At 59.4% G+C, this 56,672-nt stretch carries 55 protein-coding genes and 1 other RNA gene (2 of these 56 only partly in view); 14 read left to right on the forward strand and 42 right to left on the reverse strand.

Annotated features, from left to right (window positions below; genetic code table 11):
* The 3 genes in view from BLR16_RS06575 to BLR16_RS06585 are tightly spaced (at most 44 nt apart) and all read left to right on the forward strand, a layout consistent with a single transcriptional unit that may run on beyond the window.
* Window positions 1-289, forward strand: the end of a protein-coding gene (locus BLR16_RS06575) for a putative 2-dehydropantoate 2-reductase (protein ID WP_074805042.1). Its footprint begins 632 nt before the window's first position; the window shows 289 of its 921 coding nt (coding positions 633-921); the start codon falls outside the window, past its left edge; the stop codon is at window positions 287-289.
* Between the two features lie 44 nt (window positions 290-333).
* The gene (locus BLR16_RS06580; protein ID WP_003363997.1) at window positions 334-2,370 is read left to right on the forward strand and encodes a sensor histidine kinase; all 2,037 of its coding nucleotides are present in this window, start codon (window positions 334-336) and stop codon (window positions 2,368-2,370) included.
* A 15-nt stretch (window positions 2,371-2,385) separates the two neighbouring features.
* The gene (locus BLR16_RS06585; protein WP_003363999.1) at window positions 2,386-2,964 is read left to right on the forward strand and encodes a cob(I)yrinic acid a,c-diamide adenosyltransferase; all 579 of its coding nucleotides are present in this window, start codon (window positions 2,386-2,388) and stop codon (window positions 2,962-2,964) included.
* Window positions 2,965-3,225: 261 nt separating this feature from the next.
* Here the strand turns inward: BLR16_RS06585 and BLR16_RS06590 are convergent, their stop codons facing one another.
* The 4 genes from BLR16_RS06590 to secA form a co-directional block, all read right to left on the reverse strand.
* On the reverse strand, window positions 3,226-4,176 hold the full coding sequence (locus BLR16_RS06590; RefSeq protein ID WP_072366439.1) for a Nudix family hydrolase: 951 nt from the start codon (window positions 4,174-4,176) through the stop codon (window positions 3,226-3,228).
* A 2-nt stretch (window positions 4,177-4,178) separates the two neighbouring features.
* A complete protein-coding gene (locus tag BLR16_RS06595) occupies window positions 4,179-4,805 on the reverse strand; it encodes a glutathione S-transferase family protein (protein ID WP_072366437.1) in 627 nt (208 codons plus the stop codon).
* A 57-nt stretch (window positions 4,806-4,862) separates the two neighbouring features.
* Window positions 4,863-6,080, reverse strand: coding sequence for a bifunctional glutamate N-acetyltransferase/amino-acid acetyltransferase ArgJ (gene argJ / locus BLR16_RS06600; protein WP_054082051.1), 1,218 nt, complete (start codon window positions 6,078-6,080; stop codon window positions 4,863-4,865).
* Between the two features lie 109 nt (window positions 6,081-6,189).
* Window positions 6,190-8,931: a preprotein translocase subunit SecA gene (gene secA, locus BLR16_RS06605; RefSeq protein WP_003431453.1), complete on the reverse strand. Its 2,742-nt coding sequence runs from the start codon at window positions 8,929-8,931 to the stop codon at window positions 6,190-6,192.
* Between the two features lie 305 nt (window positions 8,932-9,236).
* On the opposite strand from secA, the gene BLR16_RS06610 reads away from it, so the two are divergent.
* Entirely contained in the window at window positions 9,237-9,692 is a 456-nt protein-coding gene (locus BLR16_RS06610) for a DUF721 domain-containing protein (RefSeq protein ID WP_003313540.1), read from the forward strand.
* A gap of 104 nt (window positions 9,693-9,796) precedes the next feature.
* On the opposite strand, the gene lpxC is transcribed toward BLR16_RS06610, so the two are convergent.
* From lpxC to rsmI, 18 genes are all read right to left on the reverse strand, one after another.
* Complete coding sequence (lpxC, locus tag BLR16_RS06615) at window positions 9,797-10,708, reverse strand: UDP-3-O-acyl-N-acetylglucosamine deacetylase (RefSeq protein ID WP_003364012.1); 912 nt, start codon at window positions 10,706-10,708, stop codon at window positions 9,797-9,799.
* 112 nt (window positions 10,709-10,820) lie between these two features.
* Window positions 10,821-12,008 carry a cell division protein FtsZ gene (gene ftsZ, locus BLR16_RS06620; protein ID WP_002555041.1) on the reverse strand — a complete coding sequence of 396 codons (1,188 nt, stop codon included), beginning with the start codon at window positions 12,006-12,008 and terminating at the stop codon, window positions 10,821-10,823.
* 101 nt (window positions 12,009-12,109) lie between these two features.
* Window positions 12,110-13,366 carry a cell division protein FtsA gene (gene ftsA / locus BLR16_RS06625; protein WP_003364017.1) on the reverse strand — a complete coding sequence of 419 codons (1,257 nt, stop codon included), beginning with the start codon at window positions 13,364-13,366 and terminating at the stop codon, window positions 12,110-12,112.
* 14 nt (window positions 13,367-13,380) lie between these two features.
* Window positions 13,381-14,250 carry a cell division protein FtsQ/DivIB gene (locus tag BLR16_RS06630; protein ID WP_003364019.1) on the reverse strand — a complete coding sequence of 290 codons (870 nt, stop codon included), beginning with the start codon at window positions 14,248-14,250 and terminating at the stop codon, window positions 13,381-13,383.
* A 3-nt stretch (window positions 14,251-14,253) separates the two neighbouring features.
* A complete protein-coding gene (locus BLR16_RS06635; protein WP_044308994.1) occupies window positions 14,254-15,213 on the reverse strand; it encodes a D-alanine--D-alanine ligase in 960 nt (319 codons plus the stop codon).
* Window positions 15,210-16,670 carry a UDP-N-acetylmuramate--L-alanine ligase gene (murC, locus tag BLR16_RS06640; RefSeq protein WP_003424493.1) on the reverse strand — a complete coding sequence of 487 codons (1,461 nt, stop codon included), beginning with the start codon at window positions 16,668-16,670 and terminating at the stop codon, window positions 15,210-15,212. The genes BLR16_RS06635 and murC overlap by 4 nt, the downstream gene beginning before the upstream one ends.
* Window positions 16,663-17,733, reverse strand: a complete 1,071-nt coding sequence (gene murG, locus BLR16_RS06645) for an undecaprenyldiphospho-muramoylpentapeptide beta-N-acetylglucosaminyltransferase (RefSeq protein ID WP_074805047.1) — start codon at window positions 17,731-17,733, stop codon at window positions 16,663-16,665. Before murG ends, murC begins: the two co-directional genes overlap by 8 nt.
* Window positions 17,723-18,937 (reverse strand): putative lipid II flippase FtsW, encoded by a 1,215-nt coding sequence (gene ftsW / locus BLR16_RS06650; RefSeq protein WP_003431463.1) that lies wholly within the window; start codon window positions 18,935-18,937, stop codon window positions 17,723-17,725. The genes murG and ftsW overlap by 11 nt, the downstream gene beginning before the upstream one ends.
* Window positions 18,934-20,280 carry a UDP-N-acetylmuramoyl-L-alanine--D-glutamate ligase gene (murD, locus tag BLR16_RS06655; protein WP_074805050.1) on the reverse strand — a complete coding sequence of 449 codons (1,347 nt, stop codon included), beginning with the start codon at window positions 20,278-20,280 and terminating at the stop codon, window positions 18,934-18,936. The genes ftsW and murD overlap by 4 nt, the downstream gene beginning before the upstream one ends.
* Before the next feature lie 5 nt (window positions 20,281-20,285).
* Window positions 20,286-21,368, reverse strand: coding sequence for a phospho-N-acetylmuramoyl-pentapeptide-transferase (mraY, locus tag BLR16_RS06660; protein ID WP_003431468.1), 1,083 nt, complete (start codon window positions 21,366-21,368; stop codon window positions 20,286-20,288).
* Window positions 21,368-22,738 (reverse strand): UDP-N-acetylmuramoyl-tripeptide--D-alanyl-D-alanine ligase, encoded by a 1,371-nt coding sequence (gene murF, locus BLR16_RS06665; RefSeq protein ID WP_074805052.1) that lies wholly within the window; start codon window positions 22,736-22,738, stop codon window positions 21,368-21,370. Before murF ends, mraY begins: the two co-directional genes overlap by 1 nt.
* Window positions 22,731-24,194: a UDP-N-acetylmuramoyl-L-alanyl-D-glutamate--2,6-diaminopimelate ligase gene (locus BLR16_RS06670; protein ID WP_044308990.1), complete on the reverse strand. Its 1,464-nt coding sequence runs from the start codon at window positions 24,192-24,194 to the stop codon at window positions 22,731-22,733. The genes murF and BLR16_RS06670 overlap by 8 nt, the downstream gene beginning before the upstream one ends.
* Window positions 24,194-25,921 carry a peptidoglycan D,D-transpeptidase FtsI family protein gene (locus BLR16_RS06675; RefSeq protein WP_010427469.1) on the reverse strand — a complete coding sequence of 576 codons (1,728 nt, stop codon included), beginning with the start codon at window positions 25,919-25,921 and terminating at the stop codon, window positions 24,194-24,196. The genes BLR16_RS06670 and BLR16_RS06675 overlap by 1 nt, the downstream gene beginning before the upstream one ends.
* Window positions 25,921-26,214: a cell division protein FtsL gene (gene ftsL, locus BLR16_RS06680; RefSeq protein ID WP_003340690.1), complete on the reverse strand. Its 294-nt coding sequence runs from the start codon at window positions 26,212-26,214 to the stop codon at window positions 25,921-25,923. The genes BLR16_RS06675 and ftsL overlap by 1 nt, the downstream gene beginning before the upstream one ends.
* Window positions 26,211-27,152 carry a 16S rRNA (cytosine(1402)-N(4))-methyltransferase RsmH gene (gene rsmH, locus BLR16_RS06685; RefSeq protein ID WP_074805056.1) on the reverse strand — a complete coding sequence of 314 codons (942 nt, stop codon included), beginning with the start codon at window positions 27,150-27,152 and terminating at the stop codon, window positions 26,211-26,213. Before rsmH ends, ftsL begins: the two co-directional genes overlap by 4 nt.
* A 2-nt stretch (window positions 27,153-27,154) precedes the next feature.
* A complete protein-coding gene (gene mraZ, locus BLR16_RS06690; protein ID WP_002555055.1) occupies window positions 27,155-27,610 on the reverse strand; it encodes a division/cell wall cluster transcriptional repressor MraZ in 456 nt (151 codons plus the stop codon).
* Window positions 27,611-27,918: 308 nt separating this feature from the next.
* Window positions 27,919-28,276, reverse strand: an RNA gene (gene rnpB, locus BLR16_RS06695) — RNase P RNA component class A.
* Between the two features lie 85 nt (window positions 28,277-28,361).
* On the reverse strand, window positions 28,362-29,231 hold the full coding sequence (gene rsmI, locus BLR16_RS06700) for a 16S rRNA (cytidine(1402)-2'-O)-methyltransferase (protein ID WP_003431476.1): 870 nt from the start codon (window positions 29,229-29,231) through the stop codon (window positions 28,362-28,364).
* Window positions 29,232-29,511: 280 nt separating this feature from the next.
* Here rsmI and BLR16_RS06705 point away from each other — a divergent pair, with 280 nt between their 5' ends.
* The 4 genes from BLR16_RS06705 (at window position 29,512) to BLR16_RS06720 (ending at window position 33,037) form a co-directional block, all read left to right on the forward strand.
* Entirely contained in the window at window positions 29,512-31,326 is a 1,815-nt protein-coding gene (locus BLR16_RS06705) for a penicillin-binding protein activator (protein ID WP_024662621.1), read from the forward strand.
* Complete coding sequence (locus tag BLR16_RS06710) at window positions 31,323-31,697, forward strand: YraN family protein (RefSeq protein ID WP_170846025.1); 375 nt, start codon at window positions 31,323-31,325, stop codon at window positions 31,695-31,697. The genes BLR16_RS06705 and BLR16_RS06710 overlap by 4 nt, the downstream gene beginning before the upstream one ends.
* Window positions 31,698-31,868: 171 nt before the next feature.
* Window positions 31,869-32,462: a phosphoheptose isomerase gene (locus BLR16_RS06715; RefSeq protein WP_074805059.1), complete on the forward strand. Its 594-nt coding sequence runs from the start codon at window positions 31,869-31,871 to the stop codon at window positions 32,460-32,462.
* Complete coding sequence (locus BLR16_RS06720) at window positions 32,459-33,037, forward strand: BON domain-containing protein (protein WP_003364054.1); 579 nt, start codon at window positions 32,459-32,461, stop codon at window positions 33,035-33,037. The genes BLR16_RS06715 and BLR16_RS06720 overlap by 4 nt, the downstream gene beginning before the upstream one ends.
* 59 nt (window positions 33,038-33,096) lie before the next feature.
* Here BLR16_RS06720 and BLR16_RS06725 read toward each other — a convergent pair whose 3' ends face one another.
* The 4 genes from BLR16_RS06725 to rplM form a co-directional block, all read right to left on the reverse strand.
* Complete coding sequence (locus tag BLR16_RS06725) at window positions 33,097-33,516, reverse strand: ClpXP protease specificity-enhancing factor (protein WP_003313571.1); 420 nt, start codon at window positions 33,514-33,516, stop codon at window positions 33,097-33,099.
* 17 nt (window positions 33,517-33,533) lie between these two features.
* Window positions 33,534-34,151 (reverse strand): glutathione S-transferase N-terminal domain-containing protein, encoded by a 618-nt coding sequence (locus BLR16_RS06730; protein WP_003431480.1) that lies wholly within the window; start codon window positions 34,149-34,151, stop codon window positions 33,534-33,536.
* Between the two features lie 281 nt (window positions 34,152-34,432).
* Window positions 34,433-34,825, reverse strand: a complete 393-nt coding sequence (gene rpsI, locus BLR16_RS06735) for a 30S ribosomal protein S9 (RefSeq protein ID WP_002555064.1) — start codon at window positions 34,823-34,825, stop codon at window positions 34,433-34,435.
* A gap of 14 nt (window positions 34,826-34,839) precedes the next feature.
* Window positions 34,840-35,268, reverse strand: coding sequence for a 50S ribosomal protein L13 (rplM, locus tag BLR16_RS06740; protein WP_002555065.1), 429 nt, complete (start codon window positions 35,266-35,268; stop codon window positions 34,840-34,842).
* 494 nt (window positions 35,269-35,762) lie between these two features.
* Here rplM and BLR16_RS06745 point away from each other — a divergent pair, with 494 nt between their 5' ends.
* Window positions 35,763-36,668, forward strand: coding sequence for a GlxA family transcriptional regulator (locus BLR16_RS06745; protein WP_161429478.1), 906 nt, complete (start codon window positions 35,763-35,765; stop codon window positions 36,666-36,668).
* 58 nt (window positions 36,669-36,726) lie between these two features.
* On the opposite strand, the gene zapE is transcribed toward BLR16_RS06745, so the two are convergent.
* From zapE to BLR16_RS06760, 3 genes are all read right to left on the reverse strand, one after another.
* Window positions 36,727-37,821, reverse strand: a complete 1,095-nt coding sequence (gene zapE / locus BLR16_RS06750) for a cell division protein ZapE (protein ID WP_074805064.1) — start codon at window positions 37,819-37,821, stop codon at window positions 36,727-36,729.
* 62 nt (window positions 37,822-37,883) lie between these two features.
* A complete protein-coding gene (locus BLR16_RS06755) occupies window positions 37,884-39,233 on the reverse strand; it encodes a tryptophan--tRNA ligase (protein WP_092194176.1) in 1,350 nt (449 codons plus the stop codon).
* A gap of 38 nt (window positions 39,234-39,271) precedes the next feature.
* A complete protein-coding gene (locus BLR16_RS06760; protein WP_003364064.1) occupies window positions 39,272-39,901 on the reverse strand; it encodes an alpha/beta hydrolase in 630 nt (209 codons plus the stop codon).
* Window positions 39,902-40,046: 145 nt separating this feature from the next.
* On the opposite strand from BLR16_RS06760, the gene BLR16_RS06765 reads away from it, so the two are divergent.
* Complete coding sequence (locus BLR16_RS06765; protein ID WP_003364066.1) at window positions 40,047-40,490, forward strand: Z-ring associated ZapG family protein; 444 nt, start codon at window positions 40,047-40,049, stop codon at window positions 40,488-40,490.
* A 112-nt stretch (window positions 40,491-40,602) separates the two neighbouring features.
* On the opposite strand, the gene cysN is transcribed toward BLR16_RS06765, so the two are convergent.
* The 3 genes from cysN to BLR16_RS06780 all read right to left on the reverse strand — a co-directional run bounded on the left by cysN (window position 40,603) and on the right by BLR16_RS06780 (window position 44,341).
* Window positions 40,603-42,501 (reverse strand): sulfate adenylyltransferase subunit CysN, encoded by a 1,899-nt coding sequence (gene cysN, locus BLR16_RS06770; RefSeq protein ID WP_003364069.1) that lies wholly within the window; start codon window positions 42,499-42,501, stop codon window positions 40,603-40,605.
* Window positions 42,502-42,511: 10 nt separating this feature from the next.
* Window positions 42,512-43,429, reverse strand: coding sequence for a sulfate adenylyltransferase subunit CysD (cysD, locus tag BLR16_RS06775; RefSeq protein ID WP_003313577.1), 918 nt, complete (start codon window positions 43,427-43,429; stop codon window positions 42,512-42,514).
* Window positions 43,430-43,582: 153 nt separating this feature from the next.
* Window positions 43,583-44,341 carry a Nif3-like dinuclear metal center hexameric protein gene (locus BLR16_RS06780; protein ID WP_003364071.1) on the reverse strand — a complete coding sequence of 253 codons (759 nt, stop codon included), beginning with the start codon at window positions 44,339-44,341 and terminating at the stop codon, window positions 43,583-43,585.
* 111 nt (window positions 44,342-44,452) lie between these two features.
* On the opposite strand from BLR16_RS06780, the gene algW reads away from it, so the two are divergent.
* Entirely contained in the window at window positions 44,453-45,613 is a 1,161-nt protein-coding gene (algW, locus tag BLR16_RS06785; RefSeq protein WP_002555073.1) for a Do family serine endopeptidase AlgW, read from the forward strand.
* A 786-nt stretch (window positions 45,614-46,399) separates the two neighbouring features.
* On the opposite strand, the gene hisC is transcribed toward algW, so the two are convergent.
* From hisC to BLR16_RS06845, 10 genes are all read right to left on the reverse strand, one after another.
* Window positions 46,400-47,452 (reverse strand): histidinol-phosphate transaminase, encoded by a 1,053-nt coding sequence (gene hisC / locus BLR16_RS06795; protein ID WP_074805067.1) that lies wholly within the window; start codon window positions 47,450-47,452, stop codon window positions 46,400-46,402.
* A complete protein-coding gene (gene hisD, locus BLR16_RS06800) occupies window positions 47,452-48,798 on the reverse strand; it encodes a histidinol dehydrogenase (RefSeq protein ID WP_003364075.1) in 1,347 nt (448 codons plus the stop codon). Before hisD ends, hisC begins: the two co-directional genes overlap by 1 nt.
* A gap of 123 nt (window positions 48,799-48,921) precedes the next feature.
* A complete protein-coding gene (hisG, locus tag BLR16_RS06805) occupies window positions 48,922-49,557 on the reverse strand; it encodes an ATP phosphoribosyltransferase (RefSeq protein WP_002555077.1) in 636 nt (211 codons plus the stop codon).
* A gap of 153 nt (window positions 49,558-49,710) precedes the next feature.
* Entirely contained in the window at window positions 49,711-50,976 is a 1,266-nt protein-coding gene (murA, locus tag BLR16_RS06815) for a UDP-N-acetylglucosamine 1-carboxyvinyltransferase (protein WP_002555078.1), read from the reverse strand.
* A gap of 22 nt (window positions 50,977-50,998) precedes the next feature.
* Entirely contained in the window at window positions 50,999-51,238 is a 240-nt protein-coding gene (locus BLR16_RS06820) for a BolA family protein (RefSeq protein ID WP_002555079.1), read from the reverse strand.
* Between the two features lie 115 nt (window positions 51,239-51,353).
* Window positions 51,354-51,659, reverse strand: coding sequence for an STAS domain-containing protein (locus BLR16_RS06825; protein WP_003431491.1), 306 nt, complete (start codon window positions 51,657-51,659; stop codon window positions 51,354-51,356).
* Window positions 51,656-52,306 (reverse strand): MlaC/ttg2D family ABC transporter substrate-binding protein, encoded by a 651-nt coding sequence (locus tag BLR16_RS06830; RefSeq protein ID WP_074805070.1) that lies wholly within the window; start codon window positions 52,304-52,306, stop codon window positions 51,656-51,658. The genes BLR16_RS06825 and BLR16_RS06830 overlap by 4 nt, the downstream gene beginning before the upstream one ends.
* Window positions 52,307-52,316: 10 nt before the next feature.
* Window positions 52,317-52,784: an outer membrane lipid asymmetry maintenance protein MlaD gene (gene mlaD / locus BLR16_RS06835; RefSeq protein ID WP_003313587.1), complete on the reverse strand. Its 468-nt coding sequence runs from the start codon at window positions 52,782-52,784 to the stop codon at window positions 52,317-52,319.
* Window positions 52,784-53,581 (reverse strand): lipid asymmetry maintenance ABC transporter permease subunit MlaE, encoded by a 798-nt coding sequence (mlaE, locus tag BLR16_RS06840; protein ID WP_003364085.1) that lies wholly within the window; start codon window positions 53,579-53,581, stop codon window positions 52,784-52,786. Before mlaE ends, mlaD begins: the two co-directional genes overlap by 1 nt.
* A complete protein-coding gene (locus BLR16_RS06845) occupies window positions 53,581-54,390 on the reverse strand; it encodes an ATP-binding cassette domain-containing protein (RefSeq protein WP_003313589.1) in 810 nt (269 codons plus the stop codon). Before BLR16_RS06845 ends, mlaE begins: the two co-directional genes overlap by 1 nt.
* A gap of 304 nt (window positions 54,391-54,694) precedes the next feature.
* Between BLR16_RS06845 and BLR16_RS06850 the strand changes: the two genes are divergently transcribed.
* The 3 genes in view from BLR16_RS06850 to lptC are tightly spaced (at most 8 nt apart) and all read left to right on the forward strand, a layout consistent with a single transcriptional unit that may run on beyond the window.
* Entirely contained in the window at window positions 54,695-55,669 is a 975-nt protein-coding gene (locus tag BLR16_RS06850; protein ID WP_003400250.1) for a KpsF/GutQ family sugar-phosphate isomerase, read from the forward strand.
* Window positions 55,669-56,208, forward strand: a complete 540-nt coding sequence (locus BLR16_RS06855) for a KdsC family phosphatase (RefSeq protein ID WP_003413390.1) — start codon at window positions 55,669-55,671, stop codon at window positions 56,206-56,208. Before BLR16_RS06850 ends, BLR16_RS06855 begins: the two co-directional genes overlap by 1 nt.
* 8 nt (window positions 56,209-56,216) lie before the next feature.
* Window positions 56,217-56,672 carry the 5' portion of an LPS export ABC transporter periplasmic protein LptC gene (lptC, locus tag BLR16_RS06860; protein ID WP_024661038.1) on the forward strand. 117 nt of this gene lie beyond the right edge of the window, so the window shows 456 of its 573 coding nt (coding positions 1-456); the start codon lies at window positions 56,217-56,219; its stop codon lies off the right edge, out of view.

Raw genomic sequence — 56,672 nt, forward strand, 5'->3', positions numbered from 1 at the left:
CGAGGTCGCCACGCTGTGCGCCGAGCTGACCGAGCTGCTGGGCCGCTGCGGCCAGCCAGCGGCCGCGCAGGAGCTGCATGCCGAAGTGCTGCGGGTCATCCAGGCGACCGCCTCCAACTATTCATCCATGTATCAGGATGTGCTTCACGGACGACGCACCGAAATCAGCTACCTGCTGGGTTATGCGTGCGCAGCCGCAGCGCGTCATGGCAGCCCCGCACCGCACCTGCAGCATTTGCAGACGCGTCTGACAGCCCATCTGGCAAGCAAGGGTTTGCGTACCGACTAGCCCGCGCTACCCTGCTCGCATCACCCGTCACTGCGACTTGCCCAATGCCTTTGCGCCAACGCCTGGAAAACCTGCCAGTCGGCCAGAAACTGCTGGCCGCCCTGCTGGTCCTGATGACCACCGTACTGCTGGTCGCCAACCTGACCTTCATCAGCGCGGCCTATTACATCTCTCAAGAGGCGATGGCTCCGCAGGCCCTGCAGACCATCGGCCGGCTGATCAGCAGCGCCAACCTCAACGAACGGGCCTTGTACTCGCCTGATGAGGCGCGCGCGCTGCTCAAGGAACTGAGAAGCTACGGGCCGTTACGTGCCGCAGCTCTTTATGACAACAACGGCGAGCGGCTTGAGCAGATGCATCAGGGCGAAAGCCTTGAGCTGCCCAGACACTTCAAAGACATGGACAACTGGCGCCTGACCGAATTTCGCAGTACGCAGGTCATTACCGTACCGAAGGGCGACGAGCCGCCAGGGCATCTGTTGCTGGTTGCCAGCAGCGAGCTGCCCCCAGCGTTTTACACCGGTACGCTGACTGCCAGCCTGGGCATTCTGGTGTTCAGCGTGTTGCTGTGGCTGGTGGTGGCACGGCAGATTCGGCGCCTGATTACTGAACCTATTTATCAGCTTGAAGAACTGTCCCGGCAGGTGACCCGCGAAGAGAACTACGCACTCCGCGCAGAACCCGGTAACGAGGATGAAATCGGCAGCCTGGCCGAGGCGTTCAACACCATGCTGTCGCGTATCGAGGCGCGTGAACAGCAACTCAAGCGCGCGCGGGACGACTCGCAGGAAGCCTACGATCAGGCCCAAGGGCTGGCCGAGGAGACACGCCACACCAACCGCAAGCTGGAGCTGGAAGTCCAGGTGCGCAGCAAGATCGAGAAGAAGCTCACCGGCTTCCAGAACTACCTCAACAGCATCATCGACTCGATGCCGTCGGCGATGATCGCGCTGGATGAACAGCTGTACGTCACCCAGTGGAATCAGGAGGCGACGGCATTGTCCGGGACGACTCTGGACGAAGCGCTGAACCAGCCGATCTTCCTGGCCTTCGAGCCGATGCGCTCGTTTCTGCCGCAGATCAAGCACACCGTCGAGCGCCACAGCGTGACCAAGATCGAGCGCGTGACCTGGATCAAGAATGACGAGTCCCGCCACTACGCGCTGACGTTCTACCCATTGACCGGTGATGCCGGGCGCGGCGTGGTGATCCGGATCGATGACATCACCCAGCGCATATCGCTGGAAGAAATGATGGTGCAGTCGGAAAAAATGTTGTCCGTCGGCGGGCTGGCAGCAGGCATGGCGCATGAGATCAACAACCCGCTGGGCGCCATTCTGCACAACGTGCAGAACATCCGCCGGCGGCTGTCCCCGGAGCTGCCGAAGAACATCGAGCAGGCCGAGGCCGACGGCGTCGATCTGGCGCAGGTCAACCATTACCTGGAAAGCCGCGAAGTGCCCAAACTGCTCGACGGCATTCAGCAGGCCGGTGCCAGGGCTGCAAAAATTGTCAGCCACATGCTCAATTTCAGCCGCCTGAGCAGTCGTCAGTTATCACCCTGCGACTTGCCTGCCTTGATCGATCAGGCCGTGGAGATCGCCAGTAACGACTTCGATCTGACCATCGGTTTCGACTTCAAGGGCCAGCACATCATCCGTCAGTTCGACCCCGAACTGGGTCCGGTGCCGTGCATTGCCAACGAGCTGGAGCAGGTGCTGCTGAACCTGCTGAAGAATGCCGCGCAGGCCATTCACCAGCGGCCGGAGAGCGAAGAGCCCGGGCGCATCACCCTGCGCACGCGCCTCAATCCGCCGTGGGCCGAGATCCAGGTCGAGGACAACGGCATCGGCATGTCGGAGAACATCCGCAAGCGTACGTTCGAGCCGTTTTTCACCACCAAGGAAATCGGCCAGGGCACCGGACTGGGCTTGTCGGTGTCCTACTTCATTGTCACCAACAACCACAAAGGCCAGATGGAGGTACATTCCTCTCTCGGCACAGGCACCTGCTTTACGCTGCGTCTACCGCTGGTGGCCAACCAGGTGAGCGTTCAGCAGCAGGTCATTTCAAAATCCTGATCAGGAATCGCATCAATGGGCTTTCGTTTGTCGAAGATTTACACGCGCACTGGCGATGCCGGTGAAACCGGTCTGGGCGATGGCCGTCGGGTCTCCAAGGATCATCCGCGCGTCGAGGCCATCGGTGAGGTCGATACGCTCAACAGCCAGCTGGGGCTATTGCTGGCAGGGTTGATCGATGAAGCTCAGCGCGTCCCGGCCCTCAAGGAAGTGATCGAAGTACTTGCACCGTGTCAGCACCGTCTGTTCGATCTGGGCGGCGAACTGGCCATGCCGACCTACAAGGCGCTGAACGAAGCCGAGGTCGAGCGACTGGAGGCCGCCATCGATGTCTGGAATGACGAACTGGGGCCACTGGAGAATTTCATTTTGCCAGGCGGTTCATCGCTGATCGCCCAAGCGCACATCTGCCGTAGCCTGGCGCGCAGTGCAGAACGTCGCTGTCAGCATCTGAATGCTGTCGAGCCGCTGGAAGGCGCAGGACTGGCGTATATCAACAGGCTGTCGGACCTGCTGTTCGTCGCTGCTCGATTGATCGCCAGAAGACAGGGCATTGCCGAGATCCTTTGGCAGCCCGCGCCCAAGCCGGTTTGACGGGCATATCCATTACACGGAGCTCACAGAAGACATCCTCACGCCAGCGGCCTGGCGTTATGTATAGGCCTTGTGGGAGTGAGCGAGGCGGGCTCACGAAGACATCGGTCCAGACGCCCCATTTTCAGGGGTTTTACTGGCCTCTTCGCGAGCAAGCTCACTCCCACGGCCTGCGGCCAGAATCAAGAGCAGACTTGTGTATAACGTCAGGTACTCTGCGTGGGCATGCCGTTCTGGGAGCTCTGCGTCCTCTGCTGAGCGTCAGACGATCTCGTCAGGCCAGAACGCGCGAATCCCGGCAACGCCCTGTGCGCCGCTTTCCCAGGCCTGTTGACGCTCGGCAGGGCCTACGCCACCCAACAGAAAGACCGGCTTATTGAAGCCTGCAATCAGTTGCGTTGCCTGCGGCCAGCCCAGTGGCTGCGCATCCGGGTGGGTCAGGGTTGGCTGAACAGGCGACAGGGTGACGAAATCCACGCCCATCTGCTCTGCCAAAGCCAGCTCTTCGGCGTTATGGCATGACGCCGCCAGCCAACGGTTCTCAGGGAACGGACGCCCGCGACTGGCGTACTTGCGCAGTTGCTCCGCCGTCAGGTGCCAACCGGCGGACGGAAAGTCGCCCAGCCACTCCAGAGGCCCTTTGAGCATGAGCTGCGCCTTGCCGGCACACAGGCCCGCCGCATCCACGGCCAGGTCACGGTACTTCGGGTCGTAACCACCCGGCGCACGCAACTGGACCAGTTTGATGCCGCCTTCGATGGCTTTCTGCATACCGCGCAACAGCTCGATATTGTCCAGCCCCTCAGGGGTGATCAGGTACTCGCCGGGCAAACGTGCCGCCGCGACGATAGGCTGATTGGCGGCCGGAAAGTCATAATTGGCCAGCTCACGCGGGCTGGCCCAGACCAGCGGCTGCCCTTCTGCACCATGCGCCAGGCCAGTGAAGGCCGAGACTTCCCAGACGTCCAGCAGCACCTGCTTGTCCGGATAGTCGTGACAAACCTTGATCAGCGGACGTGCCGCCGTCACCAGGATGCCCAGCTCTTCCTGCAGTTCACGTGCGAGCGCGTCCTGGACGGTCTCGCCCTCCTCGACCTTGCCGCCAGGAAACTCCCAGAGGCCGCCTTGATGCTGAGTGTCGGCACGTCGGGCAATCAATACGCTGCCGTCAGCGTCACGAATGACGGCGGCGGCCACATGAACTCGTTTCACGATCAGAACTCCTCCAGACCGGCCTGCTGCCAGCGTTTGAAAGCAGGCCACTGGTAAATGGTTTCGATGTACTTCAGCGCTTCTTCAGGCAACTCGACACGGTAGCTGCGCAGGCGAATGGCTACCGGGGCAAAGAACGCGTCGGCAATGCTTGGCTTGCCGAACAGAAACGGACCACTTTCGGCCGACGCAGTGCGGCATTCGGCCCACAGTTCGACGATACGGTCGATGTCGTTCTGGGTATCGACCGGGATTACTTCCAGTGCCTGATCCTGGCGCAGGTCCATCGGCATGTTCGAACGCAGACTGACAAAACCGCTGTGCATCTGCGCGCAGGCAGAGCGTGCCTGAGCACGCGCGGCGATGTCACTCGGCCACAGGCCAGCGTCCGGAAAACGTTCGACCAGGTATTCGCAAATGGCCAGCGAATCGATGATCGTGCCGTGCTCGCACTGCAACGCAGGGACCTTGCCGGTGGGTGAATACTTGAGAATGTTCGCACGGGTGTCAGGCTGGTTCAGGCGGATGACCTGATCGGTGAACGAAGCACCGGTCATTTCCAGCACCAGCCAGGGACGCAGCGACCAGGAGGAGTAGCGTTTGTCGCCGATAATCAGGTGCAGGCTCATGGTTCAGCTCCATTGAGCCCGGCGCGAAGACAGGATGCCGGCGCGCCGGGCATTGAATCAGGTGCGATATTCCGCGTTGATCTTCACGTACTCGTGAGAAAGATCGGTGGTCCAGATCGTTTCGCTGCAATTGCCGCGGCCCAGCTCGATACGGATGGTGATTTCTTCTTCGGCCATCACCGCCGAGCCCTGCTCTTCGGTGTAGGTCGTGGCGCGGCAGCCCTGGCTGGCGATGCACACGCCACTCAGGAATACGTCGATCTTGCTCACGTCCAGATCCGGCACACCGGCACGGCCGACAGCCGCCAGAATACGTCCCCAGTTCGGGTCGGAGGCGAACAGCGCGGTCTTGATCAGTGGCGAGTGGGCCACGGCATAACCGACGTCCAGGCATTCCTGATGATTGCCGCCACCGTTGACTTCAACGGTCACGAACTTGGTCGCACCTTCACCGTCACGCACGATGGCCTGAGCGACTTCCATGCACACATCGAACACGGCTTTCTTCAACGCTTCGAATAGCGGGCCTTTGGCCTCGGTGATTTCCGGCAGGTCAGCCTGACCGGTGGCGATCAGCATGCAGCAATCGTTGGTCGAGGTGTCGCCATCGATGGTGATGCGGTTGAACGACTTGTTGGCGCCGTCACGAATCAGGTCCTGAAGCACGCTCTGCGCCACTTTGGCATCGGTGGCGATGTAACCGAGCATGGTCGCCATGTTCGGTCGAATCATGCCTGCGCCCTTGCTGATGCCGGTCACAGTGACGGTCACGCCGTCATGGCTGAACTGACGGCTGGCGCCCTTGGGCAGGGTGTCGGTGGTCATGATCCCGGTCGCCGCAGCGGCCCAGTTATCCACAGACAGATCATCCAGCGCAGCCTGCAGAGCGCCTTCGATCTTTTCCACTGGCAGCGGCTCGCCGATCACGCCCGTCGAGTACGGCAGCACCGCAGAAGCATCGACGCCAGTCAGTTGCGCCAGTGTCTCGCAGGTACGCCGCGCCGCCACAAGACCTGGTTCGCCTGTGCCCGCATTGGCATTACCGGTGTTGGTCAGCAAATAACGCACGGTGCCCTGAACACGCTGTTTGGCCAGAATGACCGGCGCTGCGCAGAACGCATTCAAGGTGAATACACCGGCAACGCTGGAGCCTTCGGCACAGCGCATGACCACGACATCCTTGCGCCCCGGGCGTTTGATGCCGGCAGAAGAAATGCCAAGTTCAAAACCGGGAACCGGGTGCAACGCAGGCAAAGGACCAAGACCAACAGCCATCGGGGTGCTCCTCATGGAGTGTGGCGCCGTCCGCATCGGTACGGCGATCAATGAAAAAACGCCGCGACGGGCAAGCCGGTCGCGGCGCAGGTATTACACAGTCAAAGGCTTAGTTGATCTGGCCGTGACAGTGTTTGAATTTCTTGCCCGAACCACACCAGCACAGCTCGTTGCGGCCCAGTTTCTGGTCGTTGCGAACCGGTTCGGATGCAACGGCAACAGGCGCTTCACCACCCTCTTCGTCGAGCAGCGGCTGCTCGATACCCGGTGCAGGCGCGTGTTCGAACTGCATGCGACTGGCCAGCTCTTCGGCTTCCTGACGCAGGCGTGCTTCTTCTTCCTCTGGATCTTCGCGGCGAACCTGAACATGCGAAAGCACACGAATAGTATCGCGCTTGATCGAATCGAGCAGTTCCTGGAACAGCGTGAAGGACTCGCGCTTGTATTCCTGCTTAGGGTTCTTCTGAGCGTAACCGCGCAGGTGGATACCGTGACGCAGGTGGTCCATGGTCGACAGGTGATCTTTCCACAGGTCGTCCAGCACGCGCAGGAGGATCTGCTTCTCGAAGGAACGCAGGGCTTCGGCGCTGGCCTGGTCTTCCTTCTCGTTGTAAGCCACCAGCAGCTGCGCCATGATTTTTTCGCGCAGGCTGTCTTCGTGCAGGTTGTCGTCTTCGTCGAGCCACTGCTGGATCGGCAGTTGAACCGCGAAGTCGGTGTTGAGCGCCGATTCCAGACCGGCAACATTCCACTGCTCCGGCAGGGATTGTGGCGGAATATGCTGGCTGATCAGGTTGTTGAGCACTTCTTCACGGAAGTCGGCAATGGTCTCGCCAATGTTCTCGGCGGCCAGCAACGTGTTACGCATGTGATAAATCACTTTACGCTGTTCGTTGGCAACGTCATCGAACTCCAGCAATTGCTTGCGGATGTCGAAGTTGCGACCTTCCACCTTGCGCTGCGCTTTTTCGATGGCGTTGGTCACCATGCGATGCTCGATGGCCTCACCGGACTGCATGCCCAGCGCCTTCATGAAGTTCTTCACCCGGTCAGAGGCAAAGATGCGCATCAGGCTGTCTTCGAGCGACAGGTAGAAACGGCTGGAGCCGGTGTCGCCCTGACGGCCGGCACGACCGCGCAGCTGGTTGTCGATACGGCGCGATTCGTGGCGCTCGGAGGCGATGACGTGCAGGCCGCCCGCTTCGATCACCTGCTGATGGCGTTTCTGCCAGTCAGCCTTGATCTGCGCGATCTGCTCCGGAGTCGGGTCTTCCAGATTGGCGACCTCGACTTCCCAGTTGCCGCCCAGCAGGATGTCAGTACCACGACCGGCCATGTTGGTGGCGATGGTCAATGCACCCGGACGACCGGCCTGCGCAATGATTTCCGCTTCTTTCTCGTGGAACTTGGCGTTCAGAACCTTGTGCTCGATGCCTTCCTTGTTGAGCAGGCTGGACATGTGCTCGGAAGTTTCGATGGTCGCTGTACCCACCAGCACCGGACGGTTTTCTGCAAGGCAGGCCTTGATGTCGGTGACGATGGCGGCGTACTTCTCTTCCGCCGTCAGGTAGACGAGGTCGTTGAAGTCCTTGCGCGCCAAAGGCTTGTTAGGCGGGATGACCATCACGGCCAGGTTGTAGATCTGGTGGAATTCGAACGCTTCGGTGTCGGCCGTACCGGTCATGCCGGACAGCTTGTTGTACAGACGGAAGTAGTTCTGGAACGTGGTCGATGCCAGGGTCTGGCTTTCGGCCTGAATGTTCAGGTTTTCCTTGGCTTCGATAGCCTGATGCAGGCCCTCGGAGAGGCGACGACCCGGCATGGTACGACCGGTGTGCTCGTCAACCAGCAGCACCTGACCGTCGGAAACGATGTATTCGACGTTGCGATTGAACAGCTTATGCGCCCGCAGACCGGCATAGACGTGAGTCAGCAGGCCCAGGTTATGCGCCGAATAGAGGCTCTCGCCTTCAGCCAGCAGGCCGACTTCGGTGAGCATTTCCTCGATGAACTGGTGACCGGCTTCGTTCAGCTCGACCTGACGGGTTTTCTCGTCAACGGTGAAATGACCCGGCTTGGTGACTTCGCCTTCCACTTCCTCGATATGCTGCTCGAGCTTGGGGATCAGGCGGTTGATTTCGGTGTACAGCTTGGAGCTGTCTTCAGCCTGACCGGAGATGATCAGCGGCGTACGCGCTTCGTCGATCAGAATCGAGTCGACTTCGTCGATCACGGCGAAATTGAGTTCGCGCTGGAACTTGTCGTCCATGCTGAACGCCATGTTGTCGCGCAGGTAATCGAAACCGTACTCGTTGTTGGTGCCGTAAGTGATATCGGCAGCGTAGGCGGCGCGCTTCTCTTCCGGCGGCTGGAATGGCGTGACGATGCCTACGGTCAGGCCGAGGAATTCGTACAGCGGACGCATCCAGTTGGCATCGCGGCGAGCGAGGTAGTCGTTCACGGTAACCACGTGAACGCCCTTGCCGGACAATGCGTTGAGGTAGACAGCCAGCGTACCGACCAGGGTTTTACCTTCACCGGTACGCATTTCCGCGATCTGACCTTCGTGCAGGGTCATGCCGCCGATCAACTGTACGTCGAAGTGGCGCATGCCCATGACACGCTTACCCGCTTCACGAGCGACAGCAAAGGCTTCAGGGAGCAATTGATCGAGGGTCTCGCCTTTGGCTATGCGGGCCTTGAACTCTTCGGTCTTGGCGCGCAGTTGCTCGTCCGAAAGGGCCACCATTTGCTCTTCGAAGGCATTGACGATCTGTACCGTCTTGAGCATGCGTTTTACTTCACGCTCGTTCTTGCTTCCAAAAAGTTTTTTCAACAAAGGCGCAAACATATCGACAGGATCTTCCACACATAGGAATGGAGGGCGGCCCCGTGAGTCGCCCGTGCAGCCCAGATGGCCGCATGCGAACGAGCATTCTACCCGGAAACGATGGTGAGGAAAGTGGCGTTATTCCACGATGCTGGCACAGCGCTGTGACGGGGCAGGTTTACAATGGGGCCATTTTCAAGCACTTCAACCCGTTATCCGGGGAAGTTACTCATTGATTTGCATATGAAAGCACGGAAATGCCCTGAAAAGCAGCCGTCAGAACGCTTTCTGTTAAGATGTTCATCTTGTTACCCAGGCATCCCACCATGGCCTTTCGTCCTCTGAACGCCCGCCCGCCCGCGGTTTTGCTGCGTGAAGCCAAGCCCCTGAAGGCTATATTTCGTCACGCCGAGCGACTCAGCCACTTGCAGCGCCTGCTCGAAAGCCAGCTGCAACCAGCGGCCCGGGAGCATTGTCGCGTGGCTTCGTGGCGCGAAGGTACCTTGTTGCTGATCGTGACGGACGGTCACTGGGCCACGCGCCTGCGCTACCAGCAGAAACGCCTGCACCGGCAAATGATGGCCTTCGACGAATTCATCAACCTGACCCGCATTGTGTTCAAGGTGCAGCCGCCTGAAGCGCCACGCGGAGCTGCCACGCACACCATCGACCTGTCGGCAGTGGCTGCCGAAAACATTCAGGCCACCGCTGAAGGCATCACCGATCCGCGCTTGCGTGCCGCACTGGAAAGACTGGCCAGCCATGCAAAGGACAGGAAGTAACCCTGCCTGATCGCCGCCAGCACTGACCTCCCCTGAAAAACCCATAAAAAAAGGCCACCCGAGGGCAGCCTTTAAAGAACAAAAGGAAAGAGAGTAAAGCTTGCTTACACGGCCGCGACAGGACGCATGTAAGAAATAGGTGCCGTACTGGCATCCTCGAAAGTCACCACTTCCCAAGCGTCTTTCTGCTCGATCAACGTACGCAGCAGACGGTTGTTCAGTGCATGCCCCGATTTGAAACCCCGGAACTCACCAATCAGGCTGTTGCCCAGCAGGTAGAGGTCACCGATGGCGTCGAGGATTTTGTGTTTGACGAATTCGTCCTCGTAACGCAGGCCGTCTTCGTTCAGTACACCGTCCTTGTCGACCACGATGGCGTTTTCCACGCTGCCGCCGAGTGCGAGGTTGTGCTTGCGCAGGTACTCGATATCACTCATGAACCCGAAGGTCCGGGCACGGCTGACTTCCTTCACGAAGGAAGTACTGGAAAAGTCCACGCTTGCACTCTGGGTGCGGTCACGGAAGACGGGGTGATCGAAATCGATCTCGAAACTGACCTTGAACCCTTCGAAAGGCACAAAAGTAGCGCGTTTACCGCCCTCCTCGACTGTGACTTCACGCAGGATACGGATGAATTTCTTCGGCTCGTCCTGTTCTTCCAGGCCTGCCGATTGAATCAGGAATACGAAAGGGCCTGCGCTGCCGTCCATGATAGGAACTTCGGAGGCAGAGAGCTCGACGTAGGCGTTATCGATGCCAAGGCCAGCCATGGCCGAGAGCAAGTGTTCTACCGTGTCGACTTTGACATCACCATTGACCAGAGTGGTCGACAGAGTGGTGTCACCGACGTTTTCCGCACGCGCAGGGATCTGCACGACGGGGTCAAGGTCAGCTCGGCAAAACACAATGCCGGTATTCACAGGTGCGGGCTTGAGGGTCAGGTAAACCTTCTCCCCGGAGTGCAGGCCTACACCTGTGGCACGGATAATATTTTTCAGGGTGCGTTGTTTTATCATGGCATGGGCCGCTTCAGCGCAAGTTGCGAACTGGTATCAACAAAGGCTGGCGATGATAGCAGACCATGCCTTTGCTGAACACCAATCACCCTAATACCCCTGATACATTTCATCAATCGGCCTGACGACGCAGGAAAGCCGGGATGTCCAGGTAATCGAGATCATCGTTTGGATTCATCTTCGCCGCTGCTGTAGCGCCTGCGTGTGCCTGATTGCGCATCACGGTAGGACGATCCAGGTCACGGTAGTTGACCGACGGTGCTTCCTGACGGGACGCCTGCTGCGCAGGAGCCTGCTGGGTGGTCTGCAGCGTGTTGTCGATGACCTTGACAGGTTTCTCGATTTTCGCGCCCAGGCCGGTGGCAACCACGGTCACGTGCAACTCGTCACGCATGTCCGGATCGATAACGGTACCGACCTTGACCATCGCGTGCTCGGAAGCGAACGCTTCGATGATGCTACCCACGTCCGAGTACTCACCCAGAGACAGATCAGGACCGGCAGTGATGTTGACCAGGATGCCGCGAGCGCCCTGCAGGTTGACGTCTTCGAGCAACGGGTTGCGGATCGCCGCTTCGGTCGCTTCACGTGCACGGTTAGGACCGCTGGCGCAGCCAGTGCCCATCATCGCCATGCCCATTTCGCTCATCACGGTACGCACGTCGGCGAAGTCGACGTTGATCATGCCCGGACGCTTGATGATGTCGGAGATACCGCGAACGGCACCGGCCAGTACATCGTCAGCCTTGGCGAAAGCCGACAGCAGGCTGGCGTCTTTACCGAGGATGGTCAGCAGCTTCTCGTTGGGAATGGTGATCAACGAGTCGACGCTTTCGGACAGCATGCGGATGCCTTCATCGGCGATCTGCATACGCTTGCGACCTTCGAACGGGAACGGACGGGTCACGACTGCGACCGTCAGAATGCCCATTTCCTTGGCCACTTCAGCAATGATCGGTGCTGCACCGGTACCGGTACCGCCGCCCATGCCAGTGGTGATGAAAACCATGTTGGTGCCCTGCAGAACTTCTGCAATGCGCTCACGATCTTCCAGTGCGGCCTGACGACCGACTTCAGGATTGGCGCCAGCGCCAAGGCCCTTGGTCACGCCGGTGCCCAGTTGCAGAATGGTCCGCGCGCCGATGTTTTTCAGCGCCTGAGCATCGGTGTTGGCGCAGATGAATTCCACGCCTTCGATGTTGCTCTTGACCATGTGATTGACAGCGTTGCCGCCACCACCGCCTACGCCGATAACCTTGATAACCGGGCTTTGCGGGACGTTGTCTACGAGTTCGAACATTTTCTCTCTCCTTCCGCTTTCTAGTTAGTTTTGCCTACTGCCTGCCGATACTGCTGGTGAAGCCCTGAATCTGAAGCTGTGAAACCGTTGAACGTTGAAACTTAGAAATTGCCCTGCACCCAACGCTTGATACGCTCAAGCACCGGTGCCTTGGTTTCGTCGCTGTAGCTGCTATTGCCGACAATCCCGGACAGCGAAATGCCATCCGATTGTTTTTGCAGCCCGTACATCAACAGGCCTACGCCGGTTGAGTAGATCGGGTTGCGGACGACATCAGCGAGCCCTTTGACGCTGTGCGGTACGCCCAGGCGAACCGGCATGTGGAAGATTTCCTCGGCCAGTTCGACCGCACCTTCCATTTTCGCTGTGCCCCCGGTCAGCACGATGCCGGCCGGGATCAGGTCTTCGTAGCCGCTGCGGCGCAGTTCGGCCTGGATCAGGGTGAACAACTCGTCGTAACGAGGCTCGACCACTTCTGCCAGGGCCTGACGCGACAGCTCGCGAGGTGGACGGTCGCCCACGCTCGGCACTTTGATGGTTTCGCCTGCACCGGCCAGCTTGGCCAGCGCACAGGCATAACGAATCTTGATTTCTTCGGCGTACTGGGTCGGAGTGCGCAACGCCATGGCGATGTCGTTGGTCACCTGATCACCCGCAATCGGGATGACCGCTGTGTGGCGAATGGCGCCTTCGGTGAAGATCGCGATGTCGGTAGTGCCGCCACCGATGTCCACCAGGCATACACCCAGTTCTTTCTCGTCATCGGTCAGCACGGAATACGCCGAGGCCAACTGTTCGAGAATGATGTCGTCGACTTCCAGCCCGCAGCGACGTACGCACTTCTCGATGTTCTGCGCCGCGTTCACCGCACAGGTCACCACGTGAACCTTGGCTTCCAGACGTACGCCGGACATGCCCAGGGGCTCACGCACGCCTTCCTGATTATCGATCACGTAATCCTGAGGCAAGGTGTGCAGCACGCGCTGGTCGGCAGGAATGGCCACCGCCTGAGCAGCATCGAGCACACGCTCCAGATCCGCAGAGCTGACTTCGCGATCACGAATCGCCACGATGCCGTGTGAGTTCAGGCTGCGAATGTGGCTGCCTGCCACACCAACAAATGCCGAGTGGATACGGCAGCCGGCCATCAGCTGCGCTTCTTCGATTGCGCGCTGGATCGACTGCACGGTCGATTCGATATTCACCACCACGCCCTTCTTCAGGCCGCGGGAGGGATGGGTACCGATACCCACGATTTCCAGCGAGCCATCGGCCGCGACTTCGCCTACCAGTGCCACCACCTTGGAGGTACCGATATCCAGCCCGACGATCATTTTGCCGCTTTGCACATTTGCCATGGTCCTGCCTCTTATCAATTCTTCGCGACGGCGGGTTTTTCCGTCGCCGGCGCTGCCTGTTCGCGCCAACCGACCGCAAGGCCGTTGGAGTAACGCAAGTCGACGCGCGCGATATTCGTTATTTGGTCTTTCAGCGTTTTGTCGTAAATCGCGATGAAGCGGCGCATTTTTTCGACAAGGTGGTCGCGTCCAAGCAACAACTCGATACCCGGGCCAGCACTACCGGCACCTGTCGTCAGGAACCAGCTGCCACGCTCGCGCAGCTCCAGGCGCACGATGGAGAAGCCCAGCGGGCGCAACATCTGACTCAACACCTGATACTGCTGCATCACCTGCTGCTGGGCCCGCTGCGGGCCGAACAACTGGGGAAGATGTTCGTAATTGGACAGTTCACGCGGTGTGAAAGCCTGCCCCTGGTTATTCAACAGCGCTTCATCGCCCCAACGGGCAACCGGCAACTGCTCTTCAAGACGAATCACGACCTGATCCGGCCATACACGACGGACCTCGGCGTGCGCGATCCAGGGCATCTGCTCAAGCTCGGTGCGCATGGCAGCCAGATCGATCTTGAAAAAGCTCGACGCCACATAAGGCGCAATCCGCTGCTGCACAGCCTGCTGGCTGATGTAACTCAAATCGCCCTGCACGTTGATGCGGGTGATCGGGCGGTCGGCGTACGGCAGCAGACGCTGTGCTGCCTCATAAGTACCGAAGCCCAGAACCACCAACAGCACAGGCCAGAGCAAACGCTTCAGAAAACTGAAGTTGGCCTTGGGCAGGCGCGCCGACAAGGGCTCCTTGGCCACCATACGGCTGGCGCCGCGCGGCACCGGCTTGTTGCGGCCGGGAGCAGGTGGCTGAGGACGTGTCGACGCGCCGTACATGCCTTAACCTCTCGCCTGAACGCTGTCGGCCAGAATCGCCAACACCAGTTGTTGAAAATCCAGACCTGCCGCACGGGCCGCCATAGGCACCAGACTGTGATCGGTCATGCCGGGTACAGTATTGACTTCCAGTAACCAGAACTTGCCTTGTGCGTCCTGCATGACATCCGTGCGCGCCCAGCCTGCAATGCCGATGGCATCGCAAGCACGTGCTGCAAGTTGTTTGAGTTCCTGTTCCTGCGCATCGCCAAGTCCGCACGGAATCCGATACTGAGTATCGGACGCCAGGTACTTGGCATCGTAATCATAAAAACTATGAGGAGTGCCCAGGCCGATGGGAGGCAACACCTGGCCACGCAGAGACGCCACAGTGAACTCAGGTCCCTGAATCCACTGTTCGACTAATACTTGCGAATCGTAGGTACTGGCGGCTTTCCAGGCGGCGATCAATTCATCGACGCTGTTCACCTTTGCCATACCGATACTTGAACCTTCATGGGCCGGTTTGACGATCAAAGGCAGGCCCAGTTCCGTCACGGCGCAAATACAATCACTCTCGTTTTCAAGAACGGCATGCAGCGGTGTGGCGAGGCCGAGACTCTGCCAGACCTGCTTGGTGCGCAACTTGTCCATCGCCAGGGCAGAAGCCAGTACGCCACTGCCGGTATAAGGGATTTCCAGGCATTCCAGCAGGCCTTGCATGGTGCCGTCTTCACCGCCACGTCCGTGCAGAACGATAAAGGCACGGTCGATTTTCTCGCTGACCAGTCGCTGCAGAAAGTCATCGCCCACATCGATGCCGAACGCATCCACGCCAGCCTCGAGCAACGCACCGAGCACGGCATTACCCGAGTTCAGCGAGACCGCCCGCTCGGCACTCTTGCCACCGAAGAGCACGGCGACACGGCCGAAGCTTTTCGGCTCGAGTGTCGAGCGCAGGGACGACTGGGCGACGGCTGTCATTTCAGCTTCCCTTCGGTGGAGGCCACTTTGGCACCGGCGAACAGTGGGCTTTTCAGCAGCTGTGGCGCAAGACCACCGATGTCGCCAGCGCCCTGACACAACAGGATGTCGCCGGCACGCAACAGCGGCTTGACCAGCGGCGCCAGCTCGACACCACGCTCGATGTAGATCGGGTCCAGCTGGCCACGCTGACGAATGCTGTGGCACAGGTTGCGGCTGTCCGCACCAGGAATCGGTTCTTCACCGGCCGGGTAGACTTCCATCAGCAGCAGCACATTGGCGTCCGCCAGCACCTGCACGAAATCGTCGTACAGGTCACGGGTGCGACTGAAACGGTGTGGCTGGTAGACCATCACCAGACGACGGTCAGGCCAGCCGCCACGCACAGCGTTGATAACGGCAGCGACTTCGCGCGGATGGTGACCGTAGTCATCGACCAGCATCACGTTGCCGCCGTCAACCGGCAGCTCGCCGTAGACCTGGAAGCGCCGACCGACGCCCTGGAACCCGGAAAGGCCCTGAACGATAGCCTCGTCGCTGACGCCCTCGTCGGTGGCGATGGCGATGGTCGCCAGCGAGTTGAGTACGTTGTGATTGCCGGGCATGTTCACCGACACATCCAGCGGCTCGCGGTCGCGGCGCAGTACGGTGAAGAATGTCAGCATGCCGTCCTGACGCACATTGATTGCACGTATATCGGCAGACTCGCTGAAGCCATAGGTCAGCGTCGGACGCTTGACCAGCGGCAGAATTTCACGCACCACCGGATCGTCGATGCACATCACCGCCAGCCCGTAGAACGGCAGGTTGTGCAGGAACTCGACAAAGGTCTTCTTCAGTTTGTTGAAGTCGCCTTCGTAGGTCGCCATGTGATCGGCGTCGATATTGGTGACCACAGCGACCAGAGGCTGCAGGTGCAGGAAGCTGGCGTCGCTTTCATCGGCTTCGGCGATCAGGTAGCGGCTGGTGCCCAGCTGCGCATTGGTGCCCGCCGCGTTGAGACGGCCGCCAATCACGAAGGTCGGGTCCAGGCCGCCGGCAGCGAATACCGAAGCGATCAGGCTGGTGGTGGTGGTCTTGCCGTGCGTACCGGCAACAGCGATGCCGTGGCGATAACGCATCAGCTCGGCGAGCATCTCGGCACGCGGTACGACCGGAATGCGGCGCTCCAGCGCGGTGGCCACTTCCGGGTTGGAGGTGTTGACGGCACTGGACACTACCAGCACGTCGGCACCGATGGTGTTCTCGGCACGATGGCCGATAAAAATCTGTGCGCCGAACGATTCCAGGCGCTCGGTCACGGCCGAGCCCTTCAGGTCGGAGCCCGAGACTTCGTAACCCAGGTTCAACAACACCTCGGCGATCCCGCACATGCCGACACCGCCGATACCGACGAAGTGGATACGACGGATACGGCGCATTTCAGGTTGTGGCATGGCGCGTTGATTCTCAACCATGGGCCACCTCCACACAGACGTTGACGACAGTGCTGGTTGCATCAGGCATGGCCAGGCTGCGTGCAGTGCGGGCCATGCTGTTCAATTGTTCGGGTTGCATCAAAACCTCTTTCAGGCGTGCTGCCATCTCGGCGGCGCCAGTTGTCGCTTGCGGCATGACGAAGGCTGCGCCTTCGCGAGCCAGATAGTCAGCGTTACGTGACTGATGGTCATCAATCGCGTGGGGCAGCGGTATCAGCAACGACGGCAGGCCGGCGGCGGCCAGTTCGCTGATGGTCAATGCGCCTGCGCGGCAGACCACCAGATCGGCCCAGCCATAGGCTTGGGCCATGTTCTGTATGAATGGCGCAACCTGCGCCTCGACGCCCACGTTGCGATAGCGCTCGGCGGTGACTGCGTCATGATTCTTGCCCGACTGATGAAACACTTCGGGCTGGATGTCCTGAGGCAGCTGAGACAGCGCCTCGGGCAGCAGTTTGTTCAACGGCTCCGCGCCCAGGCTTCCGCCCAGTACCAGCAGACGAGCCTTGCGTCCGGCCAGAGCCTGACGCGGTGTTTCCAGAAACAGCTCGACACGCACCGGGTTGCCGGTGGTGCGACGCTTGGATGAATCCGCAAAGGTGTTCGGGAACGCTTCGCACACCCGGCTGGCGAACGAGGCCAGACTGCGGTTGGCGGTACCGGCAACGGCATTCTGCTCGTGAATGATCAACGGTACGCCTGCCAGCTTCGCCGCCAGACCGCCAGGGCCGGTGACGTAGCCACCGAAGCCGACCACGCAGACCGGTTTCACCTCACGCACAACCTTGCGTGCGTGCATCAGGGCCTTGAGCAACATGAACGGCGCCTTGAGCAGCGACAAGCGGCCCTTGCCACGCAGACCGGTAACGTTGATCAGGTGCAGCGTCAGACCGGCCTGCGGCACCAGTTCGTTTTCGATACCACGCGGCGTGCCCAGCCAATGGACCTTGTAGCCGCGTGCCTGGAACTCGCGCGCACAGGCCAGCGCCGGGAATACATGCCCGCCGGTCCCGCCTGCCATGATCAGCACGTTAGCGTCCATGCGGTGTGTCCTCGGCGAAGTCGCTTTCCTTGAACTCGGCTTCTTCACTGCCCATGTTGTTGCGCGATTCCCACTCGATGCGCAGCAGCAGCCCGAGGCTCGCGCAGCAGATCACCAGCGAGCTGCCGCCGTAGCTGAGGAACGGCAGGGTCAGCCCCTTGGTAGGCAGCAGACCGACGTTCACACCGATGTTGATCAGGAACTGACCGATCCACAGGAACGAAAGGCCGTAGGCCACATAGGCACCGAAGAACTGCTTGGCGCGCTCGGCCCACATGCCGATGTACATGCCGCGAATACTGACGAACAGGAACAGCGCGACGGTGATCAGCGAACCCACCACGCCCAGCTCTTCTGCAAGTACCGAGAACACGAAGTCGGTGTGCGCTTCCGGCAGATAGAACTGCTTCTGCACACTGTTGCCCAGTCCGACGCCGAACCACTCGCCGCGACCGAAGGCGATCAGTGCCTGGGTCAATTGATAGCCGGAACCGAACTGGTCGGCCCACGGGTCGGTAAAGTTGGTCAGACGCGCCATCCGGTAAGGTTGGGCCTGGACCAGCACCACCACAGAAGCGACCGCCAGCACCACCATCAGCGAGAAGCGGAACAGGCCGACACCGCCGAGAAACAGCATGGCTGCCGCCGAGCCCATCATTACCACGGTCGCACCGAAGTCAGGTTCCATGAGCAGCAGACCGGCCATCGGCAGCAGCACGATGAACGGCTTGAAAAAGCCCATCCAGCTTTCGCGAACTTCCTGCTGCTGACGGATCAGGTAGCCGGCAAGGAAGATCACCACGAATACCTTGGCGATTTCCGACGGCTGCACGTTGAACGCGCCGAAACCGATCCAGCGCATCGAACCGTTTACCTCGCGCCCGATTCCCGGCACCAGTACCAGCAACAACAGGCCGAACGCGCCAAGCAGCATCATCCAGCCCAGGCGTTGCCAGGTGGCGACCGGAATCATCATGGTCACGCCACAGGCACCCAGACCGATCAGCAGATAAACCAGGTGACGGGTCATCATGTACAGCGTGTTACCGGACTGTACGGCGGCAACTTCCGACGAGGCCGAGGTAATCATCACCAGGCCAAGGCCGAGCAGCGCCAGGCAGCCGACCAGCATCGGGAAGTCCAGGTCGATGCCTCGCCCACTGATCAGTGGCGATGGATAAGGCTTGATCACACCGAAAATCATGACAAGCACTCCACTGCCTGCGCGAACACACGTCCGCGCTCTTCATAATTCTTGAACATGTCCAGACTGGCGCATGCAGGAGAAAGCAATACGGCATCGCCACGCTGAGCCAGTTTTGCGCTGTGCTCGACAGCCGCCTGGACGGTGTTGACATGCACCAGCGGGACAGCGTCGCCCAATGCCTGGGCAATAAGCTGGGCATCACGTCCGAGCAAGACCGCCGCGCGGCAATGCTCGGCGACTGGCGCGCGCAAACCGCTGAAATCAGCGCCTTTGCCATCGCCGCCGGCGATCAGCACCAGCTTGCCGTCGATATCCGAGCCCAGACCTTCGATGGCAGCCAGCGCGGCACCCACGTTGGTGGCTTTGGAGTCGTTGTAGTAATGAACGCCTTCGTGCTCGCGCAGCCACTGGCAGCGATGCTCCAGACCAGTGAACTGGCGCAGGCTGGCGAGCATGGCGTCGAACGGCAGGCCGACCGCATGCCCCAGGGCCAGGGCGGCAAGCGCGTTGGACTGATTGTGCGCACCACGCACTTTCAGCTCACGTACCGGCATGAGGTTTTCAAACTGGAACGCCAGGTACTTTTCGCCGTTCTCTTCACGCAGGCCGAAACCATGGAAGTCGGGCTTGTTGAGGCCGAATGTCCAGCACGGCAGGCCTTCGCCAATCAACGGACGGGACAGCGCATCCTGACGATTGACCACCACCTGCCGTGCGCCACGGAAAATCCGGTGCTTGGCCAGGTGGTAGGCAGGCAGGCCGCTGTAACGGTCCATGTGGTCTTCGCTGATATTCAGCACGGTCGCCACTTCGGCATTGAGCTGATCAGTGGTTTCGAGCTGAAAGCTGGAAAGCTCCATCACGTACAGCTCGACGTCGTCGCTGAGCAGGTCCAGCGCCGGAGTGCCGAGATTGCCGCCCACCGCTACACGCTTTCCAGCGGCAGCAGCCATTTCGCCGACCAGTGTCGTCACGGTGCTTTTCGCATTCGAGCCGGTAATGGCAATCACCGGCGCCTTCGCGTGACGCGCGAACAGTTCGATGTCGCCCGACAGTTTGACGCCACGTGCGTGAGCCTGCTGCAGGGCCGGGGTCGCCAGGGCCAGACCGGGGCTGACGTACAGCTCATCGGCACGGCAGAGGAAATCCACGTCCAGCTCGCCACAACGCACTTCCACCTGCGGATAGTCGCGACGCAAGGTCGCCAGCTCAGGAGGATTCTCCCGCGTGTCGGCCACGGCAAAGGACACGCCCTGGTTCGCCAGGAAGCGAACCAGGGACATGCCGCTTTTGCCTAGACCCACGACAATGCGGAAGCGGTCGGAAACGATCAGGGACACTCGTTCTACCTCAGTTTCAGCGTGGCAAGGCCAATGAGCACCAGAATCACGGTGATGATCCAGAAACGGACGATCACACGTGGCTCGGGCCAGCCTTTGAGTTCAAAGTGGTGGTGGATCGGCGCCATGCGGAATACGCGGCGGCCGGTAAGTTTGAAAGACGCAACCTGAATGACCACTGAAAGGGTTTCCATCACGAACACGCCGCCCATGATGAACAGGACCATTTCCTGACGAACGATCACCGCCATGGTGCCCAGCGCCGCGCCGAGTGCCAGCGCACCGACGTCGCCCATGAACACCTGCGCCGGATACGTGTTGAACCAGAGGAATCCGAGCCCGGCGCCAATCAGCGCCCCAGAGAACACAATCAGCTCGCCCGCCCCCGGCACGTAGGGAATCAGCAGGTATTCAGCAAATTTCACGTTACCCGACAGGTAGCAGAAGATGCCCAAGGCACCGCCTACCATCACCGTCGGCATGATCGCCAGACCATCCAGCCCGTCAGTCAGGTTGACTGCATTGCTGGAGCCGACAATCACGAAATAGGTCAACACGATGAAACCGATACCCAGCGGGATACGCACATCCTTGAGCATCGGCACGATCAGCGTGGTTTCAGTCGCCGACGGTGCAGTCGTATAAAGGAAGATCGCTGCACAGAGGCCAAAAACCGACTGCCAGAAATACTTCCAGCGGCTCGGCAGGCCCCGGGAATTCTTTTCGATCACCTTGCGGTAGTCATCGACCCAGCCGATGGCGCCGAACAACAGTGTCACCAGCAACACAACCCATACGTAACGGTTGCTCAGGTCAGCCCACAGCAATGTACTGATACCGATGGACGACAGGATCAGCGCCCCACCCATGGTCGGCGTACCCGACTTGGACAGGTGCGATTGCGGACCATCGTTGCGCACCGACTGACCGATCTGACGCATTTGCAGGGTGCGGATCATCCACGGCCCCAGGCACAGCGACAGCGTCAGGGCGGTGAGCACGCCAAGGATCCCGCGCAATGACAGGTACTGAAAGACCGCGAAGCCTTTGTAGAACTGTTGTAAAAACTCGGCCAACAGCAGCAGCATTAATGTTTCTCCAGGCTAGAACCGCACAAGGCAGCCACGACGTGTTCCATCGCAGCGCTACGCGAGCCCTTGATCAGTAAAGTGGTATCAGGATTCTGCTCGGCGCCCAGCGCCGCGATCAGTTCAGCCTGACTGGCAAAGTGGTAAGCGTGCTCGCCGAAGGCGCTGACCGCGTGAGTCATCAATGGGCCGACGGCATACAGCGCCGACACCTTGCCAGCGGCATAGGCGCCCACTTCGCGATGGCCCTGCTCGGCCCATTCGCCCAGCTCACCGATGTCGCCCAGCACCAGTACGGTACGACCGGTGAAGCCGGTGAGGATGTCGACGGCCGCGTTGATCGAGGCAGGGTTGGCGTTGTAGGTGTCATCGATGACGCGCATGCCATTGCTGGCGATTTGCGCCACGGCACGGCCCTTGACCGGCTGCACGTTGTTCAGCCCGGTGACGATCCCTTCCAGCGGCACACCCATTGCGCAGCCCGCAGCCGCAGCGGCCAAGGCGTTGGACACATTGTGTGTGCCGAGCAGGTTCAACTGGACCCGGGCAGTGCCGAGCGGGCTGTTGAGGGTAAAAGCCGGGCAGCCCCGAGCATCACGGCTCAGCTCGCTGGCGTACACGTCAGCCGCAGAGTCGGTCAGTGCGAAGGTCAGGACATTGCGATCGCCGGCGCGCTTGCGCCAGATCGGAAACGCCTTGTCTTCCAGATTCAATACTGCAGTACCACCCGCGCCGAGACCTTCGAGAATCTCGCCCTTGGCTTCGACAATTCTGTCCGGGCCGCCGAACTCGCCGACGTGGGCAGTTCCGGCGTTGGTGATCATGGCGACGTGCGGCTTGGCGAGGCTTACGGTGTAGGCAATCTCGCCGACCCGCGACGCACCCAGCTCGATCACAGCGGACGTGTATTCCGGGGCCAGTTCCAGCAGAGTCAGTGGAACGCCCAATTCGTTGTTCAGGTTGCCTCGGGTCGCCAGCACCGGGCCGCGCGTGCGCAGGATGCTCGCGAGCATTTCCTTGACCGTGGTCTTGCCACTGGAGCCGGTGACTGCAGCAACCGGCCGGTCGACGAATGCATTGCGATTCATGGCACCCAGTTGGGCAAGCGCCTTGCGGGTATCCAGCACGACCAGTTGCGGCAAGGCGGCGCCCTGCACTTCGCGCTCGACCAGAGCACCGACCGCACCTTTGACAGCCACTTGATCGAGGTATTCATGACCGTCAAAACGCGGCCCGGTCAGGGCTACAAACAGCTGGCCTGGCTCGATGCCACGGCTGTCGGTGCTCACGCCGGAAAAGCTGCAGTCGCCCCCGACCAGACGCGCATCGAGTGGTACAACCAGTTCGCTGAAGGTCATTGGCTTAAGCATTTGCAGGCTCCCATATGGCAAGCGCGCTGGCGGCTTCTTGCAAATCGGAGAATGGCTGCCGCTGACCATTGATTTCCTGATAGTCCTCGTGGCCCTTGCCGGCGAGCACTACGACGTCATCGGCATTGGCGCTGGCAATCAGTTCGGCAATGGCCTGACCGCGACCTTCGATGAAACGCACCTTGTCGACAGCAGCGAAGCCAGGGCGAATATCGTCAAAAATACTGGCTGGCGATTCGGAGCGCGGGTTGTCGTCGGTGACCCACGCACCGTCTGCCAGGCGTTCGACCACTTCAGCCATCAGCGGACGCTTGCCGCGATCACGATCACCGCCGCAGCCGAACAGGCACAACAGACGGCCTTTGGCGTGCGGGCGCAGTGCTTCGAGGACTTTTTCCAGCGCATCCGGAGTATGCGCGTAATCGACAACCACCAGCGGCTTGTCGGCACCACCCAGACGCTGCATGCGCCCGACCGGGCCTTCGAGTTTCGGCAGCACCTTGAGAATTTCGTCCAGCGCGTAATCCAGGCCCAGCAAAGCGCCGACCGCAGCCAGCACGTTGCTCAGGTTGAAGCGACCCAGCAGGCTGCTGCGCAGGAAATGCTCGCCCTGAGGCGTGACCAACGTAGCGCGCACGCCATCATCATCGAATTTCGCATCGCGGCAATACAGGTAGGCCGAGCTATCCAGCTGGCTATAGGTGATCAACCGAGACTCTTGCTTGATACCGGCCAGTTCACGACCGAAAGTATCATCCAGGTTGATTACCCGGCATTTCAGGTTGGACCATGCAAACAGCTTGGCCTTGGCGGCAGCGTACGCTTCCATGGTGCCGTGATAATCCAGGTGATCACGGGACAGATTGGTCAGCACCGCCACATCAAACGCCAGCGCCGTCGCCCGCCCTTGATCCAGCCCATGAGACGACACTTCCATCGCCACTGCGCGCGCACCGGCCTTTTTCAGATCGGCCAGCGTCGCCTGAACGGCAATCGGGTCAGGCGTGGTATGACGGCCGCTTTGCAGCGCGCCGTAGAATCCTGTGCCCAGTGTGCCGACGATGCCGCAGTGCTGACCCAGCGCATCAAGCGCCTGCGCAACCAGCTGGGTGACGCTGGTCTTGCCGTTGGTGCCGGTAACACCTACCAGATTCAGACTGCGACTCGGGTCGCCGTAGAAGCGGCCGGCAATATCGGACAACTGCGCGGCGAGCCCCTTGACCGGGATCAGCGGCACGTCAGTGATCGGCAGAACGGTCGAGCCTTCGACTTCGTACGCCACAGCCGCCGCGCCACGCTTGAGCGCGTCGGCAATATGCGCACGGCCATCGACCTTGATACCCGGTATGGCTAGAAACAGATCACCCGGACGGACATTGCGGCTGTCGAGAGTCAACTCGCGAATCAGCGCATCGCGGTCGGTGTGAGCGAAAATCTTGCTCAGATTAAAGGCCATCAACCACGCCCTCCTTTGGCTGCCGGTGCGGCGTTGACTTGTTCAGGTGGCGCAAGGTTGTCCGGTGTCACGTTCATCAGACGCAACGTGCCGGACATGACCTTGCTGAATACCGGGGCCGAAACCAGACCACCGTAGTAACCACCCTTGCTCGGCTCGTCGATGACGACCACGATGGCGTAACGCGGGTTACTCATCGGGCCGAACCCGGCGAACAGCGAGCGATAGGAGTTTTCCGCGTAGCCCTTGGTACCGATGGACGTCTTACGCGCCGTACCACTCTTGCCACCGACGTGGTAGGACGGTACACGGGCGCGATAGACGCCGCGCGGGTCCTCGATAACCTGCTGCAACATGCCTTGCAGGGTCTTGGCGGTTTTCTCCGGAATGGCCTGGGTCGATTCCGGCTCTTTATCTGTTTTCAGAATGGTCAACGGCACAATGCGGCCATTGTTGGCCAGCGCGCCGTAGGCATGCACCAGTTGCAAAGCCGTGACCGACAAACCGTAGCCATAGGACAGCGTGGCGGTTTCAGCCTTGCGCCATTCGCGGTAGTTGGGCAGGTTGCCGACGCGCTCGCCAGGGAAGCCGAGGCCGGTGTACTGACCGAAACCGACGCGCTGCATGGCACGAAAGATCGCCTCACCGCCCACATCGAACGCGACCTTGCTCATGCCGACGTTACTGGAGTTGATCAGAATGCCGGTCAGATCGAGGATCGGGCCTTCGGTCTTGGTCACGTCACGAATCGTGTATTTGCCGATCTGCAGGGTGCCCGGATAAACCTCGACCTTGTCGGTCGGCTTCCAGCGGCCACTGTCCAGCGCCGCGGTCATGGAGATCGGCTTCATGGTCGAACCAGGTTCGAACACGTCGATGATGGCCCGGTTGCGCATGGCGGCAGGCACCATGGTGCGGCGGTTGTTCGGGTTGTAGGTCGGCTGGTTGACCATCGCCAGCACCTCGCCGGTCTTGACGTCCATGATCACCATGCTGCCGGCCTTGGCCTCGTTCTCGACGATGGCATTGCGCAGTTCACGGGTCGCCAGGTACTGCAGGCGCAGGTCAATGGACAAAGCCAAGGTCTTTCCGGCCTTGGCATTCTTGGTGACCTGAACATCCTTGATCAGTCGACCGCGCCGGTCCTTGATGACCTGACGTTTGCCGGGCACACCGGCGAGCCAGTCGTCATACGCCAGCTCGACGCCTTCGCGGCCATGGTCATCAAGGTCGGTAAAGCCGACCATGTGTGCGGTGACATCGCCGGCCGGATAAAAGCGGCGGAATTCTTCGATGCCGTAGACACCCGGTACTTTCAGGTCGATGACCGACTGGCCCTGCTCTGGCGTCAGGCCACGGACCAGATAGATGAATTCCTTGTTCGCCTGCGAGTCCAGACGCTCGGTCAATGCCTTGAGATCCTGACCCAGCGCGGCTGCCAGCATCGGCCACTTGGACTTGTCCTGCTGCATTTCACGCGGGTTGGCCCACAGCGTCGTCACCGGAGTACTGACCGCCAGCGGCTCGCCGTTACGGTCAGTGATCAGGCCACGGTGCGCCGGAATAGGAATATGCCGAAGGCTGCGTGCATCGCCTTGCTCTTTAAGAAAGGTATGGTCGATGACCTGCAGGTCGACGATGCGCCAGCAAATGGCGAGCACGAGGGACACCAGCAGCCCTACGACTACGCGAAAACGCCACGGATAAAGAGCGCCATCGAGCTTCATCATGGCGCCACCATCCGTACTTCGGCAGCGCTCGGGATGCGCATCTTCAGTTGTTCGGTGGCCAGAGTCTCGATACGGCTGTGTGCAGTCCAGGTGCTCTGCTCAAGAATCAGCCGGCCCCACTCTGCCTGCGCCTTGTCGCGCACGCTCATTTCCGAATACAGCGAGTTGAGCAGTTGACGATTCCAATGTGCGCTATAGGAAACGCCAATCGCCGAAATCAGGACAGCAATGAACAGCAGCAGCATAATGAAGCTGCCGCCGGGCAGAGGTTTAAGAAACAGACGGCTCACCTGAGCTTCTCCGCTACACGCATGACAGCACTGCGCGAGCGCGGGTTGGCTTTGGTTTCGACATCAGAGGCGAACTGGGCCTTGCCGTGAATTTTGATTTTCGGTTCGAACGGCTTGAACTGGATCGGCAGATTACGCGGCATGTTGTCGGCTTCGCCCTTGGCGAGCTTGCGCATGAACAACTTGACGATGCGGTCTTCCAGCGAGTGAAAGCTGATGACGACCAGACGGCCGCCCACTTCCAGCGCATCCAGAGCCGCTTCGAGACCGGCTTCCAGATCGCCCAATTCGTTGTTTACGTGAATACGCAGGCCCTGAAAGGCACGCGTTGCAGGATTCTTGCCCTTTTCCCAGGCAGGGTTGGCGACCTTGAGCACTTCTGCCAGATCGGCTGTGCGCTCGAAAGGCTGGACTTCGCGGCGCGCGACGACCGCATTGGCCATCCGCTTGGCAAATCGCTCTTCGCCGTATTCCTTGAAAACGCGGGCAATTTCTTCAGCCGGTGCAGTCGCGATGAACTCGGCAGCGCTCACGCCACGGGTCGGGTCCATGCGCATGTCCAGAGGGCCGTCGTTCATGAAGCTGAAACCGCGCTCGGGATCATCCAGCTGCGGGGACGACACACCCAGATCCAGCAGAATGCCACTGACTTTGCCCGCCAAACCGCGTTCCTGAGTCTCGGATCCCAATTCGGCAAAGCTGCGCTGCACAATGACAAAGCGGCCGTCTTCGGCCGCTAGCGCTTGCCCGGTGGCAATCGCTTGAGGGTCCTTGTCGAATCCCAGGAGCCGACCCTCTGGGCCCAACTGGCTGAGTATCAGACGACTATGCCCGCCACGCCCGAACGTGCCGTCCAGGTAGCAGCCATCGGCGCGCACCGCGAGAGCCTCCACGGCTTCTTCAAGCAGCACGGTGATGTGGGTAAAGCCGCTATTCATAGTCACAGGATCAAATCACGTAATTCGTCGGGCATCGCGCCAGGTTTTTGAATGGCAGCCAGGTCAGCATCAGCAAGAGCATTCCAGGCGTCCTCGTCCCACAGTTGAAACTTGTTGAGCTGGCCCACCAGCATTACGCGCTTATCCAGCCTGGCGTACTCGCGCAGACGCGGCGGCACCAGAAAACGCCCACTCCCGTCGAGTTCCAGATCGACAGCGTTACCAATCAGAAGCCTTTGCAGACGGCGGTTCTCTTCACGAAACGTCGCCAGATCACGAAGTTTTGCTTCTATCAGCTCCCATTCGGAAAGCGGATAAAGGCAAAGGCATGGATCAACGGCATCAATGGTCACGATAAGTTGGCCGGCGCTACGCGAATCCAACTCGTCACGGTACCGGCTCGGCATAGCGAGACGGCCCTTGGCATCGAGATTGATCGCATTGGCACCACGGAACACAGGCGCATTCTCCGAATATTAGCTTTTTGCGCTAAAAAAACCCACTTCGTGCCACTTTCTGCCACTTGCGCACACTATAGGAACGCGCCCACCACACCGTCAAGGCACGGTCTTAAGGAAAACCCTTACATTTCGGAGATTTAGGAGAGGTATCAGGGCTAAAAAGGTAATTTTGCGAAGGAACTGACGGATAAATCCCACACAGCTCAAATCGTTGCGATTCAAAGTTAATGTGATTTATGAGCTGTAAGATTTTTTTGGTATTACGGAGGGGTTTTGCTGCGTGAAACGAAGGGGAAGAAAAAAAGGTGGAGAGTCGATCTGTAAGCCGGGTTCTGTCGAGAACAGTCATTCCTCTACGACGGCCATCACTGGACGCCTTTAGCAACCTACCCGGTTCCAGCGCGGGCCACGCCTAGGAACCCTATTTGGTCTTGCTCCGAGTGGGGTTTACCTTGCCACGAACTGTTACCAGACGTGCGGTGCGCTCTTACCGCACCTTTTCACCCTTACCGGCACCGAAGCGCTTAGGCGGTTATTTTCTGTGGCACTTTCCGTAGGCTCGCGCCTCCCAGGCGTTACCTGGCACTCCGCCCTATGGAGCCCGGACTTTCCTCCCCCCCTTGTTGCGGAACAACAAGAGGCAGCGACTGTCCAATCGACTCTCCGCCGACAAGGTTAGCGGCACACGCCATCAAGAACAAGCTTTAATAGCATTGTGTGGCTCGCTTACCCCCTTCAAAAGCCCCCGTTACTCCTTCTGTTTCTCCAGCGCCACCTGATACAGCAGGTTCTTGCGCACGCCGGTTATTTCGGCTGCCAGCGCTGCGGCGCGCTTGAGCGGCATCTCTGCAAGCAGCAGATCCAGCACCCGACGAGCCTCTTCACCAATGACATCTTCGTCATCCGGCGGCGTCCAGCCAGCCACCAGCACCACGCATTCTCCGCGCTGCTGATTACTGTCCGATTCGACGAATGCACGCAGCTCACCCAAAGGCAGACCCTTGAGGGTTTCGAAAGTTTTGGTTATTTCACGCGCCAGCAAGGCCTGACGGTCAGCACCGAAGACCAGCTCCATATCCTGCAGGCACTCCAGGATGCGGTGCGGCGCTTCATAGTAGATCAGCGTGCGTGGCTCTTCCCTGACACGCTCGAGCCTGGCCTTGCGACCCGCAGCCTTGGCCGGAAGAAAACCTTCGAAAATGAATCGATCCGACGGCAGCCCGGCCGCAGACAGAGCCGCAATCAAGGCACACGCGCCCGGCACCGGTACAACCTGAACACCTGCGGCACGCGCCTGACGCACCAGGTGATAACCGGGGTCGGAGATCAATGGCGTGCCGGCATCGGAAATCAGCGCAACGTCATCACCGGCCAGCAGACGTGTAATGAAGCGACTACCCTCATCACGTTCGTTATGTTCGTGACAGGCTGCCAATGGAGTCGAGATGCCGAAGTGCTGCATCAGCCGTGCGGAATGGCGCGTGTCTTCAGCTGCGATCAGCGCGACCTCACGCAACACCTTCAAGGCTCGCACACTCATGTCGTCCAGATTGCCGATGGGAGTCGCCACTACATAAAGCGAACCCGGAGTGGAATTCGAAACAACCGGAACAGTCAAAACGCAAACCTCGCAGGTTATAACAGGTGCTTGGAAAAACTGCATTGTACAGGCTGCGGCGCGGCGGAACGGTTCGCGCGTCAGGATGCCGACAAAAAAGGAATGAAAACATGTTCAGACCCGAGCAAGAAACGCGGCGCACCTCTCCAATTGAACGATTTGGCCGCCAGATGACCTTAACGCGACTGATATCACGGCTTTAAATACCTTCGACATCGCACCCCGGCCAGCGCTTGGGTACAATCCCCCGTTAATTCGCTCGAGTTTCAGGAACATACCAATGATCGCTTGTCTGCGGCTGCTCTCTGCCCTCTGCCTCGCTGCCCTCCTTGCAGCCTGTGCCAGCTCGCCCTCGTCCAGCCTTGGCGAGCTGCCTCGAACCCCTGATGCCAGCATCGAGCAACTGCTCGAGCAGGCCGCCAGCGCCAAAACCCCCGAGCAGGCCGCAACGCTGCGCTTGAGTGCGGCCGATCTGGCCAGCCGCCAGAATGACGCAGGACGCGCCGCGCAAATCCTCGGACAGGTGCAAATCGATCAACTCAAGCCCGGCTTGCAGGTTTTCGCCAGCACACTGTCCGCCGAACTGGCGATGGGCCGTAATCAACCCAAGGCAGCGCTGACCGCCCTGAATCATCCAAGCATGCAGCGCCTGGGCGAGCTGTCGGTCGAGCAGCAGATTCGCACGCACATGGTCAAGGCACGCGCTCTAGAAGCCGATGGCCAGGCGCTCGCAGCCGCCAATGAACGTGTTTATGCCGGCCCGTTGCTGCAAGGCGCAGACGCCAGCGCCAACAATGACGCGATCTGGACACTGGTCTCTGCCCTGCCCGCCGAGCAACTGCAGAGCACAGCGACCGACGATATGGGCGGCTGGCTGAACCTGGCTCGCTCGATCAAGGGCGCAGGCACGCTTGAGCAGCAACAGGCTGCCATCGACAGCTGGAAAGCGCAGAATCCGAAACACCCTGCTGCACTGCAACTGCCAACCGCTCTCGCGCAGCTGCGTGCACTGACCAGCGAGCCGATTACCAAAATTGCCCTGCTGCTGCCGCAGGATGGCCAATTGGCCGCAGTCGCCAAGGCGCTGCGCGAAGGCTTCATGGCCGCGCACTTCCAGGCTCAGCAAGCAGGTGAGAATCCTCCGGCCATTCAGGTCTTCGACAGCTCGCGAATCACCTCGATGGACGAGTTCTACCGTCAGGCTCAGGCCGCTGGTGTGCAACTGGTCGTCGGTCCGCTGGAAAAGAATCTCGTCAAACAACTGAACAGCCGTCAGCAGTTGCCTATTACTACACTGGCGCTGAACTACAGCGATACCAGCAATGAAGGCCCGGCGCAGCTGTATCAGTTCGGCCTGGCCGCAGAAGACGAAGCCCGCGAGGTTGCTCGTCGTGCCTGGGCGGACGGCAAGCGCAGCGCCGTTGCGATGGTTCCGAAAGGTGAGTGGGGTGACCGCGTGCTGGATGCCTTCCGCAAGAGCTGGCAAGCCAAGGGCGGTACGCTGATCGCTGCAGAGCACGTTGATCAGCCGGTAGAACTGGCACAGCAGGTCGCCGACCTGTTCCAGCTGCGCAATAGCGAAGGCCGCGCTCAGCGCCTGCAAAGCACGGCCGGCACTCAGATCGCAGCTCAGCCGAGCCGTCGCCAGGACATCGACTTCATGTTCCTCGCCGCGACGCCACAACAAGCGCAACAGATCAAACCCACCATGGTCTTCCAGTACGCCGGTGACGTTCCGGTCTATGCCACTTCGCACTTGTTCACCAACAGCAACGATCACGCCCAATACATGGACCTGAATGGCGTGCGCTTCTGCGAAACGCCATGGCTGCTGAACGCCGAAGACCCGCTGCGCCAGCAGGTCACCGCACAATGGCCACAGGCTGCAGGCAGCCTGGGTCGTCTGTATGCGATGGGTATCGACGCGTATCGCCTGGCGCCGCGCCTCGCTCAACTCAAGGCGATGCCTGACAGCCGCATTGACGGGCTGTCCGGTAGCCTCAGCCTGAACCCTGGCCGCCGCGTCGAACGCCAGCTGCCATGGGCCGAGTTCGTCGACGGCAAGATCCAGCGCCTGCCGGACACCGCTCCTTGATGCAACGCAGCACCCGCCAGCAAGCAGGGCGCGAGGCCGAAGCCTTCGCCCTGCAGTTTTTGCAGCAGCAGGGCCTGCGCCTGATTGAACAAAACTGGTTATGCAAACGCGGCGAGCTTGATCTAGTCATGCTTGACGGCGATACAGTAGTATTCGTCGAAGTTCGCTACCGGCGCCATTCAGGATGGGGCGGCGCCACGGAAAGCGTCGATTTTCGCAAGCAGGAGAAACTCGTCACAGCCGCACAGCTTTTTCTGCAGCACGCAACGGCCTGGGCCAATCACCCCTGCCGTTTCGACGTGATCGCCATTGAAGGCGAGCCCGGCAAGGCCGCACCACTGAACTGGATCAAGAGCGCTTTTGACAGCTGACCTGGCGCAGTGAAGCAGCAATCCGACTTGAGTCATGACCTGCAACACACTACTAACCGTCACCGATTTCGCTATTTGTTTTGCCGGCTGCACACCTTGTGTGCCGGATAGCTCCCGGGAGAACCCGGCGCATCCGTCCCGCCGCCGTACGCTCTAATTAAGGTCACATTGATGGACATGCAATCCCGAATTCGCCGGCTGTTCCAGGCCAGCATCGAAACCAAGCAACAGGCGACGGAAGTCCTTGCACCCTTTATCGAGCAAGCCAGTCAGGTCATGGTCAATGCCCTGCTCAACGAGGGCAAGATGCTCGCATGCGGCAATGGCGGTTCAGCGGGCGATGCACAGCACTTCTCCTCGGAACTGCTCAACCGCTTCGAGCGCGAGCGGCCGAGCCTGCCAGCGATTGCACTGACCACCGACAGCTCGACGATCACCTCGATCGCCAACGATTACAGCTACAACGAAATCTTCTCCAAACAGATTCGCGCGCTGGGTCAGCCAGGCGATGTGTTGCTGGCCATTTCCACCAGCGGCAACTCGGCGAATATTATTCAAGCCATCCAGGCCGCACATGATCGCGAAATGATTGTCGTAGCATTGACGGGACGCGACGGTGGCGGTATGGCCTCGCTGCTATTGCCCGAGGATGTGGAGATCCGCGTACCCGCCAATGTCACGGCACGCATACAAGAAGTCCATCTGCTGGCGATCCATTGCCTTTGCGATTTGATCGACAGCCAACTGTTCGGGAGTGAAGAATGACCCCTAATCGTCTCAGCCTACTGGTTCTGACACTGTGCCTCAGCATCACCGGATGCAGTTCGGTGATCACGGCCACTCGCGAAAAACCGATCGAAGACGATCGCGGCACGCGCACCTTCGGCAGCAAGATCGACGATTCACTGATCGAGACCAAGGCAGCCGTCAACATCTCCAAGGCCAACCCTGACCTCGCAGAGGGCTCGCACATCGTCGTGACCAGCTTCAACGGCATCGTGCTGCTGGCTGGCCAGACACCGCGTGCCGACCTCAAGGCAATGGCCGAACAGGCCGCCAGCGCTGTTCAGCGCGTCAAGAAGGTCAACAACGAACTGCAGGTGATGGCACCCTCCTCGCTGCTGGCGCGCAACAATGACGCCTGGCTGACCACCAAGATCAAAAGCCAGATGATCGCTGACGCATCCATTCCCGGCTCGCGCATCAAGGTGGTGACCGAGAACGGCATCGTCTTCCTGCTGGGCCTGGTAACCCAGGACGAAGCCAATCGCGCCACCAACCTGGTACAGGGCGTCTCCGGCGTGCAGAAGATCGTCAAACTCTTCGAGTACATCGACTGACGGGTAACCGACAGGCATGAAAAAGGCGATCCGAAGATCGCCTTTTTTATTGCCGGTTTTTACTTCACGACCTTCAGACTCGGCCTGCCACTCGGACGAGGCGGTTCGCTGTCTGGCGGAGGCGTATCGTCTTCGATCTCGATCTCGATTTCTTCGCCCTCTTCCATGGAAGGCTCCAGATCGAAAACCATTCCCTGACCGTTCTCGCGGGCATAAATACCCAGGATGGCAGCGACAGGCACATAAAGCGTGTGCGGCACACCGCCGAAGCGGCCTTCGAAGCTCACCGCTTCGTTATCCATATGCAGATGACGCACGGCACTCGGCGAAACATTCAGGACAATCTGTCCGTCATTGGCAAACCCTTGCGGGACCTGCACCGACGGGTAATCCGCATTGACCAGCACATGCGGGGTGCAATCGTTATCGACGATCCACTCGTAAAGAGCACGAACAAGATAAGGGCGACTGGAGTTCATTAACGGCTCCTTAAGCCTTAGCGCATTTCACGTTCGGCAGCAGACAGACTCGCCTGAAAAGCCTCACGCGCAAATTGGCGCTCCATGTAATCAAGCAGCGGCTTGGCAGGCCGCGGCAATTCAATACCCAAAATTGGCAAACGCCAGAGTATGGGGAGTAGACAGCAGTCAACAAGACTTAGCTCGTCGCTCATGAAAAAAGCTTTTTCCGCGAACAACGGAGAAACCCCGGCCAGACTCTCGCGGAGCTCCTTGCGCGCCTGAACACGAGCAGGCTCTTTGCTGCGCGTATCCAGAATCAGGTCGACAAGGCCACACCAGTCTCTCTGGATACGATGGATCAGCAAACGACTGTTGGCACGGGCAACCGGATAGACAGGCAGCAGAGGCGGATGTGGATAGCGCTCATCCAGATACTCCATCACCACGGTCGACTCGTACAACGCCAGGTCACGATCGACGAGGGTCGGCACGCTGCCGTATGGATTTACTTCAATCAGCTGCGGCGGATGACGACCTGCCGCCACTTCAATGATTTCGGCGCTGACACCCTTCTCGGCGAGCACAATGCGTACGCGATGAGAATAGTGGTCGGCGGGGTCGGAGTAGCAGGCCAACCGGTTGGTCACGCCCATGGCGATCCTCCTCGCTTGTTAAAATTTATCGGACAGACGAACGAACGCGCTTCAAGGGCGCATCCGATAATGAACACAACATGACAGGCGTTCGTCGCGGGCCACAAGATAGCTCATTTACGCGATGTAAATTCCGTAATCTTCGTCGACAGGCGGATAAATTTCACAATATCGACGTAAAACGAGCAACGCAAAAACATCATGACCGTAAAAATCACGCCCATAAAAAAACGCCCAGCCCCGCGAGGGGATGGACGTTCTTTCTTTGAACGAAGAGCGTATTAACGCTTCGAGTACTGCGGACGCTTACGCGCTTTACGCAGACCGACTTTCTTACGTTCAACTTCACGAGCATCGCGAGTCACGAAGCCTGCTTTACGCAGAGCACCGCGCAGTGTCTCGTCGTACTGCATCAGAGCGCGAGTGATACCGTGGCGGATTGCGCCAGCCTGACCACTTACGCCGCCACCGATAACGGTGACGTAGATGTCGAACTTTTCAACGGTCTCGGTCAGTTCCAGCGGCTGACGAACTACCATGCGGGCAGTTTCGCGGCCGAAGAAATTGTCCAGGGAGCGGTTGTTGATCGAGATGTTACCAGTACCCGGACGCAGGAAAACGCGAGCGGTTGCGGTCTTGCGACGGCCAGTGCCGTAATTTTGAGTCGCCGACATAATGAACTATTCCGTTAAAACTTCAGTTCTTGGGGCTGCTGAGCAGTATGAGGGTGTACAGCGCCCGCATAGACTTTCAGCTTACGATACATGTCGCGACCCAGCGGGTTCTTAGGCAGCATGCCTTTGACCGCGGTCTCGATCACGCGCTCAGGAGCTTTGGCGATCAGCTTTTCGAAGTTGATCGACTTGATCCCGCCCGGAAAACCGGAGTGTGAGTAGTAGATCTTGTCGGTGGTCTTGGCACCAGTAACGCGGATCTGCTCGGCATTGATCACGACGATGTAGTCGCCGGTATCAACGTGCGGAGTGTATTCCGGTTTGTGCTTGCCACGCAGACGGCTCGCGATTTCGGTGGCCAGACGACCCAGGGTCTGACCAGCAGCGTCGACGACGAACCAGTCGCGCTTAACTGTTTCCGGTTTAGCAGTAAAAGTTTTCATTCTTTATAGCCTCAGGGGCCGCCCTGAAAATTAGACGGCGGATCTTACTGAATAGTGCGTACTTTGACAAGTCAAAGGCAGCCGGAAACAGACGCTATCGGGGGCTCGGGTCAGCGCGTCCGTTATACGGCAAGATTCTTCGGCAGACGGCGCATCACTTCCACTGCAAAGAGCTGGCGGATTATACAGACTGTAAAAATAACCTCAACCGGATTTTTTGTTCACATTCTGTTTATTGCCTGCGAGGCGTGGATTGGCGGATATTGACCCTCTTAGCACAAAGCCATCATGGGTACCCTGCCAAGGGGCTCCACGTAACGAGACTGGACAGTTTTGGCAAAAAATAAGACGATCCAGCCGTAGCTTGACCATTTACCCATATAAGAATAACGATTATGCCGATCCGACACGCCACTCCTCTGCGCCGCGTAAGTATTCTGACCACGGACAAGATGTTTGCCTCCACTGTCATGCAGGCCAAGGACTTCTTCCACCTGGCGAGCCTGCGCTACAGCAAGCAACTGGGCCACGGCCTGGTGCCCGCCTTCGAAACGCGCCTGGTCAGCCCCGACGGGCTGCCTGTCAGCAGCTTCAGCGATGTCACCCTGCCGGTCGACGGCGCGCTGTGCCAGAGCGACATTATCGTCATCCCGGCCTTCTGGGACGATTTTGAAACCCTCTGTCAGCGCTATCCACAGATCCTGCCGTGGTTGCGCGAACAGCACGCCAACGGCGCCGTACTCTGCGCCGAAGCCACCGGCGTCTACTGGCTTGCCGAAGCCGGTTTGCTGGACGGCAAGGAAGCGACGACCTACTGGCGTTTTTTCAGCGCATTTGCCGAGCGCTATCCTAAGGTCCTGCTCAATCAGGAGAAGCACCTCACCGACGCCGACAACGTGTATTGCGCGGGCGGCACGACCTCAGCCTGCGATCTGTATATTTATCTGATCGAGCGCTTCTGCGGCGCCAATGTCGCCCAGGCCGTGGCCCGCGACATCCTCTATGAAGTGCGTCGCACCTACTCGCCCGGGCGAATCGGTTTTGGCGGTCAGAAGCTTCATCAGGACGTGGTCATCCTGCAGATTCAGCACTGGCTGGAAGAGCACTTTGCCGACAAGTTCCGCTTTGAAGACGTGGCCCGCGAGCATGGCATGAGCATTCGCAATTTCATGCGCCGCTTTCAGACCGCCACGGGCGACAAGCCACTGCATTACCTGCAACGACTGCGGATCGAAACGGCGAAGGGATTGCTCTCTGGGACGCGCAAGAGCATCAAGACCATCAGCTATGAGGTGGGCTACGACGACGCCAGCTTTTTTGCCCGACTGTTCCGCCAGCACACCGAGCTGTCACCCAATCAGTACCGGCAACAGTTCGAAGGCCATAAAGAGCGGCTTTGAGGTGCAAGGCGCAGCGTGATCGAGCTTCAGGCCTGTCGCCTGAAGCTCGCCGCAACTGCTAAGGCTTGTGCGCCCGCGAGAGGAATTCGTGGGATTGCATTTCCAGCAGGCGGCTGAGGGTACGCTGGAACTCGAACATCAACCGGCCGCCGGTGTACAGGTCCTTCAATTCAACCTCGGCCGAGATGATCAGCTTGACGTTGCGATCGTAGAACTCGTCGACCATGTTGATAAAGCGCCGGGCGATGTCGTCAGTAGCAACGTCCATCTGCTCGACGTCGCTGATCAGCACGGCATGGAAGATCTTGCCCAGCTCGATGTAATCGTTCTGACTGCGCGGGCCGTCGCACAACTCGCGGAAGTCGAACCAGGCCACATCATCACAGGTGCGCAGCGCGCGGATCTCGCGGTTTTCGATCATCAACACATCGTTTTCGATGGTTTCTGCGCAATCCGGCGTCAGGGCCTTGAAGCTTTTACGCAGGCTTTCCTGTGCAACTTCGTTAAGCGGAAAGTGGAACAGTTCGGCCTGCTCCAGGTGGCGCAGACGGTAATCGACGCCACTGTCGACGTTGACGATGTCGGTGTTCTGCTTGATCAGCGCGATGGCCGGCAGGAAACGCGCCCGCTGCAGGCCGTCCTTGTACAGGCCGTCCGGGACGATGTTGGACGTAGCCACCAGCGTCACGCCGTTCTTGAACAGCTCTTCCATCAGCGTGCCGAGGATCATGGCATCGGTGATATCGGAGACGAAAAACTCGTCGAAGCAGATGACCCGCGCCTCGTCGGAAAACCGCCTGGCGATGATCGTCAGCGGGTTTTTCTCGCCCTTGAGGGTCTTCATCTCTTCGTGCACGCGCTTCATGAAGCGGTGGAAGTGCGTACGGACCTTGTCCTGGAACGGCAGTGCGTCGAAGAACGTATCGACCAGATACGTCTTGCCGCGGCCTACGCCACCCCAGAAGTACAGCCCCTTGACCAGCGTCTGCTCTTTCTTGCCGAACAGTTTGCCGAACAGGCCAGGCTTGCTGTCGTGAGCGGCGATCAGATCGTCGTACAGGCGCTGCAGATGACGCACAGCGTTTTCCTGCGCGGCATCGTGAAAGAAGTCCGGGCGTTTCAGATCAGCTTGATATCGTTCTAGGGGCGTCATAATTCGTTAGCAAGGCAACAAAAACGGGTCGTCACTGTAGCGACGACCCCGGGGATTGGCAATCAGTCCTGTTGAGGAGCGAGCGCCAGCTTGAGAGTTTCGATGGCACTGTCGCGCGCGGCAGCGTCGGCGAATACCGGACTGTCCGCCACACAGGCGCCGTCCAGCCACAGCGTGAAGCGATCGTCTTCGCTGCGCAGGTCCAGTTCGCCGCCCTGCTGCAACTGCTTGCTGACCACGCCTGCAGCCTTGCCATCGGCAAAGTTGCGCGACAACAGCAACTGCTCGCCATCGGCTGCCAGCAGGCGGAAACGGAAGCTGCCGTCGTCTTCACGGAAGCTGACGAAACGAGCGCCCTTGCTGGCCTTTTTCTTGCCGGTGTCGGCGTTCTGCACCACGGTACGGAACGACCGCAGGCCCACCGCCTCGCGCAATTGCTCGAGAAACGGAGTGGCGACGCGACGGGCTTTCTGCGCGCCAGCGAGCAGGATGTCTTCGAGATCGGCAGGACGCTCGATCAGCCCCAGATACTTTTCACGGGGTTCGCTCAGTTGTGCATCCAGCAACGTGAACAGACGATTCTTGGCTTCGCCCCAGCCCAGGCCCTGCAACAGGTCAGAGCGGAATTCAGCGCACTGCTCGGCCGTCGAGAACGCCTGGTACAGAGTAAACAGGTGGGAGGTGTCCGGGTCTTTCGCTTCGCCCGGCGCACGCGAGTCGGTGACGATGCGCGATATCGCGCTTTTCATGTCCTTGGCACCGCTGAACAACGGGATGGTGTTGTCGTAGCTCTTGGACATCTTGCGACCGTCCAGGCCTGGCAGCGTGGCTACGCTCTCTTCGATCAATGCCTCGGGCATGACGAAGAACTCCTTGCCATTGCCGAACAGGTGATTGAAACGCTGGCCTATATCGCGGGCCATTTCAACGTGCTGAATCTGATCACGCCCTACCGGAACCTGATGCGCATTGAACATCAGGATGTCGGCAGCCATCAGCACCGGGTAGCTGTACAGCCCCATGGTGATGCCTGCATCCGGGTCTTCGCCACTTTCCACGTTCTTGTCCACCGACGCCTTGTAGGCGTGGGCGCGATTGAGCAGGCCCTTGGCCGCGACGCAGGTGAGCAGCCAGGTCAGTTCCGGGATTTCGGGAATGTCCGACTGGCGATAGAAGGTCACACAATCAACGTCCAGCCCCGCTGCCAGCCAGGTCGCGGCGATTTCCAGACGCGAGCGCTGAATGCGCAGCGGGTCATCGCATTTGATCAGCGCGTGGTAGTCGGCCAGAAAGTAGAACGAGTCGAAATCGCTCTGACGGCTGGCGACAATGGCCGGGCGAATGGCGCCCGCGTAGTTGCCCAGATGGGGAGTGCCGGTGGTCGTGATACCGGTCAGGATACGAGTGGTCATGGCAGGTCGCTTATCAATAGGATGCAATACGGCTGCAATCAGCTGGAAAGTCGCGGCAGGAGCAGATCTTTCAGATCAGTCAGCTTGCCGTGAAAAAAGTGTCCGCATTCTGCCACTTTCAGCAGCTCATGGGGACGTTGCAACGCGGCGGACCATGCATAGACGGTCTCGGGCTCGATCACTTCGTCGTTCTCGGGCTGAATGATCGTCAGCGGGCAAGCCTGGGGCAGCACGCTCTGATCCTCGAGCCGCGAAGCCGCAGCAGCAACCAGAAACACGTGCGTGAGCTTTTCACCCTGCGCTTCCAGCCTGCCACCCAGGTTTGCAGCAACGTAGCCGCCAAAGGAAAATCCGAACAGGGTCATCGGCAGATCCGGATGTTGCGCCCGCAGCCATCGGGCGGCTGCCTGGGCATCATCAATCTCGCCCGGCCCGGCAACCGACGTACCGGCACTGGCGCCGACGCCGCGATAATTGAAGCGCAATGTGATCAAACCCTGATCGCGTGCGGTGCGCTGCAACGTCGAAACGACTTTATTGAGCATCGTTCCGCCCTGTATCGGGTTAGGATGGCAGATCAGTGCAACACCTCGGGCGTCGGGGACGTCCTGATACAGCGCTTCGAGCTGGCCCTCAGGGCCATCGATAAATAATGGGGTTTCACGCATGAGCAAAACAGAACTCCGTGACCTCGAAATGGGTCGACTCGTCTAGCTGATTGTCTGCGGCATGCATATCAACGATACGTCGCGGGTATACAGCGCAGGTTCGAGCCGTTAACGTAAAGCAAAGCCGTTTATAGAGGAAGGACTCGTGGAACACTCGCTCTTAGTCTGGTTGTTGCCGACGCTCGCCCTGGTGGCCGGTGTCGTCATTGGTTTTCTGGTGGCACGCCTGTTGCCCAACACCGTTCCGAACAGCACCCAGCGCCAGCTGGATGACATTCAGGAGCGTTTCGACACCTATCAGAACGAGGTAGTCACGCACTTCAACAGCACGGCCAATCTGGTACAAAAGCTTTCACAGAGCTATCAGGATGTTCAGGAACACCTTGCCGAGGGCGCCAACCGCCTGGCTCTCGACGAGCTGACCCGCCAACGCCTGCTGGCCGCCCTGCACCCTGAGGCCAATCATGCGCACCGCGATCATCGCGACCGCCTGACCCCGCCACGCGACACTGAAACGCCCAAGGATTACGCCCCCAAGTCGCCCAACACCCCGGGCATGCTGGACGAGCATTACGGCTTGAAGAAGTAAGCTTTCACAGCCACACAAAAAGCCCGCCGCAGAGATTGTCTGCGGCGGGCTTTTTTGTGGGATCGAAACTGCAATCCCCTGCAGATGTAAGCCCCTTGCTAGAGGCTATGAATCAGATCGCGCCGCGGCTGCGCAGCAGATCCAGCACCTGCCTGACGCTTTCTTCGACGTTGAGTGTCTGCGTGTCGATCACCAGATCGGCATTCAGCGGCACGTCATACGGGAAGGACTCGCCAGGAATGTTGTCGCCGTCGGCGGCATACAGGCCCTGTGGATCACGCTCGCGGCAGACCGCTGGCGATGCCTGCACATAGACCGTGAGCAGACGATCCTTGCCGATCAGCGCCTTGGCGCGCTCACGCCCTTCGGCGTCAGGGGCAACGAATGCGGCCAGAGTCAGCAGGCCGGCTTCGTTGAACTGACGCGCCACATGAGCAGCACGGCTCCAGTTCTCGGTACGACCGGCACGATCCTGTGGCAAGCCCTTGTTCAGGTCATGACGCAGGTTCTGACCGTCCAGTACATAGACCGCACGGCCCATGTCGAACAGCTTGCGCTCGACCGCATAGGCCAGCGTGCTTTTGCCCGCGCCGGACAGGCCGCTGAACAACACGGTGGCCGGTTGCTGACCGAAGCGCTGCGCGCGCTCCTCTGTGGAGACGTGGGCCAGTTCGCCATGGTGCTGCGAGCCACCACCTGAAACCGGCTTGGCAATGATCATGCCTGCCGCAACGGTGCCATTGGTCAAACGATCAATGACGATGAACGACCCCGTGGTGCGGTTGCTGCTGTAGCCATCCAGCGCGATGGGCGCATCGAGGCTGACCTTGACCCGGCCGATCTCGTTCAGTTGCAACGAGCTGGCAGGGCCTTCCTCCAGTGTGTTCACATCGACCCGGTGGGTGATGCTGGCAATCGAGCCCGGCACATAGCTGGTGGCGCGCTTGATGTCGTACTTCTTGCCCGGCAGCATCGGCTCTTCGGCCATCCACACCAGCATGGCCTCGAACGCATCGCTGACCTGCGGAACGTTGTCGGCATGCACCAGCAGGTCACCACGGGAAATGTCGATCTCGTCTTCCATGGTCAGCGTCACTGCCTGGCCCGGCCCGGCCTGCTCCAGCTCACCTTCAAAGGTGACGATGGACTTCACACGGCTGCTCTTGCCCGATGGCAGCACGACGATCTCGTCGCCCTTGTGCACGATGCCGCTGGCCAGCGTACCGGCGAAGCCACGGAAGTTCAGGTTCGGACGGTTGACGTACTGCACCGGGAAACGCAGGTCCGCATAGTTGCGGTCGCTGGCGATTTCGACCGTTTCGAGAATTTCCATCAACGACTGGCCGGTGTACCACGGCGAACGCTCGCTCTTGTTCACCACGTTGTCGCCCTTGAGCGCCGACATCGGCACAAAAGCCATGGTGGTCGGCTTGAACGCGATACCCTCGGCGAACTTCAGGTAATCGGCCTTGATCGACTCGAACACGCCCTCATCAAAGCCATTGAGGTCCATCTTGTTGATGGCGACGACGATGTGCTTGATGCCCAGCAGCGAAGCGATGTAGCTGTGACGACGGGTCTGGGTCTGCACGCCATAGCGCGCGTCCACCAGAATGATTGCCAGGTCACAGGTCGAAGCGCCGGTGGCCATGTTGCGGGTGTACTGCTCATGGCCCGGCGTATCGGCAATGATGAACTTGCGCTTGGCCGTGGAGAAATAGCGATAGGCGACATCGATGGTGATGCCCTGCTCCCGCTCGGCCTGCAGACCATCCACCAGCAACGCCAGATCGACGTCATCGCCAGTGGTGCCGGACTTCTTCGAGTCACGGGTGATGGCTTCCAGGTGATCTTCGTAGATCATCTTGGAGTCGTGCAGCAGACGCCCGATCAGCGTGCTCTTGCCGTCATCGACGTTGCCACAGGTAAGAAAGCGCAGCATTTCCTTGCGTTCGTGCTGGCCCAGGTAGGCGAGGATGTCCTCGCTGATCAAATCAGATTGATGCGACATGTGACACCCCTTAGAAATAACCCTGACGTTTCTTTTCTTCCATCGAGCCAGCGCCGTCATGGTCAATGACCCGGCCTTGGCGCTCGGAAGTTCGCGTCAGCAACATTTCCTGAATGATGTCGGTCAGGCTGGTCGCTTCGGACTCGACAGCACCGGTCAGCGGGTAGCAGCCGAGGGTGCGGAAACGGACCTTTTTCTTGACGATGCGCGACTTCTCTTCATCGGTGAGATGCTCGAGGATGCGCTCGTCGTCGATCATGATCAGCGTGCCGTTCTTCTCGATGACGTCGCGCTCGGCGGCGAAATACAGCGGCACGATCGGGATGCCTTCGAGGTAGATGTACTGCCAGATGTCCAGCTCGGTCCAGTTGGAGAGCGGGAACACACGGATCGACTCGCCTTTGTTGACGTTGCCGTTGTAGACATTCCACAGCTCGGGACGCTGGTTTTTCGGGTCCCAGCGGTGCTTGCTGTCGCGAAACGAGTAGACGCGTTCCTTGGCCCGGGACTTTTCTTCATCGCGTCGGGCACCGCCAAAGGCGGCGTCGAAACCATGCTTGTCGAGCGCCTGCTTCAGGCCCTCGGTCTTCATGATGTCGGTGTGTTTGGCGCTGCCGTGGGTGAACGGGTTGATGCCCTGTGCCACGCCATCGGGGTTGATGTGGGTGATCAGGTCCAGCCCCATTTCCTCGACCATCTGGTCGCGGAAGCGATACATCTCCTGGAATTTCCAGCGCGTATCGACGTGCATGACCGGGAATGGCAGTTTACCGGGGAAGAATGCCTTGCGCGCCAGGTGCAGCATCACGGCCGAATCCTTGCCGATCGAGTACAGCATCACCGGGTTATCGAACTCGGCGGCGACCTCGCGGATGATGTGGATGCTTTCCGCCTCCAGCTGTTTCAGATGCGTCAGTTTGTCAACCATGGCTACTCACGGATTGCGTTCGTTATGGACCGGGAAACCCCGGGGCGGCCAGCGGGCCGTATTCGAGCCGGGCACTTTAACATGCGTGATATCGCTAATCAGCGATGCAGCTAGATCGAAACGATCTATGCATATGCCCTGCTGTTTGATCGTTCAAATCGGGTTCGGGCAGTCGATGAAGATATGCTCGAGCGCAAACCGTCGCGCCAGATAATCGCCCAGCGCCTGCACGCCATAGCGCTCGGTGGCATGATGACCGGCCGCAATGAAGCTGATGTCATTCTCGCGTGCGCTATGAAACGTCTGCTCTGACGCTTCGCCACTGAGGAACAGATCGACACCTTCCAGCACTGCCTGATCAATGTAGTTCTGACCACCGCCCGTGCACCAGCCGACACGGCGAATCATCTGACTGCCTTCGATGAGCAATGGCTCACGCCCCAGCGCATCCTGCACGCGACGGGCAAAATCCCGCGCAGTCATGGGCTCGGACAACGAGCCGATCAACCCGACCACACGCGGGTTTTCAGGGTCCAGAGGGCCTTCGACCGTGATGTCCAGTTGACGCGCCAGTTGCACGTTGTTGCCCACTTCGGGATGCACATCCAGCGGCAGGTGATAGGCCAGCAGGCTGATGTCGTGTTTGAGCAAGGTCTTCAGGCGACGCTGCTTCATGCCGACGACACACGGGTTTTCGCCCTTCCAGAAATAACCGTGGTGAACCAGAACCAGATCAGCCTGGGCATCGACTGCCGCATCCAGCAGGGCCTGACTGGCCGTCACGCCGCTGACGATGCGCATGACTTGCGGCCGCCCTTCGACCTGCAGGCCATTGGGGCAGTAATCCTGAATCCGGGCACTGTTCAGATAGCGGTCGGCTTCTTCGACCAGGGTGCTCAGGGCAACAGCCATAAAAGACTCCTAAATATGCAGTTCAGAGATGCGTTGTACTCGTATAATGCCCGCCATTATGGCGCACCCGTGGCAAAACTTTCTGCGCCCGCAACCATCAGGACTTGTTAAATGTTCAAGGCACTGCGTTTTTTCGGCTGGCCATTGCTGGCTGGCGTGCTTATCGCCATGCTGATTATTCAGCGCTATCCGCAGTGGGTCGGTCTGCCGAGCCTGGATGTCAATCTGCAACAGGCCCCACAGACCACCAACGTCATGCAAGGTCCGTCTTCCTATGCCGACGCGGTCATTGCCGCAGCGCCCGCGGTGGTCAACCTCTATACCACCAAGATGGTCAACAAGGGCAACAACCCGCTTTTCGAAGACCCGCAGTTCCGCCGCTTCTTCGGCGACAACACGCCCAAGCAGAAGCGTATGGAATCGAGCCTGGGTTCTGGCGTGATGATGAGCCCTGAAGGCTACATACTGACCAACAACCACGTCACCACTGGCGCGGACCAGATCGTGGTAGCGCTAAAAGACGGCCGCGAAACCATTGCCCGGGTCATCGGCAATGACCCGGAAACCGACCTGGCGGTGCTCAAGATCGATTTGAAAAACCTGCCCGCGATTACCATCGCGCGCTCTGACAGCATCCGCATCGGCGATGTTGCGCTGGCGATCGGCAACCCGTTCGGGGTCGGCCAGACCGTGACCATGGGGATCATCAGTGCCACCGGGCGCAATCAATTGGGCCTCAACACTTATGAAGACTTCATTCAGACCGATGCGGCCATCAACCCGGGTAACTCGGGCGGTGCGCTGGTAGACGCCAGCGGCAATCTGATCGGTATCAATACCGCGATTTTTTCCAAGTCCGGAGGCTCCCAGGGCATCGGCTTCGCTATTCCGACCAAATTGGCAATGGATGTCATGAAGTCGATCATCGAGCACGGTCAGGTCATTCGTGGCTGGCTGGGCATCGAAGTTCAACCCCTGACCCAGGAACTGGCCGAATCCTTCGGGCTGAAGGATCGTCCAGGTATCGTTGTGGCCGGCATCTTCCGCGACGGACCGGCGCAGAAAGCCGGCCTGCAACTGGGCGACGTGATCCTGAGCATCAATGGCGAACCTGCCGGCGATGGTCGTCGCTCGATGAACCAGGTGGCGCGCACCAAACCCAAGGACAAGATTGCTATCGACGTGATGCGCAACGGCAAGGAGATGCGCCTGAGCGCCGAGGTCGGCCTGCGCCCACCACCCGCCCCGACACCCGCCGCAGCGCCGGAGTGATGCGCCATTACCTGAAAGTGCGGTACAGCACAGATCTGTGACGCCGGGAATAAAGGGCGTCCGGGCTTCTGCCCGAAGGGCGTGAGGGGCGAGTTTGCTCGCGAAGAAAGTGTTTCAGTCGATGCATTTTCGGCGCTTGTGCAGGCCTTTTCGCGAGCAAGCTCGCTCCCACAGGTCCGGAGTGTTTTCAAGCCATGCGAGACACTCACACAGATCCGGGCTGTTTCAAGCCATGCGAGACACTCACACAGATCCGGGCTGTTTCAAGCCATGCGAGACACTCACACAGGTCCGAAGTGTTTCAAGCCATGTGGATGCTCTGCGGCAGCGATGATCTTGTGGGAGCGAGCTTGCTCGCGAATACGGTGTTTCAGTCGATGCATTTTCGGCGCTTGTGCAGGCCCTTTCGCGAGCCAGCTCGCTCCCACAGGTCCGGAGTGTTTTCAAGCCATGCGAGACGCTCACACAGGTCCGGGCTGTTTCAAGCCATGCGAGACACTCACACAGGTCCGAAGTGTTTCAAGCAATGTAGATGCTCTGCGGCAGCGATGATCTTGTGGGAGCGAGCTTGCTCGCGAAGGCGGATTACCTGATCAATGGAGTTTCAGCGGCTGAACGGGCCTCTTCGCGAGCAAGCTCGCTCCCACACAGGTCCGGGGTGTTTTCGAGCCGTTTGGATTACTCACATAGGTCGGCGGTGTTTCCAGGCCATGCGGATGATCTGCGGCATCGATGATCCTGTGGCAGCGCAAGGTCAGCCCGTTTTCGGGCTGACCGATCAGCGTCTCAGATGTCGCTCAGACCTTCCAGCAACGCCTGATGCTGCTCTGGCGTGCCGATGCTGATACGCAGGAACTGGGCGATTCGCTGCTGTTTGAAGTGGCGGACGATGACGCCCTGCTCGCGCAGTTTGGCGGCCAGTGCTGCGGCATCGTGTTGCGGGTGGCGAGCGAAGATGAAGTTGGCTGCCGATGGCAGCACTTCAAAGCCCTTGCCCTGCAACTGCTCGACCAGCGCCTCGCGGCTTTCGATGACCTTGTTGCGGGTCGTCTCGAAGTGCTCGCGATCCTCGAAAGCCGCTGCCCCTCCCACGTTGGCCATGCGATCCAGCGGGTAGGAGTTGAAGCTGTTCTTGACTCGCTCCAGCGCCTCGATCAGGTCAGGATGCCCCACCGCCAGGCCCACGCGCAGACCGGCCAGCGAGCGCGACTTGGACAGGGTCTGAGTGACCAGCAGGTTCGGGTAACGGTCGATCAGTGTAATGGCTGTCTCGCCACCAAAGTCGATATACGCTTCATCGACGACCACCACCGAATCCGGGCTGGCCTTGATGATCTGCTCGACCTTGTCCAGACCGAGCAGGCAACCCGTCGGCGCATTCGGGTTGGGGAAGATGATCCCGGCATTCGGCTTGGCATAGTCCGCAGCACGGATCTGGAACTGCTCATCCAGCGGGACCGTTTCATAGTCGATGCCATACAGGCCGCAATACACCGGATAGAAGCTGTAGCTGATATCCGGGAACAGAAGCGGAGCATCGTGCTGAAACAAAGCGTGGAAAATGTGCGCCAGCACTTCATCCGAGCCATTGCCCAGGAACACCTGATTGGGCTGCACCTTGTAGTAATCAGCGACAGCGTGCTTGAGCAGATCGCTGTTGGGGTCCGGGTACAGACGCAAGTCGTCGGTCAGCGCAGCGCGCATGGCGTCGATGGCCTTTGGCGAAGGGCCATACGGGTTTTCATTGGTATTAAGCTTGACCAGTCGGGTCAGCTTCGGCTGTTCGCCCGGCACATAAGGCACCAGATCGCTGACAAAAGGGCTCCAGAATTTGCTCATTATTTGCCGTCCTCTGTGTTGCCTGCTTTCCAGTCAGGGTCAGTGATTCGATATTCGGCACTGCGCGCGTGGCCGCTCAGGGATTCGCCACGAGCCAGCACGGACGCTGTCTTGCCCAGCTCGGACGCACCTTGCGGCGAGCAATAGATGATCGACGAGCGCTTCTGGAAATCGTAGACGCCCAGCGGCGAAGAGAAACGCGCCGTACCAGAGGTCGGCAACACATGGTTGGGACCTGCGCAGTAGTCGCCCAGTGCTTCGGAGGTGTGGCGCCCCATGAAGATCGCACCCGCATGGCGGATCTGCGGCAGCCAGGCTTCCGGATCGGCGACCGACAGTTCAAGGTGCTCGGGCGCAATGCGATTGGCGACTTCGATGGCCTGGGTCATGTCAGCCACCTTTATCAGCGCACCGCGGCCATTGATCGACGTTTCGACGATGGCCGCCCGCTCCATGGTCGGTAGCAGACGGGTGATGCTGGCGGCGACCTTGTCGAGAAATTCGGCATCCGGACTGACCAGAATGGCTTGGGCGTCTTCGTCGTGCTCGGCCTGGGAGAACAGGTCCATGGCAATCCAGTCAGGATCGGTCTGGCCGTCACACACCACCAGAATTTCTGAAGGACCGGCGATCATGTCGATCCCCACCTGACCGAACACATGACGCTTGGCGGTCGCCACGTAAATGTTGCCAGGACCGACCACCTTGTCGACTTTCGGCACGCTTTCAGTGCCGTACGCCAGCGCGGCAACAGCTTGCGCCCCGCCGATGGTGAACACCCGGTCAACCCCTGCAATACAGGCAGCGGCCAGCACCAGCTCGTTGATTTCACCACGCGGCGTCGGCACGACCATGACCACTTCGGTCACGCCTGCCACCTTGGCCGGTATAGCGTTCATCAATACCGAAGACGGGTAGGAAGCCTTGCCACCCGGCACGTACAGGCCTGCACGGTCCAATGGCGTGACCTTCTGGCCCAGCACCGTGCCGTCGGCCTCGGTGTAGCTCCAGGAATCCTGCTTCTGCTTTTCGTGGTAGCTGCGTACACGCTCGGCGGCCTTTTCCAGGGCTTCGCGCTGAACCGGGGTAATGCGCGTCAACGCCAGCTCCAGGCGCTGGCGAGGCAGGATCAGGTCGGCCATCGACGCAACCTGTAGCCCGTCGAACTTCTGGGTGAACTCGACCAGCGCCGCGTCGCCCCGCTCACGCACCGCCTTGATGATGTCGAGCACGCGCTGGTTGACCGAATCGTCAGACACACTTTCCCAGCTCAGCAGATGATCCAGATGTCGTGCGAAATCCGGGTCAGCAGCGTCGAGTCGGCGAATTGCAGTGGGAGTGGTCATAGCGGGGCCTCAATAATTGGCGGATGCTCAGGAGCCTAAAGCTACCAAGCTATCCGCGCAGGCACCTGAGAAATTTGGCTATGACACGGATAGCTGGACGCAACTCAACGTTGCGTGAAGGGATCAGCTACGGTGTCGCGACTCCACTGCCTTGCGCAGGGTGTCGATGAGGGCCTGGATACGTGCGTGCTGCATCTTCATGGAGGCCTTGTTGACCACCAGACGCGAACTGATGGTCGCGATCAGTTCCTGAGGCTCGAGGCCGTTGGCGCGCAAGGTGTTACCGGTGTCGACCACATCGATGATCTTGTCTGCCAGGCCAATCAGCGGTGCCAGCTCCATGGAGCCGTACAACTTGATGATATCGACCTGACGGCCCTGCTCGGCGTAGTAACGCTTGGCAACGTTGACGAACTTGGTAGCCACGCGCAGACGGCCCTTGGGCTCGACCGCACCGATGGCGCCAGCGGTCATCAGCTTGCACTTGGCAATCTGCAGGTCCAGCGGCTCATAGAGGCCCTGACCGGTGTATTCCATCAACACATCCTTGCCCGCGACACCCAGATCGGCGGCACCATGCTCGACATAGGTCGGCACGTCGGTGGCGCGCACGATCAGCAGGCGCACATCGGCCTGAGTCGTGGGGATGATGAGCTTGCGGCTCTTGTCCGGATTCTCGGTCGGCACGATGCCCGCTTCAGCGAGAAGCGGCAGGGTGTCATCAAGAATGCGGCCCTTGGACAGTGCGATGGTCAACATGGGAAACGTAAGTCCTTATCAGGAAACTTTTGTCACGACGCAAGCGGCGCATGACAACCCTCAGGCCTGTTGACCTGAAGTGAAACGAATCAGAAATCACACCCGCGACAGAGCAGGCGGCCCCGATGCCAGCGGCATCAGGGCCGCGTGCTGCTAGCCCGGAACGCGGCGGATCTTGGCACCCAGCATTTGCAGCTTCTCTTCGATGCACTCGTAACCACGGTCTATGTGGTAGATGCGGTCGATCAGCGTGTCGCCCTGAGCGACCAGCGCCGAAATCACCAGACTGGCCGATGCACGCAGGTCGGTCGCCATGACTGGCGCGCCCTTGAGTACTTCGGTGCCGGTGACAATGGCGGTGTTGCCTTCAACCTGAATCTGAGCACCCATGCGGTGCATTTCATACACGTGCATGAAGCGGTTTTCGAAGATGGTCTCGATGACCGCCCCCGTGCCCTCGGCAATCGCGTTGAGCGAAATGAACTGCGCCTGCATGTCGGTCGGGAACGCCGGGTAAGGCGCGGTACGCACATTGACCGCCTTTGGACGCTTGCCGTGCATGTTCAGCTCGATCCAGTCTTCACCGGTCGTGACTTCAGCACCTGCTTCCTGAAGTTTGAGCAGCACAGCTTCGAGGATGGTCGGATCGGTGTCCTTGACCTTGACGCGACCGCCGGTAACAGCAGCGGCCACCAGGTAGGTGCCGGTCTCGATACGGTCAGGCATGACCTTGTAAGTGGCCGGGCCCAGACGCTTGACGCCATCGATGGTGATGGTGTCGGTACCTGCACCGTGAATCTTGGCGCCCATTGCGATCAGGAAGTTGGCCAGATCGACAACCTCGGGCTCGCGTGCGGCGTTCTGCAGCACGCTGCGACCGTTGGCGAGGCTGGCTGCCATCATGATGTTCTCAGTACCGGTCACGCTCACGGTATCGAAGAAGAAGTTGGCACCGCGCAAGCCACCCTCGGGTGCCTTGGCCTTGATGTAGCCACCTTCGACGTCGATGATCGCGCCCATGGCTTCAAGACCACGGATGTGCAGGTCGACCGGACGCGAACCGATGGCACAGCCGCCTGGCAGAGCCACTTCGGCCTCACCGAATCGAGCGACCATCGGGCCCAGCACCAGAATCGACGCACGCATGGTTTTCACCAGTTCGTACGGGGCGACCAGGGTCTTGATGGTGCGCGGATCGATTTCGACACTGAGCTTTTCATCGATGACAGGCTCGATGCCCATGCGACCGAACAGCTCGATCATGGTCGTGATGTCGTGCAGGTGCGGCAGGTTCTGAACGGTGACGGGTCCGTCCGCCAGCAATGTGGCGGCAAGGATCGGCAGGGCAGAGTTCTTTGCCCCGGAAATGCGAATTTCGCCATCAAGACGAACGCCGCCGGTAATAATCAATTTATCCATTAGAGTCTCGACACCAATTGGCTCAGGAACGCTCGGCCCATGCAGCGCGGCTGAAAAATTTCATGGTCACCGCGTGGATGCTGCCATCGGCAATCCAGGGGTTCAGATGGGTATAAATCTGTTGCTGACGTTTGACCGGGCTCAGGCCGGCCAACTCGTCGCTGATGATGTTCAACTGGAAGTTGCAGCCTTCGCCTTCGACTTCCACTTTGATTTCCGGCAGCTTTCCTTCAAGGAAGCTTTTAACTTCTACGGCCTGCATGCTTAACCTCGATCGGCGCTGTACGCGCGCGGGTCTGGCATCATACAAAAAAAGCCCATGTTATGCGAAGCCCGACAAGCAGGTCCCGGATAAAGGGCTTTTTCGATGATGCCTTTCAGTGGGCGTCCAGCAGCTCGGTCAAACCTGATACGCGAGCTATCTGGCGCATGTCTTCGGGGAGTGCACGGATGGTCATCGACTTGCCCGCATCACGGGCGTCGCGCATGAACGCCAGCAACAAGGCCAGGCCGACGCTGCTGGACTTCTCGACACCGGAGCAGTCAAGCGTGAGGTCTGCCAGATCACCGGACTTGATCAGTGCCGCACCCTGCTTGCGCAGTTGCGGCCCTGTACGGTAATCCAGCACACCGATCAGCCTGAGCTCACCCGGCCCGACGAGGCGGACGGCAGATTCGGTCATTGCACCGGCTTCTGCGTGGCATCAACGGTAGATTTGGTCTTGGCCACTTCGCCAGCCCAGTTGTTGATGGTGGTATCCAGGTTGTTGCCGTTGCGCTGCATGGCATCGGCGAACTGATCACGGAACAGCTTGCCGATATTGATACCGTTGATGACAACGTTACGCACTTTCCACTCGCCGTTCAGCTTGACCAGCGTGTAGGAAACCGGATAGATCGCGCCGTTATTGCCCTTGACCTGCATGTCAACGCTGGTGCGGTCATCGCCTTCATCCTTGGCAGGTGCGACGGTGATGCCCTGGTTGTTGAATTCAAGCAAGGCATTGCCGTAGAACTGCATCAGGCTGCGCTTGAAGTTTTCCTCGAAACGCTTCACCTGTTCAGGGCTCGCCTTGCGGGAGTACTTCACGGTCATGATGCTTTTGGAAATGCCATCGGCATCCACGACAGGACCGACAATGCGGTTCAGTGCATCATAGAACGCGCCTGGGTTGGCTTTGTACTGCTCGCGATTGGTCGCCAGGTCACTCAACAGTTCCTTGGTGGTGCGCTCCACCAGGTCATGAGCCGACGGGGTCGCCGCGGCATTCGCCAGCATTGGCAGAGTGGCCAGCAATACCAGCAGGCCACGGCGCAGAATAGAGATCATTTGAAGCTCCTCACTTGGCGTCTTTACTAACAGTATTGAGCAGGAATTTTCCGATCAGGTCTTCCAGCACCAGCGACGACTGCGTGTCATGGATAGTCCCGCCATCCTTGAGCAGCTTGTCATCGCCACCGACGCTCAGACCGATGTATTTTTCACCCAGCAAACCGGCAGTCAGAATCGACGCAGTCGAGTCCGAAGGCAGGTTATCGACCTTCTTCTGAATCTCCAGCGTGACGCGACCGGTAAAGGTATCGCGATCCAGATCGATCGCCGTCACCTTGCCGATCGTGACGCCAGCCATGCTTACCTTGGCTCTGACAGTCAAACCGGCAATATTGTCGAAGTAGGCATAAAGTTTATAAGTGTCGGTGCTCGCGCTCGTGCTCAGACCACTGACTCGCAGGGCCAGCAGGAGCAGAGCCAGTATCCCCGCCAGCAGGAACAGACCGACTCCGGTTTCGATGGCACGGTTTTGCATCAGAAATCTCCAAACATCAAAGCGGTCAAAATAAAGTCCAGTCCCAGCACGGCCAACGAGGCGTATACGACGGTTCTGGTCGTCGCGCGACTGATCCCCTCGGAAGTAGGCTCGCAATCGTAACCCTGGAAAACGGCAATCCATGTCACCACGAAGGCAAATACGACGCTTTTGATCACCCCATTGAGCACATCGTTCGTGAAAGAAACGCTGTTCTGCATGTTCGACCAAAAAGAACCGTCATAGACTCCGAGCCAATCGATCGCCACCCAGGAAGCCCCCCAGATACCGACCACGCTGAAAATCATCGCCAGAATCGGCAACGAGATGAAGCCGGCCCACAGACGCGGCGCAACGATGTACTTGAGTGGATCGACACCGATCATTTCAAGGCTCGACAGCTGCTCGGTGGATTTCATGTTGCCGATCTCGGCGGTCAATGCAGACCCGGCACGACCGGCGAACAGCAAGGCCGTCACCACAGGACCGAGTTCACGCAGCAGGGTCAGGGCAACCATCTGGCCGACCGCCTGCTCCGAACCGTATTTGGTCAGGATGCTGAAGCCCTGCAACGCCAGTACCATGCCGATGAACATGCCGGACACCACAATGATGACCAGCGACATGACCCCCACCGAATACAGCTGCCTGACCAGCAATTGAAAACTGCTGCCGGCACCGCCGCGACCGAGCAGGGCGTGCACCAGAAACAGACCGGAACGCCCCAGAACAGTAACAATATCAATGGCCGAACGCCCCAGCAGGCTGACCCGGTCCATCAGTGACTTATTGCGCATCAGCGCTTCCCCAATAGATCTTCGCGAAAATCCGGCGCCGGATAGTGGAACGGTACAGGGCCGTCCGGCTCGCCGGTCATGAATTGACGAATACGTGGATTGTCCGAGGACATCAGTTCCTGCGGCGTACCCTGCCCCAGCACCTGCCCGTCGCCGACGACATATAGATAGTCGGCAATGCTCGCAGTCTCGCTGAGGTCATGGGACACCACGATGCTGGTGATACCCAGTGCGTCGTTAAGCAGCCGGATCAGACGCACCAGCACCCCCATCGCAATAGGGTCCTGCCCGACAAAAGGCTCGTCATACATGAGAATCTGCGGATCGAGAGCGATTGCGCGCGCCAGCGCGACACGACGCTTCATGCCGCCCGATAATTCGTCCGGCATCAGTTCCACCGCGCCGCGCAGGCCCACGGCCTGCAGCTTGAGCAGAACGATGTCGCGGATCATTTCTTCCGGCAGCTCGGTGTGCACGCGCAGGGGAAAGGCGACGTTTTCGAAAACATCCAGATCGGTAAACAGTGCACCGCTCTGAAACAAAACGCCCATCTGCTTGCGGGCATCGAACAGATCACTGCGCGACAGTTCCGGCAGATTTTGGCCATTGACCCACACCTGCCCCTCGCTCGGGCGCAACTGGGCACCCATCAGGCGCAACAGGGTGGTCTTGCCGCAACCTGACGGCCCCATGATCCCGGTAACCTTGCCGCGCGGAATACGAATATCAACGTTATTGAAAATGCTGCGCGCACCGCGTTTGAAAGACACACCTTTCAACTCGACCGCATAGGCGTCATCAGGACTCATCTAAACTCCTTGCGATACAGCTTCCGCCTTGAGCCGTCGGTTTTTGAACACCGACAGGCTGTCCAGGCGTGCCGAACAGGCCGCGAACTATATCACCGCAGCCACCCGCCCCCAAGAAGAGAACCGAGCGGTTCAGGTATTCGCTGAATTATTCTGTACCACAATGTTATGGCTACAGGCTTGAATACAGACCCGCAGGTACGTAGGAAATTCGTTTAAAAACAACACAACGACGATCAGACGTGAGGGAATCGTTCATTACCGCTATAATCGCCGCCTTTCAGCAGGCTGACCCTTTCCAGACATGAACCAATCCAGTGACCTGATCCAATCGGCGCAACGCACCATTCGCCTTGAGATAGAAGCCATGCAAGGCTTGCTTGAACGTCTTGACGGCGATTTCGTGCGCGCGTGCGAAATGATCCTTGCCAGCAAAGGGCGCGTGGTCGTGGTCGGCATGGGCAAGTCCGGACATATCGGCAACAAGATCGCTGCCACGCTGGCGAGCACGGGCACCACCTCTTTTTTCGTGCATCCGGCCGAAGCCAGCCATGGCGACATGGGCATGATCACCCGTGACGACATCATCCTGGCCTTGTCGAACTCTGGCAGCACCAACGAAATCGTCACCCTGCTGCCACTGATCAAGCGCCTGGGCATAAAGATGATCAGCCTGACCGGCGACCCCGAGTCCATTCTGGCCAAGGCTGCCGACATCAACCTCAACGCGCATGTCGTGCATGAGGCCTGCCCGCTCAACCTGGCACCGACGTCCTCGACAACCGCCGCACTGGTCATGGGCGACGCCCTCGCCGTAGCGCTGCTCGACGCCCGCGGTTTCACCGCCGAAGATTTCGCATTCTCCCATCCGGGCGGCGCATTGGGTCGTCGCCTGCTGCTCAAGGTCGAGAATGTGATGCACTCCGGCGAATCACTGCCCAGCGTGCAACGCGGTACCCTGCTGCGCGACGCACTGCTTGAAATGACTCGTAAAGGTCTGGGCATGACCGCCATCGTCGAAGCCGATGGCACCTTGGCCGGCATCTTCACGGACGGTGACTTGCGCCGGACGCTGGACCGCCCTGTCGATATCCGCCAGACCATCATCGATGAGGTCATGACGCTTCATGGCAAGACCGCCCATGCCGAGATGCTCGCCGCCGAAGCGCTGAAAATCATGGAGGACAACAAAATCAGTGCGCTTGTTGTCGTAGACCAGAACGACCGGCCGGTTGGCGCATTCAACCTGCAGGATCTCCTGCGCGCAGGCGTCATGTAATGGAAACCGAAATAATGACCCAGGATCTCATGCAACGCGGCAAGGCCATCAAGCTGGCAGTCTTCGACGTCGATGGCGTGCTGACCGATGGCCGCCTTTACTTCATGGAAGACGGCAGCGAGATCAAGACATTCAATACCCTCGACGGCCAAGGCATTAAAATGCTGATAGCTTCGGGCGTCACCACGGCGATCATCAGTGGCCGCAAGACCGCGATAGTCGAGCGCCGGGCAAAGAGCCTGGGCATTGAACACCTGTTCCAGGGGCGTGAAGACAAACTGGTAGTGCTGGACAAGTTGCTGGCAGAACTCAATTTGAGTTACGAACAGGTCGCCTATCTGGGTGATGATCTGCCAGACTTGCCCGTCATCAGACGCGTCGGTCTGGGCATGGCAGTGGCCAATGCTGCCGGCTTTGTACGCGAGCATGCACACGGGATAACCAGGGCGCGAGGCGGCGAAGGCGCAGCGCGCGAATTCTGCGAACTGATTCTGAGTGCGCAAGGCAACCTTGAAGCGGCTCACTCCGCCTATTTATAGAAGCCATTATGTTCACTAAAAAAATTCGCAAGTTCCTGCTTCTCGGGGTACTGGCGCTGCTGCTGGCAGCGGTCGGCTACTGGAACATCAGCCCGGAAAGCTTCATGGATCAACCGGTCTCGACGGTCGACGACACTGTCATCGACTACTATGCAATCAACGCCCACAGCGTTCAGTACCTGCCCGACGGCACGCTTCAATACGACATGACCTCCGACAAGGTGGAGCATGTGAAAGCCACTGACGTGACCCTGCTGACCACGCCCGACCTGCACATGTACCGCGGCGGCGAGTTTCCCTGGCACGTGCAGAGCAAGAAAGGCGAGGTTTCGTCCGGCGGCGACCAGGTCGAGCTGATCGATTCCGTGCGCGTTGAACGCACCGATGAAAAACAACGTACGACTATCATCACCAGTAGTCGCATGACCGTATTCCCTCAGAAGCAATATGCGCAGACCGACCAA

The organism is Pseudomonas sp. BS3767 (assembly GCF_900099665.1).
GTDB lineage: Bacteria > Pseudomonadota > Gammaproteobacteria > Pseudomonadales > Pseudomonadaceae > Aquipseudomonas > Aquipseudomonas cerasi.

Bases quoted from the DNA above. Each gene is read 5' to 3' on its own strand.
- BLR16_RS06670 (WP_044308990.1), bottom strand. From the start codon at position 24,194: ATGGCCTTTAATCTGAGCAAGATTTTCGCTCACACCGACCGCGATGCG.
- murG (WP_074805047.1), bottom strand. From the start codon at position 17,733: ATGGACGCTAACGTGCTGATCATGGCAGGCGGGACCGGCGGGCATGTA.
- BLR16_RS06755 (WP_092194176.1), bottom strand. From the start codon at position 39,233: ATGACCACTCGTATCCTGACCGGTATCACGACCACCGGCACTCCCCAT.
- BLR16_RS06855 (WP_003413390.1), top strand. From the start codon at position 55,669: ATGGAAACCGAAATAATGACCCAGGATCTCATGCAACGCGGCAAGGCC.
- BLR16_RS06820 (WP_002555079.1), bottom strand. From the start codon at position 51,238: ATGCAGGCCGTAGAAGTTAAAAGCTTCCTTGAAGGAAAGCTGCCGGAA.
- mlaD (WP_003313587.1), bottom strand. From the start codon at position 52,784: ATGCAAAACCGTGCCATCGAAACCGGAGTCGGTCTGTTCCTGCTGGCG.
- BLR16_RS06825 (WP_003431491.1), bottom strand. From the start codon at position 51,659: ATGACCGAATCTGCCGTCCGCCTCGTCGGGCCGGGTGAGCTCAGGCTG.
- cysN (WP_003364069.1), bottom strand. From the start codon at position 42,501: ATGTCGCATCAATCTGATTTGATCAGCGAGGACATCCTCGCCTACCTG.
- zapE (WP_074805064.1), bottom strand. From the start codon at position 37,821: ATGACGCCCCTAGAACGATATCAAGCTGATCTGAAACGCCCGGACTTC.
- hisG (WP_002555077.1), bottom strand. From the start codon at position 49,557: ATGTTGACCATCGCACTGTCCAAGGGCCGCATTCTTGATGACACCCTG.
- BLR16_RS06780 (WP_003364071.1), bottom strand. From the start codon at position 44,341: ATGGCTGTTGCCCTGAGCACCCTGGTCGAAGAAGCCGACCGCTATCTG.
- mlaE (WP_003364085.1), bottom strand. From the start codon at position 53,581: ATGCGCAATAAGTCACTGATGGACCGGGTCAGCCTGCTGGGGCGTTCG.
- BLR16_RS06730 (WP_003431480.1), bottom strand. From the start codon at position 34,151: ATGGGCGTGACCAACCGGTTGGCCTGCTACTCCGACCCCGCCGACCAC.
- BLR16_RS06720 (WP_003364054.1), top strand. From the start codon at position 32,459: ATGACCCCTAATCGTCTCAGCCTACTGGTTCTGACACTGTGCCTCAGC.
- BLR16_RS06595 (WP_072366437.1), bottom strand. From the start codon at position 4,805: ATGAGCCTGCACCTGATTATCGGCGACAAACGCTACTCCTCCTGGTCG.
- rplM (WP_002555065.1), bottom strand. From the start codon at position 35,268: ATGAAAACTTTTACTGCTAAACCGGAAACAGTTAAGCGCGACTGGTTC.
- murC (WP_003424493.1), bottom strand. From the start codon at position 16,670: ATGGTTGAGAATCAACGCGCCATGCCACAACCTGAAATGCGCCGTATC.
- murA (WP_002555078.1), bottom strand. From the start codon at position 50,976: ATGGATAAATTGATTATTACCGGCGGCGTTCGTCTTGATGGCGAAATT.
- BLR16_RS06580 (WP_003363997.1), top strand. From the start codon at position 334: ATGCCTTTGCGCCAACGCCTGGAAAACCTGCCAGTCGGCCAGAAACTG.
- BLR16_RS06585 (WP_003363999.1), top strand. From the start codon at position 2,386: ATGGGCTTTCGTTTGTCGAAGATTTACACGCGCACTGGCGATGCCGGT.
- algW (WP_002555073.1), top strand. From the start codon at position 44,453: ATGTTCAAGGCACTGCGTTTTTTCGGCTGGCCATTGCTGGCTGGCGTG.
- mraY (WP_003431468.1), bottom strand. From the start codon at position 21,368: ATGCTGCTGCTGTTGGCCGAGTTTTTACAACAGTTCTACAAAGGCTTC.
- BLR16_RS06725 (WP_003313571.1), bottom strand. From the start codon at position 33,516: ATGAACTCCAGTCGCCCTTATCTTGTTCGTGCTCTTTACGAGTGGATC.
- BLR16_RS06705 (WP_024662621.1), top strand. From the start codon at position 29,512: ATGATCGCTTGTCTGCGGCTGCTCTCTGCCCTCTGCCTCGCTGCCCTC.
- BLR16_RS06715 (WP_074805059.1), top strand. From the start codon at position 31,869: ATGGACATGCAATCCCGAATTCGCCGGCTGTTCCAGGCCAGCATCGAA.
- ftsA (WP_003364017.1), bottom strand. From the start codon at position 13,366: ATGGCAAATGTGCAAAGCGGCAAAATGATCGTCGGGCTGGATATCGGT.
- cysD (WP_003313577.1), bottom strand. From the start codon at position 43,429: ATGGTTGACAAACTGACGCATCTGAAACAGCTGGAGGCGGAAAGCATC.
- BLR16_RS06630 (WP_003364019.1), bottom strand. From the start codon at position 14,250: ATGTACGGCGCGTCGACACGTCCTCAGCCACCTGCTCCCGGCCGCAAC.
- BLR16_RS06675 (WP_010427469.1), bottom strand. From the start codon at position 25,921: ATGAAGCTCGATGGCGCTCTTTATCCGTGGCGTTTTCGCGTAGTCGTA.
- hisD (WP_003364075.1), bottom strand. From the start codon at position 48,798: ATGACCACTCCCACTGCAATTCGCCGACTCGACGCTGCTGACCCGGAT.
- lpxC (WP_003364012.1), bottom strand. From the start codon at position 10,708: ATGATAAAACAACGCACCCTGAAAAATATTATCCGTGCCACAGGTGTA.
- argJ (WP_054082051.1), bottom strand. From the start codon at position 6,080: ATGGCTGTTGGTCTTGGTCCTTTGCCTGCGTTGCACCCGGTTCCCGGT.
- hisC (WP_074805067.1), bottom strand. From the start codon at position 47,452: ATGAGCAAATTCTGGAGCCCTTTTGTCAGCGATCTGGTGCCTTATGTG.
- BLR16_RS06760 (WP_003364064.1), bottom strand. From the start codon at position 39,901: ATGCGTGAAACCCCATTATTTATCGATGGCCCTGAGGGCCAGCTCGAA.
- rpsI (WP_002555064.1), bottom strand. From the start codon at position 34,825: ATGTCGGCGACTCAAAATTACGGCACTGGCCGTCGCAAGACCGCAACC.
- BLR16_RS06830 (WP_074805070.1), bottom strand. From the start codon at position 52,306: ATGATCTCTATTCTGCGCCGTGGCCTGCTGGTATTGCTGGCCACTCTG.
- BLR16_RS06845 (WP_003313589.1), bottom strand. From the start codon at position 54,390: ATGAGTCCTGATGACGCCTATGCGGTCGAGTTGAAAGGTGTGTCTTTC.
- BLR16_RS06635 (WP_044308994.1), bottom strand. From the start codon at position 15,213: ATGACAGCCGTCGCCCAGTCGTCCCTGCGCTCGACACTCGAGCCGAAA.
- secA (WP_003431453.1), bottom strand. From the start codon at position 8,931: ATGTTTGCGCCTTTGTTGAAAAAACTTTTTGGAAGCAAGAACGAGCGT.
- ftsW (WP_003431463.1), bottom strand. From the start codon at position 18,937: ATGATTTTCGGTGTGATCAAGCCTTATCCATCGCCACTGATCAGTGGG.
- rsmH (WP_074805056.1), bottom strand. From the start codon at position 27,152: ATGAATAGCGGCTTTACCCACATCACCGTGCTGCTTGAAGAAGCCGTG.
- BLR16_RS06610 (WP_003313540.1), top strand. From the start codon at position 9,237: ATGGCCTTTCGTCCTCTGAACGCCCGCCCGCCCGCGGTTTTGCTGCGT.
- BLR16_RS06850 (WP_003400250.1), top strand. From the start codon at position 54,695: ATGAACCAATCCAGTGACCTGATCCAATCGGCGCAACGCACCATTCGC.
- murF (WP_074805052.1), bottom strand. From the start codon at position 22,738: ATGCTTAAGCCAATGACCTTCAGCGAACTGGTTGTACCACTCGATGCG.
- ftsZ (WP_002555041.1), bottom strand. From the start codon at position 12,008: ATGTTCGAACTCGTAGACAACGTCCCGCAAAGCCCGGTTATCAAGGTT.